58 protein-coding genes, 1 tRNA gene and 2 other annotated features (2 of these 61 running past the window's edge) are annotated in these 57,671 nt (G+C 34.0%); of the genes, 6 read left to right on the plus strand and 53 right to left on the minus strand.

All coding sequences use genetic code 11. From position 1 onward, the window contains the following. The 4 genes from I0Q91_RS10940 to I0Q91_RS10955 all read right to left on the minus strand — a co-directional run. Window positions 1–213: the 5' end (the start) of a GspE/PulE family protein gene (locus I0Q91_RS10940; protein WP_270454580.1), read on the minus strand. Its footprint begins 873 nt before the window's first position; 213 of the gene's 1,086 nt are visible here — the first part of the coding sequence; the start codon lies at window positions 211–213; the stop codon falls past the left edge of the window. A 588-nt stretch (window positions 214–801) separates the two neighbouring features. After that, window positions 802–1,647, minus strand: a complete 846-nt coding sequence (locus I0Q91_RS10945; protein WP_270454581.1) for a shikimate dehydrogenase family protein — start codon at window positions 1,645–1,647, stop codon at window positions 802–804. Window positions 1,648–1,649: 2 nt separating this feature from the next. Beyond that, entirely contained in the window at window positions 1,650–2,339 is a 690-nt protein-coding gene (locus I0Q91_RS10950) for a Crp/Fnr family transcriptional regulator (protein ID WP_270454582.1), read from the minus strand. Then, window positions 2,339–2,791: a Fur family transcriptional regulator gene (locus I0Q91_RS10955; protein ID WP_270454583.1), complete on the minus strand. Its 453-nt coding sequence runs from the start codon at window positions 2,789–2,791 to the stop codon at window positions 2,339–2,341. Before I0Q91_RS10955 ends, I0Q91_RS10950 begins: the two co-directional genes overlap by 1 nt. A 163-nt stretch (window positions 2,792–2,954) precedes the next feature. Here I0Q91_RS10955 and I0Q91_RS10960 point away from each other — a divergent pair, with 163 nt between their 5' ends. Next, on the plus strand, window positions 2,955–3,206 hold the full coding sequence (locus I0Q91_RS10960) for an AbrB/MazE/SpoVT family DNA-binding domain-containing protein (RefSeq protein WP_270454584.1): 252 nt from the start codon (window positions 2,955–2,957) through the stop codon (window positions 3,204–3,206). Window positions 3,207–3,246: 40 nt separating this feature from the next. On the opposite strand, the gene I0Q91_RS10965 is transcribed toward I0Q91_RS10960, so the two are convergent. The 10 genes from I0Q91_RS10965 to tyrS form a co-directional block, all read right to left on the minus strand. Further along, entirely contained in the window at window positions 3,247–3,936 is a 690-nt protein-coding gene (locus tag I0Q91_RS10965; RefSeq protein WP_270454585.1) for a cell wall hydrolase, read from the minus strand. Window positions 3,937–3,941: 5 nt separating this feature from the next. Next, on the minus strand, window positions 3,942–4,460 hold the full coding sequence (locus tag I0Q91_RS10970) for a YqeG family HAD IIIA-type phosphatase (protein ID WP_270454586.1): 519 nt from the start codon (window positions 4,458–4,460) through the stop codon (window positions 3,942–3,944). A gap of 19 nt (window positions 4,461–4,479) precedes the next feature. After that, a complete protein-coding gene (locus I0Q91_RS10975) occupies window positions 4,480–4,725 on the minus strand; it encodes a DUF4911 domain-containing protein (protein ID WP_270454587.1) in 246 nt (81 codons plus the stop codon). Then, window positions 4,712–5,944 carry a peptidase U32 family protein gene (locus tag I0Q91_RS10980; protein WP_270454588.1) on the minus strand — a complete coding sequence of 411 codons (1,233 nt, stop codon included), beginning with the start codon at window positions 5,942–5,944 and terminating at the stop codon, window positions 4,712–4,714. The genes I0Q91_RS10975 and I0Q91_RS10980 overlap by 14 nt, the downstream gene beginning before the upstream one ends. Window positions 5,945–5,960: 16 nt before the next feature. Next, the gene (mltG, locus tag I0Q91_RS10985; RefSeq protein ID WP_270454589.1) at window positions 5,961–6,941 is read right to left on the minus strand and encodes an endolytic transglycosylase MltG; all 981 of its coding nucleotides are present in this window, start codon (window positions 6,939–6,941) and stop codon (window positions 5,961–5,963) included. A gap of 22 nt (window positions 6,942–6,963) precedes the next feature. Next, window positions 6,964–7,254 carry a DUF1292 domain-containing protein gene (locus I0Q91_RS10990; protein ID WP_270454590.1) on the minus strand — a complete coding sequence of 97 codons (291 nt, stop codon included), beginning with the start codon at window positions 7,252–7,254 and terminating at the stop codon, window positions 6,964–6,966. A 1-nt stretch (window position 7,255) separates the two neighbouring features. After that, window positions 7,256–7,675 carry a Holliday junction resolvase RuvX gene (gene ruvX, locus I0Q91_RS10995; RefSeq protein ID WP_270454591.1) on the minus strand — a complete coding sequence of 140 codons (420 nt, stop codon included), beginning with the start codon at window positions 7,673–7,675 and terminating at the stop codon, window positions 7,256–7,258. A gap of 165 nt (window positions 7,676–7,840) precedes the next feature. Then, the gene (locus I0Q91_RS11000; RefSeq protein ID WP_270454592.1) at window positions 7,841–8,107 is read right to left on the minus strand and encodes an IreB family regulatory phosphoprotein; all 267 of its coding nucleotides are present in this window, start codon (window positions 8,105–8,107) and stop codon (window positions 7,841–7,843) included. Window positions 8,108–8,138: 31 nt separating this feature from the next. Beyond that, the gene (gene alaS, locus I0Q91_RS11005) at window positions 8,139–10,763 is read right to left on the minus strand and encodes an alanine--tRNA ligase (RefSeq protein ID WP_270454593.1); all 2,625 of its coding nucleotides are present in this window, start codon (window positions 10,761–10,763) and stop codon (window positions 8,139–8,141) included. Between the two features lies 1 nt (window position 10,764). Continuing rightward, window positions 10,765–11,988 carry a tyrosine--tRNA ligase gene (gene tyrS, locus I0Q91_RS11010; RefSeq protein WP_270454595.1) on the minus strand — a complete coding sequence of 408 codons (1,224 nt, stop codon included), beginning with the start codon at window positions 11,986–11,988 and terminating at the stop codon, window positions 10,765–10,767. 176 nt (window positions 11,989–12,164) lie between these two features. Between tyrS and I0Q91_RS11015 the strand changes: the two genes are divergently transcribed. Next, window positions 12,165–14,735, plus strand: a complete 2,571-nt coding sequence (locus I0Q91_RS11015; protein WP_270454596.1) for a transglycosylase domain-containing protein — start codon at window positions 12,165–12,167, stop codon at window positions 14,733–14,735. A gap of 83 nt (window positions 14,736–14,818) precedes the next feature. On the opposite strand, the gene I0Q91_RS11020 is transcribed toward I0Q91_RS11015, so the two are convergent. The 13 genes from I0Q91_RS11020 to I0Q91_RS11080 form a co-directional block, all read right to left on the minus strand. Further along, window positions 14,819–17,209 (minus strand): endonuclease MutS2, encoded by a 2,391-nt coding sequence (locus I0Q91_RS11020; RefSeq protein WP_270454597.1) that lies wholly within the window; start codon window positions 17,207–17,209, stop codon window positions 14,819–14,821. A 30-nt stretch (window positions 17,210–17,239) separates the two neighbouring features. Further along, a complete protein-coding gene (gene polX / locus I0Q91_RS11025; RefSeq protein ID WP_270454598.1) occupies window positions 17,240–18,976 on the minus strand; it encodes a DNA polymerase/3'-5' exonuclease PolX in 1,737 nt (578 codons plus the stop codon). Window positions 18,977–19,041: 65 nt separating this feature from the next. Next, window positions 19,042–19,530 carry a CvpA family protein gene (locus I0Q91_RS11030; RefSeq protein WP_270454599.1) on the minus strand — a complete coding sequence of 163 codons (489 nt, stop codon included), beginning with the start codon at window positions 19,528–19,530 and terminating at the stop codon, window positions 19,042–19,044. Window positions 19,531–19,533: 3 nt separating this feature from the next. Then, on the minus strand, window positions 19,534–19,875 hold the full coding sequence (locus I0Q91_RS11035; RefSeq protein ID WP_270454600.1) for a cell division protein ZapA: 342 nt from the start codon (window positions 19,873–19,875) through the stop codon (window positions 19,534–19,536). Between the two features lie 74 nt (window positions 19,876–19,949). Beyond that, on the minus strand, window positions 19,950–22,340 hold the full coding sequence (gene pheT / locus I0Q91_RS11040) for a phenylalanine--tRNA ligase subunit beta (RefSeq protein WP_270454601.1): 2,391 nt from the start codon (window positions 22,338–22,340) through the stop codon (window positions 19,950–19,952). Window positions 22,341–22,363: 23 nt separating this feature from the next. Further along, window positions 22,364–23,389: a phenylalanine--tRNA ligase subunit alpha gene (pheS, locus tag I0Q91_RS11045; RefSeq protein WP_270454602.1), complete on the minus strand. Its 1,026-nt coding sequence runs from the start codon at window positions 23,387–23,389 to the stop codon at window positions 22,364–22,366. 54 nt (window positions 23,390–23,443) lie between these two features. Continuing rightward, window positions 23,444–23,662: a binding site (T-box leader), on the minus strand. 82 nt (window positions 23,663–23,744) lie between these two features. Beyond that, window positions 23,745–24,548 (minus strand): TrmH family RNA methyltransferase, encoded by an 804-nt coding sequence (locus I0Q91_RS11050; RefSeq protein WP_270454603.1) that lies wholly within the window; start codon window positions 24,546–24,548, stop codon window positions 23,745–23,747. A gap of 76 nt (window positions 24,549–24,624) precedes the next feature. Continuing rightward, on the minus strand, window positions 24,625–24,984 hold the full coding sequence (rplT, locus tag I0Q91_RS11055) for a 50S ribosomal protein L20 (RefSeq protein WP_270454604.1): 360 nt from the start codon (window positions 24,982–24,984) through the stop codon (window positions 24,625–24,627). Between the two features lie 51 nt (window positions 24,985–25,035). Next, window positions 25,036–25,233 (minus strand): 50S ribosomal protein L35, encoded by a 198-nt coding sequence (rpmI, locus tag I0Q91_RS11060; protein ID WP_270454605.1) that lies wholly within the window; start codon window positions 25,231–25,233, stop codon window positions 25,036–25,038. A gap of 28 nt (window positions 25,234–25,261) precedes the next feature. Further along, window positions 25,262–25,726: a translation initiation factor IF-3 gene (gene infC / locus I0Q91_RS11065; protein WP_427854502.1), complete on the minus strand. Its 465-nt coding sequence runs from the start codon at window positions 25,724–25,726 to the stop codon at window positions 25,262–25,264. 306 nt (window positions 25,727–26,032) lie between these two features. After that, entirely contained in the window at window positions 26,033–27,964 is a 1,932-nt protein-coding gene (thrS, locus tag I0Q91_RS11070; RefSeq protein ID WP_282550604.1) for a threonine--tRNA ligase, read from the minus strand. Window positions 27,965–28,020: 56 nt separating this feature from the next. Then, window positions 28,021–28,257 (minus strand) — a binding site (T-box leader). Window positions 28,258–28,306: 49 nt separating this feature from the next. Further along, window positions 28,307–29,890 (minus strand): bifunctional phosphoribosylaminoimidazolecarboxamide formyltransferase/IMP cyclohydrolase, encoded by a 1,584-nt coding sequence (gene purH / locus I0Q91_RS11075; RefSeq protein WP_270454606.1) that lies wholly within the window; start codon window positions 29,888–29,890, stop codon window positions 28,307–28,309. Between the two features lies 1 nt (window position 29,891). Next, window positions 29,892–31,295: a lyase family protein gene (locus I0Q91_RS11080; protein ID WP_270454607.1), complete on the minus strand. Its 1,404-nt coding sequence runs from the start codon at window positions 31,293–31,295 to the stop codon at window positions 29,892–29,894. An 88-nt stretch (window positions 31,296–31,383) separates the two neighbouring features. Here I0Q91_RS11080 and I0Q91_RS11085 point away from each other — a divergent pair. From I0Q91_RS11085 to I0Q91_RS11095, 3 genes are all read left to right on the plus strand, one after another. Beyond that, a tRNA-Leu gene (locus tag I0Q91_RS11085) sits at window positions 31,384–31,471 on the plus strand. Between the two features lie 214 nt (window positions 31,472–31,685). Beyond that, the gene (locus tag I0Q91_RS11090; protein WP_270454608.1) at window positions 31,686–33,002 is read left to right on the plus strand and encodes a DUF1576 domain-containing protein; all 1,317 of its coding nucleotides are present in this window, start codon (window positions 31,686–31,688) and stop codon (window positions 33,000–33,002) included. Between the two features lie 2 nt (window positions 33,003–33,004). Further along, window positions 33,005–33,355, plus strand: a complete 351-nt coding sequence (locus I0Q91_RS11095; protein WP_270454609.1) for a hypothetical protein — start codon at window positions 33,005–33,007, stop codon at window positions 33,353–33,355. 287 nt (window positions 33,356–33,642) lie between these two features. Here I0Q91_RS11095 and I0Q91_RS11100 read toward each other — a convergent pair whose 3' ends face one another. Further along, window positions 33,643–34,524: an acetamidase/formamidase family protein gene (locus tag I0Q91_RS11100; protein ID WP_270454610.1), complete on the minus strand. Its 882-nt coding sequence runs from the start codon at window positions 34,522–34,524 to the stop codon at window positions 33,643–33,645. A 99-nt stretch (window positions 34,525–34,623) separates the two neighbouring features. On the opposite strand from I0Q91_RS11100, the gene I0Q91_RS11105 reads away from it, so the two are divergent. Beyond that, window positions 34,624–35,490: a DegV family protein gene (locus I0Q91_RS11105; protein WP_270454611.1), complete on the plus strand. Its 867-nt coding sequence runs from the start codon at window positions 34,624–34,626 to the stop codon at window positions 35,488–35,490. On the opposite strand, the gene coaW is transcribed toward I0Q91_RS11105, so the two are convergent. From coaW to I0Q91_RS11230, 25 genes are all read right to left on the minus strand, one after another. Beyond that, complete coding sequence (gene coaW / locus I0Q91_RS11110) at window positions 35,477–36,295, minus strand: type II pantothenate kinase (protein WP_270454613.1); 819 nt, start codon at window positions 36,293–36,295, stop codon at window positions 35,477–35,479. The two genes, I0Q91_RS11105 and coaW, sit on opposite strands and share 14 nt — an antisense overlap. Window positions 36,296–36,312: 17 nt before the next feature. Continuing rightward, window positions 36,313–37,236 (minus strand): RluA family pseudouridine synthase, encoded by a 924-nt coding sequence (locus tag I0Q91_RS11115; protein ID WP_270454615.1) that lies wholly within the window; start codon window positions 37,234–37,236, stop codon window positions 36,313–36,315. A gap of 7 nt (window positions 37,237–37,243) precedes the next feature. Further along, window positions 37,244–37,684: a signal peptidase II gene (lspA, locus tag I0Q91_RS11120; protein ID WP_270454616.1), complete on the minus strand. Its 441-nt coding sequence runs from the start codon at window positions 37,682–37,684 to the stop codon at window positions 37,244–37,246. Next, entirely contained in the window at window positions 37,677–37,913 is a 237-nt protein-coding gene (locus tag I0Q91_RS11125) for a hypothetical protein (RefSeq protein WP_270454618.1), read from the minus strand. The genes lspA and I0Q91_RS11125 overlap by 8 nt, the downstream gene beginning before the upstream one ends. Window positions 37,914–37,936: 23 nt before the next feature. Continuing rightward, window positions 37,937–39,100, minus strand: coding sequence for a hypothetical protein (locus tag I0Q91_RS11130; RefSeq protein ID WP_270454620.1), 1,164 nt, complete (start codon window positions 39,098–39,100; stop codon window positions 37,937–37,939). A gap of 17 nt (window positions 39,101–39,117) precedes the next feature. Continuing rightward, window positions 39,118–40,044, minus strand: coding sequence for a glutaminase A (gene glsA / locus I0Q91_RS11135; protein WP_270454621.1), 927 nt, complete (start codon window positions 40,042–40,044; stop codon window positions 39,118–39,120). Window positions 40,045–40,046: 2 nt separating this feature from the next. Further along, entirely contained in the window at window positions 40,047–40,706 is a 660-nt protein-coding gene (locus I0Q91_RS11140; protein WP_270454622.1) for a DivIVA domain-containing protein, read from the minus strand. A gap of 17 nt (window positions 40,707–40,723) precedes the next feature. After that, on the minus strand, window positions 40,724–41,512 hold the full coding sequence (locus I0Q91_RS11145; protein WP_270454623.1) for a photosystem II electron transport protein, Sll1252 family: 789 nt from the start codon (window positions 41,510–41,512) through the stop codon (window positions 40,724–40,726). Window positions 41,513–41,530: 18 nt separating this feature from the next. Next, on the minus strand, window positions 41,531–41,809 hold the full coding sequence (locus I0Q91_RS11150; protein ID WP_270454624.1) for a YggT family protein: 279 nt from the start codon (window positions 41,807–41,809) through the stop codon (window positions 41,531–41,533). A gap of 20 nt (window positions 41,810–41,829) precedes the next feature. Next, window positions 41,830–42,273 carry a cell division protein SepF gene (locus tag I0Q91_RS11155; RefSeq protein ID WP_270454625.1) on the minus strand — a complete coding sequence of 148 codons (444 nt, stop codon included), beginning with the start codon at window positions 42,271–42,273 and terminating at the stop codon, window positions 41,830–41,832. 25 nt (window positions 42,274–42,298) lie between these two features. Next, complete coding sequence (locus I0Q91_RS11160) at window positions 42,299–43,021, minus strand: YggS family pyridoxal phosphate-dependent enzyme (RefSeq protein WP_270454626.1); 723 nt, start codon at window positions 43,019–43,021, stop codon at window positions 42,299–42,301. Between the two features lies 1 nt (window position 43,022). Beyond that, complete coding sequence (locus I0Q91_RS11165; RefSeq protein WP_270454627.1) at window positions 43,023–43,913, minus strand: biotin/lipoyl attachment domain-containing protein; 891 nt, start codon at window positions 43,911–43,913, stop codon at window positions 43,023–43,025. Beyond that, a complete protein-coding gene (pgeF, locus tag I0Q91_RS11170) occupies window positions 43,913–44,590 on the minus strand; it encodes a peptidoglycan editing factor PgeF (RefSeq protein WP_270454628.1) in 678 nt (225 codons plus the stop codon). The genes I0Q91_RS11165 and pgeF overlap by 1 nt, the downstream gene beginning before the upstream one ends. Window positions 44,591–44,655: 65 nt before the next feature. Continuing rightward, complete coding sequence (nrdR, locus tag I0Q91_RS11175; protein WP_270454629.1) at window positions 44,656–45,111, minus strand: transcriptional regulator NrdR; 456 nt, start codon at window positions 45,109–45,111, stop codon at window positions 44,656–44,658. A gap of 21 nt (window positions 45,112–45,132) precedes the next feature. Continuing rightward, the gene (ftsZ, locus tag I0Q91_RS11180) at window positions 45,133–46,212 is read right to left on the minus strand and encodes a cell division protein FtsZ (protein WP_270454630.1); all 1,080 of its coding nucleotides are present in this window, start codon (window positions 46,210–46,212) and stop codon (window positions 45,133–45,135) included. Window positions 46,213–46,242: 30 nt separating this feature from the next. After that, on the minus strand, window positions 46,243–47,529 hold the full coding sequence (ftsA, locus tag I0Q91_RS11185; protein ID WP_270454632.1) for a cell division protein FtsA: 1,287 nt from the start codon (window positions 47,527–47,529) through the stop codon (window positions 46,243–46,245). Between the two features lie 81 nt (window positions 47,530–47,610). Further along, window positions 47,611–48,282, minus strand: coding sequence for a cell division protein FtsQ/DivIB (locus I0Q91_RS11190; protein ID WP_270454633.1), 672 nt, complete (start codon window positions 48,280–48,282; stop codon window positions 47,611–47,613). Next, window positions 48,275–49,687 (minus strand): UDP-N-acetylmuramate--L-alanine ligase, encoded by a 1,413-nt coding sequence (gene murC, locus I0Q91_RS11195; protein WP_270454634.1) that lies wholly within the window; start codon window positions 49,685–49,687, stop codon window positions 48,275–48,277. The genes I0Q91_RS11190 and murC overlap by 8 nt, the downstream gene beginning before the upstream one ends. Before the next feature lie 6 nt (window positions 49,688–49,693). Further along, a complete protein-coding gene (gene murG, locus I0Q91_RS11200; RefSeq protein ID WP_270454635.1) occupies window positions 49,694–50,815 on the minus strand; it encodes an undecaprenyldiphospho-muramoylpentapeptide beta-N-acetylglucosaminyltransferase in 1,122 nt (373 codons plus the stop codon). Window positions 50,816–50,835: 20 nt separating this feature from the next. Further along, a complete protein-coding gene (ftsW, locus tag I0Q91_RS11205; protein WP_270454636.1) occupies window positions 50,836–51,933 on the minus strand; it encodes a putative lipid II flippase FtsW in 1,098 nt (365 codons plus the stop codon). A gap of 12 nt (window positions 51,934–51,945) precedes the next feature. Then, window positions 51,946–53,331, minus strand: a complete 1,386-nt coding sequence (gene murD, locus I0Q91_RS11210) for a UDP-N-acetylmuramoyl-L-alanine--D-glutamate ligase (RefSeq protein ID WP_270454637.1) — start codon at window positions 53,329–53,331, stop codon at window positions 51,946–51,948. A 24-nt stretch (window positions 53,332–53,355) separates the two neighbouring features. After that, window positions 53,356–54,312 (minus strand): phospho-N-acetylmuramoyl-pentapeptide-transferase, encoded by a 957-nt coding sequence (gene mraY / locus I0Q91_RS11215; RefSeq protein WP_270454638.1) that lies wholly within the window; start codon window positions 54,310–54,312, stop codon window positions 53,356–53,358. Continuing rightward, window positions 54,313–55,704 carry a UDP-N-acetylmuramoyl-tripeptide--D-alanyl-D-alanine ligase gene (locus I0Q91_RS11220; RefSeq protein WP_270454639.1) on the minus strand — a complete coding sequence of 464 codons (1,392 nt, stop codon included), beginning with the start codon at window positions 55,702–55,704 and terminating at the stop codon, window positions 54,313–54,315. It lies immediately after the preceding gene. Beyond that, window positions 55,704–57,173 carry a UDP-N-acetylmuramoyl-L-alanyl-D-glutamate--2,6-diaminopimelate ligase gene (locus I0Q91_RS11225; protein WP_270454640.1) on the minus strand — a complete coding sequence of 490 codons (1,470 nt, stop codon included), beginning with the start codon at window positions 57,171–57,173 and terminating at the stop codon, window positions 55,704–55,706. Before I0Q91_RS11225 ends, I0Q91_RS11220 begins: the two co-directional genes overlap by 1 nt. A 26-nt stretch (window positions 57,174–57,199) precedes the next feature. Next, a protein-coding gene (locus I0Q91_RS11230; RefSeq protein WP_270454641.1) for a penicillin-binding transpeptidase domain-containing protein crosses the window boundary here: on the minus strand, window positions 57,200–57,671 show its end. Its footprint extends 1,595 nt past the window's final position; the window shows 472 of its 2,067 coding nt (coding positions 1,596–2,067); the start codon falls outside the window, past its right edge; its stop codon occupies window positions 57,200–57,202.

Below are 57,671 nucleotides of genomic sequence, written 5' to 3' on the forward strand. Positions count from 1 at the left end.
ATTGGCCAGATATTTTATTCTGGAAATAATAGATTCCAGCATCTCCTTTTTATATTCTAGTTTTGTCTGTAATATCCCATCAATCCTGTATCTGACCCTTCCTGTTAAGCCAATTATTTCTAGATGAATATCACTAACATCATTTTTTTTAGCTTCATCTATCATATTTTTTAGTTGATTTATAACCTGGCTCCCCCCAAAAATACCGATCAACCCCTCTCAAGTAAATTTTATTTTTATTGGAATAGTTTTCTATTTCGCCGCCCAATGTAAAACTCCTGCATGATTTCCAAAATTTTTACTTATTTTCAATAAAAAAATCTCGACCAGTATATATTACCAGTCGAGACAACTTATTTAAGTAAGTTCTATTCAATTTTAGTTTTAGCCAGATTCGGTATAAATAGGGCCATTCTTCGGTCTAGCTTCGGTCTAGATTCGGTTTAGATTCGGTATAATTTCGGTATATTTTCGGTTTCGCTTCGCAATAAATACCATTTAACAGCAAAATCTGAATCTTATCCAGATAGTTTTATAGATATTTAAATTCAATTCAAATCCAGTAATGCTCCAGGTCTTCTCCGGGATTGCTCCGGGTCTGCTCCATCCTATTATAATTTTCCCGTCAACTGTTTCAAATCAATTTTTATTTATACTTAATAAAGAAATCCACTCATGCTAAAACAATAATAATTAATAATATTATACCAACAAAATACTAAAAAGTATATAGCCAGATAGTGCAAATAACAAACAATCTTATAATTTATTTTTCTATAAACAAAACAGGAATTTTATAAGTTAAAATTGTATATCGAACATTTTTCCTCTCTCTTTATCATTAAAATCAGGAAACCAGATTTTATCAGCCTCTCTCGCCTGATATAATAACATTTTCTTACCGTCAATATATTCGGCATTAACCTGATCAGCCTTGATTTTGAGTTTAGCATTAAAGTCTGGATAACTCAGATCAAAAATAAAATTATCCGATGCGATACTATTATATCCTGGGAATGATTTATTATCCCAGCTTAATCCAGTTGTATCTATAACAATTTCTGAACCTATAACTGCTTTACTGATATTATTTACATCCCAATCAATAACTTCAATTCTGGAGCCAGTCTCTTTTTTATAATTAAATTCAGAAATCAGCTTTAAAGCCTTTGGTTTAGTTCTATTTGCAATAATAAGCTTTTCAAACTCCAAATCCAGTAATGCATATAAGACTGCTCTAGCTGCACCACCAGCACCTAATAATAAAGTGGATGGCAGTTTTTGATTATTATATCTTCCCCTCAATATCTCCTTTACAGCTAAAAAATCAGTATTATAGCCCTTTAATTTACCGCCTTCCATAACTTTGATAGTATTAATTGCCCCGATCTCTCTGGCCGATTTAGACAGTAAATCAACATTATCAAAGGCTAACTGCTTATATGGATTAGTAATATTAATTCCTCTAAAAGAAAAAATCGATAAAGCCTCAATAGTCTTTAAAGCTTCTTCTTCATTTAAAGAATAGGCTTTATAAAATGCATTCTGCTCCCTTTTACTATAAACTGTATTATGAATATATGGAGATAAACTCTTATTAACATCACTACCAATTAAACCGAGAAAATCATCTATTTTATAAGCCATTACTAAATATCCTTAACAAGTTCATTTAATTTCTCATCATCTAGAATATAAATTTTTCTTTCTTTTATCTTAATAATTTCTTCATCAATCAATTTATTTAAAGTCTTAGTCACAGTAACCCTGGAAACCCCTAACAAATTGGCGATCTCCTGGTGAGTTAAAATTATTTCTATCATTGTACCCTCTTCAACTTTCTGGCCAAAATCATTGGCAAACCTTATTAATAGGTTAGCAAGACGACCTTTGGCGTCATGAAAAACTAAATCTCTAACCTGACTTGTTAATAATCTGGTTTTTTTAGATAAAGCTTCAATAATTTTAAGGGCAAGCCTGGGCTGTTTCATGATGATTTCTTCTAGATCATTCCAGTCTAAAATCATAAGTCTTGCTTTTTCAAGAACCTCAGCAGTAAGAGGATGGGGGTCATGGTCAAATAATGAGATTTCACCAAATATATCGCCGCCCTGTAAAATAGTCATTACCTTCTCCCGGCCTTCACTTGATAACATAGATAGTTTAACCTGACCATCTACAAGCAAGTAAAGCTTTTTTTCACTATCATTCTCAAAAAATATAATTTCTCCTCTTCGATATTCTTTAAGATATCCATTCTTACAGATTGATTGAATCTCATCTCCATTTAATAAAGAAAATACAGATAAATCTTTCAGACAATTTTTTGTAGGCTCCATTATTCCATCTCCCCTTCATTACTATTTTGACAGGAATTGCAATAGCCATAAAACTTAATATAATGTTTAACCATATCAAAATCATATTCTTCTGCCAATCTCTCTTCAAATTTAACTAAATCTTCATCATTAAACTCAATAATTTTATCGCAATTCATACAAATCAAATGATGATGGTGGTCATCTTCAGAAACAAGTTCATAATGCTTATAATCACTTTCAAATTCAAGCATATGGGTAATATTTAAGCTGCAAAATAATTCTAAATTACGATATATCGTTGCAAGTCCAACATCAGGATTAACCTTTTTTACCTCATTATATAAATCTTCTACAGAAAAATGTCTATCTTTATTATTAATTAAGACAGTTAAGATATCCTTCCGCTGTGAAGTAAGCTTATAATTGTTACTTGAAAGCTTATCATGATACTCCGCTAAAAGATTCTGCAAAATTATCAGCTCCTTGAAATAAAAGTAAGAAAGTAATAAATAATAAGAATGTAAAAATTTTTAAAAAATAATGTTGACTAATGACGAAAAAAGTATTATAATATCAATTAAGATATTTTTGTCGAATTATGTTCTAAATAATTTATACAGGAGGAATCTTTCAATGAAATCAACTGGAATTGTCAGAAAAGTAGATGATTTAGGCCGGATGGTTATCCCCATCGAACTTAGAAAAACTATGAATATCGACAAAAAAGACCCTATGGAAATTTTTGTCGAAGAAGATAGGATCATACTTAAAAAATATGAACCGGCCTGTATCTTCTGTGGTAGTGCAAAGCAGACATCAGATTTCCAAGGTAAAATCATCTGTCAGAGTTGTATTGACAAGATGGAAACAGAATTAATTAAATAATAATTAAGTTGAAGCAGCACCGTCAGGTGCTGCTTAATCTTTACCTTGCAAAAACATGTCCGCCGATATGCTTAACAACAGGCCTATTAGAAATCCAGGCTAAATTAGTAGCCACAGCTGGATTATAAAAGAATATCGATTGATAAGTAGGATCATACCCTAATAATGCAGCTTTAGCAGCATCAATAGCATCCTGATCCGGATATAAATTAGCCTGTCCATCAAGTAATGAACTAAACTGTCCCTGTTCTAAAATCACATCTCTAACACTATCAGGAAACCTTCCATCTTCAACCCTGTTAACAATGACTGAACCAACAGCAACCTTTCCTTTTGGTGCCTCACCTCTAGCTTCAGCATATATAATTCTTGCCAGTAACATAATATCATCTCTAGAAACATCTATAATACTTGAAATACTATCTGATTCAGGCAAATGACTGAATGTCTCCTCGCCAACCTCTCCAGTAACAGCTAAACCATTATTTTCCTGGAAACTCCTAACTGCATTTTCAGTATTAGGTCCATATAATCCATCTGTTCTTCCACTATAAAAACCAAGATCCTGTAATATCCTCTGTAAGACAGCAACATCACCGCCCTGGTCTCCATTTCTTAATACTCTTTCGCCTAAATGTAAATTCTGTTCAGCCTGAATCTCTTCAGCCGCTACAGCCAGAAAGACTAAAAGCATTAATCCAAGACCAATTAACATTTTAAACTTCTTCAAATTTATCACTCCTTTTGCATTAACCTCTTATTCCTATCATAAAACAAACCTTCAAACCAGCGGAATATTCTGGTTAGAAAAAAATCCTTACTCTCAATTGGTTCTACAAGTATAGTCAAAAAACCTGCCAGATTACCTCCTAAAATGTCAGTAAAAATCTGATCTCCAATAATCGCAATTCTATCATTTGATAAATCCATTTTCTTTATCGCCTTTTTAAATGCAAACTTAAAGGGTTTAGCAGCATAACCATAGGCAGGCTTATCAAAATAATCACTTACAAATTCTGCCCGCTCAGGAACAGTATTAGAAACAAAAATAATTTTAAAATTTTCATCAGACATTTTATTTATCCAATCACTAACAATAACCTTCATTTCCTTTGAAGAATAGGGCATTGTTGTATTATCAATATCTATAATTAATCCCTCAATCTTTGATTCCTTCAGTATTTTCGAGTCTATTTTATTTATAGATTCAAAGTGATGGTCTGGCTGAAAGTACTTTTTTATAAAAGCAAACATAAAATCACCACAATCAGAACTATTTTATATTATTATACTCATCTTCAATAATCTCAACTTCAAATTTTTCACCTAGATCAGCAAGTACTTCTTTGACAATCCTTCTAGTACCAGGCGTATAATCAAGAACTACCAGCCCATCTCTCTTATTATCTAAATTTAACATAGCAATTCCTTCATAAGATTTAAATACCATATCAACAAATACAATCTCTTCTGGAGGAATTAATACCTTCACCTTTAGTGTATCATTAATTTTCTTCATTTTCATGCCGCCTTATAATATAATTCTCACTAATCTCTTTAGAGACCGGAATTTTCACAATGCTTTCTGGATGATTGGCAACATCTAACTCTTCACCATCATTAGAATAAATATTAGTAACTTTCTGCTCAAAGCAGTCTGCACCAGGCCCAAAAAACTCAATATTATCTCCAATATTTATCTTGTTTTTAACCTGGACAATAGCCTGACCTAATTCAGGTAGGTAACCTTTAACAATTCCTAAATACCTATATTTTCTGATATATGATGAAGATGAATAATTTTGCCCATCCTTACCTGGTTGGCCATCATAAAAGCCTGTAGTATAAGGCCTGTGACTTATTTTATTTAAATGATTGGCAAGCTCCGGATCAGCCTGATATTTTTCACCTTCAACTAAAATATTATCTAAAGCCTTTCTATAAACAGATGTAACTGTAGCAACATAATTTAAACTCTTCATTCTTCCCTCAATCTTTAATGAATCTACCCCGGCATTTATAATTGCAGGCAGATAATTAAATAAATTAAGATCTTTAGAATTCATTATATAACTGCCTCGATCACCATCATCATCTATTTCCCAGAACTGTCCAGGCCTATTATTTTCCACTAAATTATACTCCCAGCGACAGGGCTGGGCACAATTACCCCGGTTAGCATCTCGTCCAGTCATATAATTGCTTAATAAACAACGTCCTGAATATGAAATACACATCGCTCCATGAACAAAAGTCTCAAGTTCTATATCAGTCTTCTCATTTATTTCATTAATCTCAGCAATAGAAAGTTCTCTGGCCAGGATTAATCTTTCTAAACCATAATCCTCCCAGAATTTAGCTGAAGCCCAGTTAACTGTATTGGCCTGAGTACTTAGATGAATATCAATATCAAGGCCTGCTTCCCTGATCAGATAGAGCACCCCGGGGTCTGAAACAATTAACGCATCTATATCAATACTATCTATATAATCTAGATAATCTCTTAGTTTATCTAAGTCACTATTATGGGCAATAATATTTAATGTTAGATATACCTTTTTGCCTCTCTGGTGTGCATAATCAATGGCCAGTTCCAGCTCTTCCTTTGTAAAGTTATCAGCCTTGGCTCTAAGTCCAAAGCTTTTACCTGCACAATAAACTGCATCTGCACCATAATCAATAGCTATCTTTAACTTTTCTAAATTACCTGCTGGTGCAAGTAATTCTGGAATTTTCATCTTATTAACCTCCATATTAACGAAACTCTCTTAATCTTTCCAGATGTTCTTCATAAGATTTAGTAAAGATATGGCTACCATCTGGTCGCGCAAAGTAAAATAAATAGTCTGAGTCCTCAGGTTCTAAAACAGCAGCTAAAGCATTATCACCTGGACTTGCAATTGGACCAGGCGGTAACCCTGAGCTTAAATAAGTATTGTAAGGAGATTCAATCTCTAAATGGCCATAAAGAACCCTGGATACCCTTTCCTCTAAAGCATACTGAACTGTAGCATCTAACTGTAATCTCATATTTTGAGCCAATCTATTATAAATGACACCTGCAATAAGAGGCTTCTCCTCATTTAATTGGGCCTCTTTTTCTATAAGAGATGCCATTGTCACATACTCATTTATAGTATAAGAATTTTTATTGTTTTCAAGCTCTTCCAGCCAGTGACTTTCAAATCTATTTATCATAGTATTAAAAATATCAACTGGTTCCATTTCATATGATAGATTGTAAGTATCAGGAAATAAAAAGCCTTCCTGGGGCCAGACTACCTCTGAATCATCTGGGAAATAATCTCGTATCAAAACCTGATCATCTAAAGCATTTAATAAGTCCTCCTCTTCAAGATGATCAAAATCAGAAAGTCTAGAAACTATTTCATTTACAGTAAAACCTTCAGGTATAGTTACCCTAAAATTAGCAGCCCGACCTGACACAATCTGATTTGCAATCTGGAAAATATTATCTCCAGTTTCAAATTGATAGGTTCCAGCCTGCAATCTACCCTGATAATCATTTATTAAAACATATATTTCAAATAATCTTGCCGATCTAATCCAGCCTTCCTGCTCTAACTGGCTGGCAATAGCTCTGACAGAACTTCCTGATTCTATAACAAATAATTCAGGCTCTTCAGGATAAGCCGGCTCGGCAAGATAATCAAATTTAAAATAAGCTCCGGCAATTAAAACTGCAATCAATAATAAAATCCCGGCTTTCTTCAAAATTTATGCCTCCACTTCTTAATTAATCATTGTTATCTAATTGACTGGAATGATAATGTCTGGAAACAGCTTCAAATTCACCATCATCTTCGATAACAACAAGAATATCTTTATCATCTTCTTTTTCAACCCTCATTAATAAAGATTCTTCCTCATCCTTTGATTCAGATGATGTTAAAATACAATATTCATTTCCCTCAAATTCAAATTTATCCTGTAAATAAAACCTGTACTCCCTATCATCCTCTTCTAAAACTAATTCTTTATTATCAGTGTCATACCAATATGTTGGCTCTTTCTTTTGTTCAGACATTTTAATTTCCTCCCTTTCTGTTGGCAAGATAAGTTCTTAAAATAATAGAAGCTGCTAATTTATCCCGTTTAGCTCTCCGCTTTGCCCGGCTTAAATCTCCGGCCAGCATAACTTTTTCAACTTCAGCACTACTTAATCTCTCATCCTGCAAAAATACTGATATATTCAATGCATCCTCTAATTCAGTTGCTAAAATTCTACTTTTTTCAGCTCTTTCTCCTTCAGTACCATTCATATGAAGAGGCAGACCAATTACAACTTCTGTAATATCATTTTTCTTAATAATTTCAGCTAATTCTTCAATTAATTCTTCCCTGGATTCATTAATAATAGTTTTATATGGTTGAGCAGTTATTCCAAGTCTATCACTTATAGCCAGTCCAACTCTTTTCTGGCCATAATCTATAGCTAATACCCGCAATGGTCTCCTCCTTTTTACTTAACTTATAATTTTTTATAAAGTATAACATCCTAATAATACATTATATATCGTACTTAAATATAATGCAAGTATATCAATTTCATCAAAATTATAAAGAAAAGGCCTGCCCAGATTTCATTAAATCTGGATCAGGCCAGTAATCATTTATTTTTGATTAATATAACTGGAGATCAGCTCCTCAAGAATATCATCTCTATCAACAGTTCTGATCATTGTCCTGGCATCCTTATAACTTGTAATATATGCGGGATCACCAGATATTAAATAACCAACAATCTGATTGACAGGATTATATCCCCTCTCTTCAAGGGCATGATATACCCTTTTTAAGATATATCCTGCTTCGCTAACCTCTTCACTGAGATCAAAATCAAACTTTACCGTCTGGTCATGATTATTATCTTTACTCATTTAATCACTTCCCTGAAAAATATTTTTAAAATTATTGAGAAGCTACTAATTCTCTGGCTCTTTTTAAAGCTTCCTCTAATTTATCTGGCTGGCTTCCACCGGCCTGAGCCATATCTGGACGGCCTCCGCCGCCTCCTCCAGTAATCTTTGCAATATCTCCAACAATATTACCGGCATGATAACCATCCTTAACTAAATCTTTGCTGATTTTAGCTACAAAAAATACTTTATTATCATTTTTATTAGCTAAAATAACAATTCCTGAGCCTAAGTCATTCACAAGCTCATCTGCTAGATTTCTAATACCATCCTGGTCAAGCTCAACCTCTTTAATAATTGCTTTAATTCCATTAATATCTTCAACTTCCTCTGATAAATCTCCAGCCTTTGAATCAGCCAGCTGATCCTGCAATGATTTTATCTCTTTTTCCAATTCCTTCTTAGAGCTTCTTAATTGTTCTATTTTATCAACTATCTCAACAGGCCGGCCCTTTAGTAGATCGGCTGCCTGATTAATTATATCTTCCTGTCTTTCAATATAATCAAGTGCCGCCAGGCCAGTAACTGCCTCAATTCTCCTTACACCAGCAGCAATACTGCTTTCCTGGCTAATCTTAAAGAGGCCGATTTCACCGGTTGCATTAACATGGGTTCCACCACATAACTCTAAGCTATAATCTCCAGTCTTAACAACTCGAACACTATCACCATATTTTTCACCGAATAATGCCTGGGCTCCCATCTCTTTTGCTTTCTCGACTGAAGTTTCAAATGTCTCAACCTTTAAATTATCAACTATCTTGCGATTAACCTCTCTCTCAATCCTTCTTAAGTCCTGATCCTTTAATCCCTGAAAATGGGTAAAGTCGAATCTCAATCTTTCAGGCGAGACCAGCGAACCAGACTGACTGACATGATCACCAAGTTGATTCATCAGAGCCTGATGGAGCAAGTGAGTGGCAGTATGATTTCGGGCAGTTGAACTCCTGAGATCCCTATCTACAATAGACTCGACCTTGTCGCCAACAGATAAGCCGCCTGTTTTTTGATTGATTATATGAATAATTAATCCAGATCTCTCCTTAACATCTTTCACTTCAGCAATAGCCTCATCATCAATTAAACTAATAATTCCTTTATCACCTATCTGGCCACCACTTTCTGCATAAAAAGGTGTCTTATCTAAAATTATTTCCCCTTTTTGGTCTGGACTAATACTTTCAACTTTTTCACCATCAACTATAATAGCTTTAATTTCAGCCTCAGTCTTAAGATTATGATACCCGATAAAATCAGTTGAGATATCCAGTTCAGAGGCCAGCTCTTCATATAAGTCGTGTGAAGAAGCAAAACCACCTTCATCACGGGCATTCCTGGCCCTTTCTCTCTGTTTAGCCATCTCATCTTTAAAGCCCTCTGTATCAACTTCCAGTCCTGCCTCAGCCATTATATCCTCAGTTAAATCAAGAGGGAATCCATAAGTATCATATAATTTAAAAGCTTCTTTCCCGGCCAGGACTTTTTCTCCTTTAGCCTTTAATTCACTCTTAATATCTTCAACAATCTTCATCCCCTGATCTAAAGTCTTTAAAAAGCTCTCTTCCTCAGATTTAATCACATGCTTAACATGATCAGATCTCTGACTTAATTCTGGATAACCACCGGCCATTAATTGATTGACTTTATCTACAAAGTCATACAAAAAGGGACCTTCCAGGCCAATTTTCTGGCCATAACGGACAGCCCGTCTGACCAGTCTCCGTAAAACATAACCCCGTCCCTCATTAGACGGAAGAGCTCCATCGAAGATTGCAATTGAAACACCTCTAACATGATCAGCAATAACTCTGTGTGGCATCTTATCTTTCCAGTCGCCTTTATATTCAAAACCAGATTTATTTTCTACCTCTTTAATTAATGGATAAATCGTATCTATCTCATAATTAGATCTGGTATTCTGTAATACAGATGCCGTTCTTTCTAAACCCATACCGGTATCAATATTTTTCTGGGGCAGCTCAATATACTCCCCTGCCTCAGTATAATCATACTGGGTAAAGACTAAGTTCCAGAGTTCCAAATACCGATCTCCTTCACCGCCTAATACATCTTCAGGACCTGTTCCAAAGTCAGGCCCCCGATCAATATGGATCTCAGAACAGGGTCCACAGGGACCTGTGCCAATCTGCCAGAAATTATCTTTTTTACCCATCCTGACAATCCTACTCTCTGGCAGACCGATCTGATCATGCCAGATATCAAAGGCCTCATCATCATCCTTATAAATTGTTATAATCAATCTATCTTCTGGGAGATCTAAAATATCAGTAACATACTCCCAGCTCCAGGCAATAGCCTCTTCTTTAAAGTAATCACCAAAGGAAAAATTACCTAGCATTTCAAAAAAGGTATGATGTCTTGCTGTTCGGCCAACATTCTCTATATCATTAGTTCTAATACATTTCTGACTGGATACCATTCTTTTAGAAGGAGGTTCCTTACTACCACTAAAATATGGCTTAAATGGAGCCATACCTGCATTTATCCAGAGCAGAGTTGGATCATTTTTTGGAACCAGAGGTGCACTATCTGCAATCTTATGACCTTTTTTTGCAAAAAAATCAAGATAAGACTGTCTAATTTCATCAGTTAACATCTTACTTCCCCCTTCTAATTCGAGCATATCTTCTCTTACCTATCTGAATAACCATGCCATCTTCAACTGGAACATCTATATTAATTTTTTCTATTTTTTCATCCTCAATAGTCACAGCACCCTGTTTAATCATTCTTCTTGCCTGACTATTGCTATCCAGTAAATCAGTTGCAGCTATTAATTTTACAATCCAGAGTTTGCCATCCTCTAAATCTTCCTCAGGTATAGTAACCTCTGGCATATCTTCAGGCTGTTCTCCCTGGGAAAATACCCTGGTAAACTCTTTAGCAGCTCTCTCAGCTTCAGATTTATCATGAAATCTTTCAACGACCCAGGCTGCCAGCTCCTTTTTTAACCCCATAGGATTAACTGTTTCATCAGCTAACTCCTCTTTTATCTCTTCTAATCTATCCGGGTCAACATCAGTTACTAATTCAAAGTATCTCCCTATTAAATCATCAGGTAAGGACATAACCTTGCCATACATAGTAACTGGATCTTCCTCAACTCCAATATAATTGCCTAAACTTTTACTCATCTTCCGTTCACCATCAAGGCCCTCTAAAAGCGGTAGCATCATAATCAATTGAGGCTCCTGGCCATATTCTTTCTGTAAACGGCGCCCAACTAATAGATTAAACCTCTGATCTGTTCCACCTAATTCGATGTCAGCCTCTAAAGCAACAGAATCAAAGCCCTGCATCAATGGATAAAAGAATTCATGAATTGAAATTGGTTTATTGGACTCCATTCTAGATGCAAAATCCTCCCGCTCCAGCATTCTTGCCACCGTATATTTTGAAGCCAGATTAATAATATCTTCTAAATCCAATTCGCCAAGCCAGCTACTATTAAAATGTAATTTAGTCTTTTTCTTATCAAGAACTTTAGAAAACTGTTCCTGATATGATTTTGCATTCTCTTCTACTTCCTGTCTGGTTAATTGATTTCTGGTCTCAGACTTCCCACTTGGATCTCCAATCATTCCAGTAAAATCTCCAATGATTAAGTGGACCTCATGGCCAAAATCCTGAAATTGTTTTAATTTATTCAAAACTACAGTATGACCTAAATGGATATCTGGTGCTGAAGGATCAAGGCCTAACTTAACCTTTAAAGGCCTATCTTCTTTTTCAGCCTCTTTCAACCTCTCCTCTAATTCTTCTTTGGTTATTAAATCTTCTACTCCCTGAGTCAATACTTCTAATTGCTTTTTAATATTCATTATTATGTATCTGACTTTTAAGTCAGATAGCCACCTCCTTTATAATCAAAAATGCTTCTTAATATTTAAAGATTTATGATACATGATATAATTATAACAGAATGGTTTTTCACTAACAAGGGGTGTCAGATGAACATATTTATGTTATAATAGATTTGATACAGGAGGTGAGCAGTTTGTCTGCAAAGAAAAATGAGCAGAAAAGCTCTAAAAAGAAAACAAACAAAAAATATATTTTCGCATTTATTTTAATATTATTCTTCTTTATAACAGGTCTATTTTTAGGGGGCTTAACCTGGATAATTCAGGACACCCCGGATATTTCTGATTATCGTGGAGGAAGCCTTTCAACAATGATTTATAGTAATGATGGAGATTTAATTAATAGTCTCTATCAGGAAAACCGAGTATATGTAACACTTGATGAAATTCCTGAAAATTTACAAAATGCATTTATTGCTATTGAAGATCATAATTTTTATGATCACCATGGAATTGATTTAGTAGGTATCGGCAGGGCTCTAGTTACAAATATTATTGAAGGTCGGAGGGCTCAGGGTGGAAGTACAATTACCCAGCAGCTAGCAAGGAGTGCTTTATTAAGCCAGGAAAAAACATATTATAGAAAACTTCAGGAAGCCTATCTGGCATTACAATTTGAAAGATTATATACAAAAGATGAAATCCTGGAAATGTATCTAAATGAGATATTCTTAGGACATAGTGCTTATGGTGTTGAGGCAGCCTCACAGCAATATTTTGGCAAATCTGTTTCAGAATTAAATTTAAGCGAATCTGCCCTGGTGGCCGGTTTAACCAGAGCTCCAAACTATTATTCGCCTTATAATAACATGGATGAAGCAGTTAGACGAAGAGGCATTGTCTTAAATAGAATGTATCAATTAGATTACCTGGATGAAGACCAACGTAATACAGCCCATCAAGAGGAAGTTGAATTAAGTGCAGATGGAAGAACTATCGATGAAAGTGCTCCATATTTTGTCAGGTATGTCAGAGATCAGCTAATAAGAATGTTTGGAGCCCAGACTGTATTTGGCGGTGGTCTCGAGGTTTATACAACTATAGATTTAGATAAACAGCGTAAAGCTGAAGAAAGTATACAGGAAGCCTTAGATGAAGGAATTATACCATCTATAGATCGAGAAACTGAAATAGCCAATATCCAGCCACAATTTTCATCAATATCAATCGAGCCTGAATCCGGTGAAATAAGAGCAATGATTGGTGGCCGTGGAGACGACGAATTTAATCGGGCAACTCAGGCTGCCAGACAGCCTGGTTCAGCATTTAAACCATTTGTCTATGCAGAAGCAATAAGGCAGGGCCAGTTTCCAGCCTCACTGGTTGAAGATATTCCAAGGCCTTCTCCCAGTAATGATACAAATTTTGAAATCTGGCCTGTAAACTTTAATCATCAATATCATGGGCTGGTTTCATTAAGACAGGCATTAGCATCATCATTAAATGTGGCAGCAGTCAATTTAATCGAAGATATCGGAGTTGAAGCAACGACTGATATTGCTGAGGAGATGGGCATATCAACCTTTGCACCATCCGATTATTATGACGATCATCTTTCACTGGCACTTGGAGGTTTAACCAGAGGAGTGACACCCCTGGAACTCACTTCATCATATGGAGTATTTGCTAATAATGGAGTCTGGGTCCAGCCCCATGCCATTAAAGAGGTTAGAGATAGAGATGGTAACGTACTCTATAAAGCAAATCCAGATAAAAGAGTAGTCTTTGATGAAGAGGATAATTATTTAATCCAGAGCATGCTCCAATCTGTTGTTCAGGATGGTACTGGCTGGAGAGCAGATCTAGGCCGTGAAGTTGGCGGTAAAACAGGAACAACAAATAGATATACAGATGCCTGGTTTATCGGTTTTATCCCTGAATTAGTAACAGGTGTCTGGATTGGCGAAGATAGTCCAAGACAGATGAACTATTCAGATACTGGAAGAATTGGCAGTGGACAGGCTGTTCAGATCTGGAGAAAGTTTATGGATAAAGCAATTGAAGATATCCCGGCAACTGCTTTTGATAGACCAGAAAATATTGTCTCCCTGGAAATAGATCCAATCACTGCTAAATTACCAGATGGTAATAATCCGAGAGCGATAAATGAGATTTTTAGAGAGGATAATACACCATCTGATACAAGTGATTTTTCAGGAGAAATATCAACTGTAAGAATTGATCGGGAAACCGGTAAATTGGCAACTGATAACTGTCCAGAAGATAATATTGTTTCTAGAGAATATTTAGTCGATAGTGGAATAATGTTAGGTCCTGATGATATAGGATTTCAACAATCTAGCTCGCCTGGTGGCGGCAGAAGCTCTATTTCAGGTAGATATCAGGCCCGGGAAGGTATGCCACTAATTGAAATAGATTCTGAAACAGGTATTCCAAACAGAGATGATGATGGTAACTTAGTCTTTAAAACTGTACCTGATGAATATTGTGGTGAACATGGAGGTACTCCTCTTGACCAGCCTGATGAAACACCAGATGAAGATCGAGATCAACTATTCCCTATCGGTGAACAGGATGATGAAACTGACGATGATGATATTGATCTTGACCTGGATGAAATAGAAGATGAAGAACCAGAAGATGATGTCGAAGAAGATGAAGAACCTGAAGAAGATTCATCAAGAGAAGACCGAAGAAGCACAATAGACAGTCTGCTGGATCGATTATCTCCATCAGACGATTAAATCAAAAAACCAAAAGAAAAGAGATACCTGCTGGTTACCTGACGGTTACCTGCCGGTATCTCTTTTAATATTTCACAAACTATTTACTTACCAATTTTAGCAATTGTTACTCCTAAGCCACCTTCTCCCTCTCCACCGGTCCTATAACTTTTAACATGGGGAGATTCCTCCAGTAATTCAGCAACAGCTTCCCTTAAAGCGCCACTGCCTTTACCATGAATTATTTCAACCTCAGTTAAACCGGCAAGAAATGCATCATCAAGATATTTATCAACTATCTGCTGGGCTTCCTCATATCTCTTGCCTCTTATATCCAGACTATTTGAAACTGATTTATTCTTCTTAACCTGATATTTCTTAAAGGTTTTTTTATCTTCCTTTTCCTCATCTGGAGTTGGAGAGAGATCTGATTGATCTACAGTTACCTGCATAATACCAGCCTGAACAGTTGCCTCTTTTTTAGAATCATCAAGCTCAATAATCTCTCCAGTCTGTGATAGGCTATTAATTCTAACCTCTTCACCAGGCTGGAAATCATGACTGATTTCTTTATCTTTATCACTTTCTTTACTTTCAGTCTTAAGCTTTTTCTCCATATCCTTCATTTCCTGGTTAATCTCAGTTTCAAGCCTGTCAACATCTGGCCGGTTGGCAAAATCTTTATTCTTTAATTCAGATAAGATTCTTTTTGCTTTAGCCTGAGCCTGTCGCAATTCTCTCCTGGCCTGCTCTCTTGTCTCTTCAAGAATCTTTTTCTTATCCTTGTCTAATTTTTCTTTTTCTTTTTCTAATTCTTCTTTCTCTTTTTCTAATCTGGCTTCTAATTTTTCAAGCTCCAGATTCTTTTCTTCATAATAACGCCTTTTATCATTTAAGTCAGCAATGATCTCTTCAACAACCAGCTCATCCTCATCTAAAAGGCTTCTTGCATCCTCAATAATCTTATCAGGTAAGCCAAGTCTTAAAGCTATTTCAAAAGCATTACTACCTCCAGGAACTCCCATTATCAATCTATAAGTCGGGCTTAAACTTTCCAGATCAAACTCAACTGAGGCATTTTCTACCCCATCATTACTATAGGCATAACTTTTTAGCTGACTGTAATGGGTTGTAGCAACAGTAACAGCATTCTTCTCTTTAAATTCATCTAATAGAGCAATTCCTAGAGCTGCTCCCTCCCTGGGATCTGTTCCAGCACCAATCTCATCCAGTAAAACAAGTGAATTAGCATCTGCTTTAGATAAAAACATATTAATTTTATTCATATGAGATGAAAAAGTACTTAAATTCTGTTCAATACTCTGTTCATCACCAATATCAGCAAATACCGAATTAAAGATAGAAATTCTAGTGCCATCATCCGCAGGCACTGGAATCCCACTTCCTGCAAGTGATACAAACAATCCTAATGTTTTTAAAGCTACTGTTTTACCACCAGTATTTGGACCAGTAATTAACAATGTTCTAAATTTACCGCCTACATGTACATCAATAGGTACAGCCTGATCGCCTAATAAAGGATGCCTTCCCTGAACTATCTTAATATATCCAGATTTATTGACTGCAGGTACAGTTCCATCATATTGATTTAAAAATCCACCTCTAGCAAATATTTCATCAATTTTAACTAAAATATTAAAATTTCTCTTTAAAGGCCGATACCTGTCTGCAATTTTTAATGTTAATTTCCTTAATATTCTCTGGATCTCAGCCTTCTCGTCCTGCTGAAGTTCCCGCAGATTATTATTTAACTTCACCACTTCCACAGGCTCCATAAAGACTGTAACTCCACTGGAAGATTGATCATGGATAATACCTGAAAAAGTATTTTTATATTCCTGTTTTACTGGAACGACAAATCTGTTTTCTCTTCTGGTAACAATAGTATCCTGTAACATTTTCTGCCTGCCAGAATCTCTGATAATACTATCTAATTTATTTCTAATCTGATTTTCAGTACTATCTATATTATTTCTAATATTTTTTAGTTTATTACTGGCAGTATCCTTTATTTCATTATTCTCATCAATAATCTTATTAATTTCATTTAATAATTCCCCCTGGTTTTCCAGGTTTTCAGCATATTTTAGTAAAGGGCCATCAATAATTAGATTATCTCCAGATTTAAATTTTTCCTCTAAATCCTTTAAATCTTTAAAATAAGCAAGGCTATTACCTGTTGATCTTATCAACCTTTCAACTTTACTTATCTCACTTATTTGCAGCACAATCTCTTTACTTGCCCGCTCTAAAATAGCTGGAATATCCTCTGGACATAATAAAGGAGGGCGACCTAACTCTTCTATTAAAGCAGCCGCCTGACCTGCTTCTTTAAGCTTATACTGGACCTGATCTTTATATTTAAAGGGTACCAGCGATCTAACCTTATTCTTTCCAGGATAAGTTCGGGCCTGTTCTGCCACCATCTCTTTTATCTTATTAAACTCCAAAACCTCTAAACTTGGACGATGCATTTATAAAGTCACCTCAGTAAATTCTTGCTTCTATTTATTTAAATAATCAATCAATTGATCAGAGTTCATTGTATTTATTATATCATCTTTTTCTAGCCAGCCTCTTCTGGCTACAGATACGCCTAATTCCATATCCTTTAATTCTCTGGTATGATGGGCGTCAGTATTAATAGAAATCTTTACATCAGCCTCTTTTGCCTTTTTCGCATAATGATCATCAAGATCCAATCTCGATGGTGAGGCATTTATCTCTAAAGCAGTTCCAGTTCTGGCAGCTTCTTTAATAATCTTATCCATATCTACAGGGTAAGCCTCTCTTTTACCTAATAATCTGCCCCTGGGATGGGCAATAATATCAACATTAGGGTTCTCCATTGCAGTTATAATTCTCTCATTAATTTCAGCCTCTGACTGGGTAAATCCACTATGAATTGAACCTATAACTAAATCCAGTTTTTCAAGGACTTCATCAGAAAAATCAAGATTGTTATCACTTAATATATCTACCTCAATACCTGAGAGTATTTTAAAATCAGGATATTTCTTCTGTACCTCAGCTATCTCTTTAGCCTGTTCTTCTAAATCTTCAACAGTTAAACCACTTGCAATCCTTAAAGATTCAGAGTGATCAGTAACTGCTATATACTCGTAACCCTGAGCAATTGCAGCTTCAACCATCTCCTCAATTGTGCAGGCACCATCACTATATCTGGTATGAAGATGAAGTTCGCCTTTAATATCTGCTAGTTCAACAGATTCAGGTAGTTTATTTTCACTGGCTGCTTCAATCTCGCCTTTATCCTCCCTTAGCTCAGGAATAATATAAGATAGACCTAAAAACTCATATAAATCAGCCTCTGTATTTATCCTGGTAACTTTCTCATCAGTTTCTCTATCAAAAAGACCATATTCATTGGAAATATAACCTGCTTCTTTGGCAATTCTCCTGATTACCACATTATGCTCCTTAGAACCAGTAAAATGCTGTTGAGCAAATGGATAGCTTTCTTCTTCAAGCAATCTAAAATCAACTTTAATACCATTTTCTAATTGCAAAGTTATTTTAGTATCACCAGCCAGTTCAATCTTTTCAGACTCAGGATAATTTTTAATAGTATCTTTTAATTCCTCTAACTTATCCTCTGCTGGAACAAAAATCATATCTATATCTTTAACAAGTTCTTTTCTCCTTCTTAAACTCCCGGCAAAACTCATCTGTTTCCATAACCCATCTGACTCTTTAAAGTATTCTTCCAGTCTCTTAGCCAGTTTATCAGCTCGACCGATAGTCATTAAGCCCTGATAATTCTCATATTCCAGTAAAGCCTCTAATAAATTATTTTCTGTTTTAGGGCCAAATCCCTTTAAAGTCTGAACCTGATTTTCCTTTAATGCTAGCTTCAAATCGTCTATATTATTAATTTCCAGCTCATAATATAACTGATGAGCCCTTTTAGGGCCTAGTCCAGGAATATTTAATAATTCAGAAATTCCTGCTGGCAACTCCCTTTTTAATTCTTCTAACTGGCTGGAAGTTCCTGTCTCAAAGATTTCAGTTATAATACCGGCAAGACCTTCGCCAACCCCTTTTATATCCTGTAATCTTCCATCTTTAACTATATCAATTAATTTCTCCGATTGTCCGGTAATAGCTCTGGCAGCATTCTGATAAGCCCTTATTCTAAATGGATTATCACCTTTTATTTCCATTAAATCAGCAAGTTCATTCAACATTGCGGCAACTTCTTTTGCTGTTAAGTCTTCCATATCTAGCCTCCTAAGATTTAAGTAAATATATTATCACTGCATAAGACGGCCAGTAACTGGCCGTCTTAATTTAAAATATCATTGATTGCCTCTTGAAATATCGGGGTAAGATCAAGCAACCAGAGAGCTAAATATGAATTGTTAACCATTGATTCGACTTCAGGGATAGGTATCTGATTTAAAATAACAACAAGAAAATAAACTAAAGCAATCCCTTTAAGCCCGCCAAATAAAATTCCACCTGCTCGATCGGCTGCTTCTAAATATAATTTATCTAACAATGCTTTAAATGATTCCCCTAATAAATGAATTACAACATTTAAAACAATAAAAATAATAGCAAAACTGATAAATTGCAAAACTGTCGGTGATAAATCTAAAAATCGCTCAAGAAAAATAACAAAATCTAAATAAAAATAGACAGAGACATATACAGAGATCAGAAGCCCTAAAATAGTGGCAGTCTGCCTTACAAACCCTTTTTTATAACCGGTAATTAGAAAGAATAATAATACTATGCCGATAATTATATCAAGCAGAGATAAAGCAGGCAATTATCATTCAACCTCCTGTAATAGTTCCATTAATTCATCGTTATCCTGTCTCAATCTGTTAAGTTCATCTTCCAACTCTTCTTTTTCTTGAGCCAGTCTATCCCGTTCCCTGATAACCTTATCCTTTTCCTGCTCAGCTTTATGCTTTAAATCTGCAAGATTAATTAAGGTTAAGGCATTCAACCTTCTTTTAGGAATATACGGATAGGCATTTTTAATGTCAGAGCCTATCCGATTTATTGTATCACTTAATTCATGAATATATCCCTGGGGTTGATCAGTAGTAACAGTATGAGACTCACCTAAAATATTAATTCTAAATTTATTTTTCTTATCTTGAGTCATCTTTTTAATCCCCCAATTAACTATTAGTTAGATATAATATTCATTATAAATCTATAAATTCCTGCAAAAAAGGTTTAATTACCTCTAATTTCTACATTAAATCTGGATTTTAACTCTTTAATAACTTTTTCAATCTCTTCAGTTACTTCCTCTTCTTTAATTGTTTTATCCTTATCCAGATAAGTCAGCTTTAATGCCAGCGACTTTTTACCTTCAGGTATCTGACTGCCTTTATAATAATCAAATAACTCAACCTTTTCCAGAATCCTGCCAGAAATATCTTTAATAGATTCAATAATAGCTCCGGCAGTAACTTCTTCTGAAACTATTAAAGCCAGATCCCTCTCAGTTGATGGATATCTGGAGATCTCTCCATGCCGTATTGAATCTCTGCCAGTCAGAGCAAATAAATTATCTAGATTTATTTCAACAATTGCAGTTCTTTCTGGTAAATCTTCATCTTCCTGTATATCTGGATGAATTTCCCCGATCATACCACAATCTTTTCCATTTATTAGAATGTTTGCTGCTCTACCTGGATGAAATATTTCATAGGCTGCTTTCTCAAATTTATAATTATCTATTTTATAATAATCAAATAGATTTTCAAGTATTCCCTTCAGATAAAAGAAATCCGGGGCGTCTAAATCCCAGCTATCAACACTGGCGCCCATACTGGCCATCGCCAGCATATTTTTCTCACCAGGTTTCTGATTGCCTCTATCAAAAAACACCCGACCAATTTCATATACAGCCATATTTTTTATCTGTTTTCTTGAATTATTTGCTAAAACATTAATTAAACCTGGTAATAGAGTTGTTCTTAAATCAGCAAAAGCTTCACTGAGAGGATTTTTTAGCCTCAGTTCTATTGCTTTATCTTCAGGAAGTAATTTTAAATATTTACTCTTACTCTCCCATAGACTGAAAGTCTTTGCTTCATCAAGTCCCTGACCCTGAAGCAGTTTCATTAAAGTAAGCTCTTTCTTCTGATTTTCATTTCTGCCTCCAGACCCTTTACTGGCCGGTCTTGTATATGGGATATTATTATACCCATAAACCCTGGCAACTTCTTCAATTAAATCTGCCTGATATTCAACATCAGTTCTAAAGGATGGCACATCTACTTTTAATTTATCAGTTTCTATCTCAACAGAAAAGCCCAGAGCTTCAAGCATATCTCTGATCTCTTCTTTTTCAATATCAATACCTAAATGATTATTAACTTTATCAGGTCTTAAAGATAAAATTAATTCAGCTTCTGGAGACGGATATTCATCATTAAGATTGCCAACCACTTCAGCACCTGCATATTTAACAAAAAGATTTGCAGCCCGTCTGGAGACCTCAGCGATAGCCTTAATATCAATCTTTCTTTCAAATCTATGAGAGGATTCACTGGGCAGGGCAAATTTCCGAGCTGTTGTCCTGATATTAACAGGATCAAAGCAAGCCGCCTCAAGCAAAATATTTTCTGTCTCACTGGAAACCTCTGTCTCTTCTCCTCCCATTACACCAGCAAGGCCTATAGCCTTATTTTCATCTGCTATCACCAGAACATCTTCATCTAATTCACGTCTCTGCCCATCAAGAGTTACTAAATCTTCACCTTGTCTGGCTCTCCGAATAATAATCTTATCTCCAGAAACCTTATCATAATCAAAAGCATGAAGAGGTTGATTATATTCAAGCATTACAAAATTAGTTATATCAACCACATTATTAATCGGCCTGATTCCAGAAGCTTTTAAATATCTTTGCATCCAGATTGGAGAGGGACCTATTTCAATTCCTTTTATAAGTCTTGCTGTATATCTGCTGCAGAGATTTTCATCTTCTATATCTATTTTAACAGGTAAGTCTTCTTCCGATTCAAGATTAGTATCTGGATAATTAATTTCTAAATTTTCATCTGCCAGAGCAGAAAGTTCTCTAGCTACACCTAGCATTCCAAGACATCTAGAATAATTAGGTGTTAAATCTAATTTATAAACAAAATCATTTAACATATACTCATCGATAAACTTTGCACCAACACTAAAGTCATCAGGCAGCTCCATAATTCCTGGCTGTCTCTCTTCTGCAAGTTTAAGCTCATCTGCCGAACAGATCATCCCATTGGATTGAACCCCTCTTAATTTAGCTTCACCAATTTTCATTCCATCTGGTAAGATAGTACCAGGTAACGCAACTGGAACCTTTAGATCTTTCCTGACATTATCTGCCCCGCAAACAATCTGATAAACCTCATCTTCTCCACAATCAACCTGACAGACATGTAATTTATCTGCATTTTCATGCTCCTTTACATCAAGAACCTTACCAACAATTATATCTTCAAGGCCTGAACCTAAAAATTCCAATTTCTCAACTTCCAGTCCAGCCATAGTTAATTTTTTCTCCAGCTCATATGGTGTATAAGGTAGATCTATATATGAATTTAACCAGTTATGTGATATCTGCATAATTTATGCTCCTCTCTGCCAGTTTAAAATTGTTTTAAGAAACGACGATCATTTTCAAATAATAATCTAATATCATTAATCCCATATTTTAATAAAGTAATTCGATCAATTCCCATTCCAAAAGCAAAACCACTATATTTTTCAGGATCGATACCTGACATTCTTAAGACATTTGGATGGACCATTCCAGAACCCATGATTTCAAGCCAGCCAGTCCTTGAACAGAGACTGCATCCATCTCCCTGACAGACTATACAGGAAACATCAACCTCTGCACTGGGTTCAGTAAATGGGAAATAACTGGGGCGAAACCTAACTTCCTGGTCCTTGCCATAAATCTCCTCAACCATTGCCCTTATCGTACCCTTTAAATCACCAAAGGTTATGTTCTCATCAATCACTAAACCCTCCAATTGATGAAACACAGGGGAATGCGAGGCATCTAATTCATCAGCTCGATAGACCCTGCCTGGTGCAATAATTCTAATAGGCGGTTCTGTATTTTCCATCGTTCTTACCTGGACCGGAGATGTATGGGTCCTTAATAAAAAGCTATCATTGAAATATAGAGTATCCTGTAAATCTCGTGCTGGATGATTTTCAGGAATATTTAAAGCTTCAAAATTATGATATTCATCTTCTAGTTCAGGTCCTTCTGCAATTTCAAAGCCTAATCCAATAAAAATATCTTCTAACTCTTCAGTTACAACAGAAAGAGGATGTCTGGCTCCCTGGTTGATAGTTTTTCCAGGTAGAGTTACATCAATAGTCTCTTCTGCTAATTTTTTAGCTTTAGCTTCAGCCTCGAATTTTTCTTTCTTTTCATTCAATTCTGCTTCAATTTTTTGTTTTAAAATATTAGCTTCTTTCCCTAAAACTGGACGTTTTTCCGCAGGGATACTCCCCATCTTATTAAATAATTTTTGAACTTCTCCCTTTTTCCCCAGATATTTAATTCTTAAATCTTCTAATGCATCTAAATCATTAGCCTGGGAATATTCTTTCTTAAATTCATCTAAAATTTCACTTACAGTTTCTTTTACATCCATTTATCTCCACCTCCGATTATATTTAAAGCCTATTCCATAAAAAAAAGCCCCTGATAAAGGGACGAAGGTTCGCGGTACCACCCTAATTATCTGTTAAATTATAACAGACCTCTCAGTTGATTTCTAACAGGTTTACTCCTGAGAAAACCTACTTAACATTCAGCCTCCAGCTCCAGAGTGAATTTAGACGAATATTTTTAAACTGCTCCCAGTCTAAGACAGTTATTCCCTATAAAAAATATTTTCGCCTACTTTCTCCTTCTCTGCTTTTAAATATTTATTTTTAAATTAACTCATTTATTAAATTATATCATAAGAAATTTTGATTGACAACAAAGACCTATTAGTTAGCAGATTAAAAGCTTCTAACCATTTCAAAAATCAATATAGTTCCTGCCATTGCAGCATTTAATGACTCAATATTTCCTTTTATAGGAATAGAAATACTCTCATGCTCCAATTCATAAATTTCATTAGAAAGACCTCTGGCTTCGTTGCCGATTGTTAAAATATCATTCTCCTTAAAAACAAAATCATAATATGGTTTGGCTGCACCTGGCTCAGCAAAGATCATTCTTCTTTTAGAATTAATAAATTTCTTGTTTAAATCTTTTATATCAACATTTTTGATTAATTCTAAATCAAATATCCCCCCCATTGAAGCCCTGATAACTTTAGGATTATAAATATCAACAGTACCTTTTAAAGCAATAATACCGGCAAAACCAGCTGCTGAAGCCGACCTGATTAAAGTTCCAGCATTCCCGGGGTCCTGTAGACCAGCCAGTAATAATATTGGCCCCTCTAAATCTATTAAATTATCTAAACTACAGGTTTTCATCTCAGCAACTGCCAGAATACCCTGGCTATTTACAGTCTCTGAAATCTCAGCAAAAAGTTCTGCTTCTAGTAGATATTTATCTGCCCTTTCATCAAATAAATCAATAATTCTTTCAATATTCTCCTGTTTATGTACTTCTTCTGAAATATAAACTTCTTTTATATTTCCAGACATATTTATTGCTGCTTCAATAATCTGAATTCCTTCTAAAATAAACTCCTGAAACTCATCCCTATATTTTTTCCTCTTCAACTTTCTAACCCTTTTGATATTCTGATTTTGATTACTGCTTAGCTCTATAAAAGAATTATCAATCATTTTTATACACCTCTATTCTAATCAAAAGATAAATAAAGGCCTGGAGAAAGCCCCCAGACCTTAAATATAATATAATTTATCCTGCTAGTTGTTCCTGAGCCAGTTCAACTAACTCAGCAAAACCATCCTTATCATTAACTGCCATATCAGCAAGGATCTTACGATCAATCTCTACATTGGCCTGCTTAAGACCATTTATGAAACGACTATATGAGAGACCATTCTGTCTTGCTGCTGCATTAATTCTAGTAATCCAGAGACGGCGAAACTCTCTTTTCTTTCTTCTTCTATCTCTATATGCATAATCAAGAGATTTCATTACAGCTTCATTTGCAGGACGGAAAAGTCTGCTCCTTGAGCCAAAGAATCCCTTGGCATTTTTTAAGACTTTCTTTCTTCTTTTTCTAGCTTTATTTCCTCTTTTTACTCGTGGCATCTATCATTCACTCCTTTCCATCTGAACAGTTGTTATTATATGCTATAAAATTTATTCATAGGGTAATAAATGCTTATACTTTTTTGCATGTGTATCGTTAACAAGAGTATCTTTACTTAAATTTCTTTTTCTTTTAGCCTTCTTTTTTGTCTGCAAATGACTATTAAAGGCTTTCTTTCTCTTTAATTTACCTTTACCAGTCTTCTTAACTCTTTTTTTGATTCCTTTATGAGTTTTCATTTTAGGCATAATTAAGACCTCCTAATCTATATAATAATTACTTATCACTATCTGGTGTTATAAACATCATCATATTGCGGCCTTCCATATTAGGGCCACTTTCAACAGAACCTAAATCTTCGGTTCCTTCTATTAGTCTCTCCATTAATTCATGACCGATTTCTTGATGCATCATTTCCCGGCCTCTAAATTTAAGTCTAACTTTAACTTTATCTTTATTCTTTAAAAATCTTCTGGCCTGCTTTAACTTAACATCAAAATCATGGTCATCAATTTTAACACCCATCTGAACCTCTTTTACGTTCATTACATTTTGATTCTTCTTAGCTTCCTTTTCCTTTTTAGCCTGTTCATACTTATATTTTCCATAATCCATAATACGACAGACTGGAGGATTAGCCTGAGGTGCAACCTCAACTAAATCCATACCTTTTTCTTCTGCTGCTCTCATAGCCTCATCAATGGATTTAATTCCTATCTGCTCACCCTCTTGATCAATCAACCTAACCTCTCGGGCTCTAATCTGCTGGTTAACCCGTAAATCTTCTACGATTTTATCCACCTCCTAATATATTTGAAAACAAAAAGCGGGGATCCATTCCTGGACCGCCCGCAAATAAACAAAATTAAGACTACATAATTATCCCTGAGAGAATAGTCTAATCCCAGAGCAGAACCGATTAATTGGTTCTGAATCAGTAGTTATTAACCAGTAATCCTATTACTGGTGAGAAGCAGGCGCTCCTACTTTATTGTCACTAAAATATAGTATACCAGAGAAAATAACCTAAGTCAACAAAAAATCTGATTAATTCTTCTCAGCAATCTCTTTATTTATATTATTAATAAACTCCTGAAGATCAACCTGGCCCTGATCTCCTTCACGCCGGTCTCTTACAGAAACAGAACCACTTTCTTCTTCTCTTGAACCAACAATTAACATATAAGGAACCTGTTCAACCTGGGCTTCTCGAATTTTATAGCCTACCTGTTCATCTCTTTTATCTATTTCAACTCTGATATCATATTTCTGAAGTTCTTCCTGAACCTTATCAGCATAACTGTTCTGGTCATCAGATACCGGAATAATCTTAGCCTGTACAGGGGCCAGCCAGGTCGGGAAAGCTCCAGCATATTTTTCAATTAACATAGCAAGAGTTCTCTCATAACAACCAATAGACGTTCTATGAATAATATATGGTCTCTGTTTTTCATTATCGCTATCTACATAGGTCATATCAAATCTTTCAGGGAGACTGAAATCTATCTGAATAGTAATTATTGTATCCTCTTTACCATGAACATTCTTAAACTGAATATCCAGTTTCGGTCCATAAAAGGCAGCTTCTCCATCTGCAACTTCATATTCAAGATCCATTTTTTCTAAGATATTTTCCATCTTCTCCTGGGTATCATGCCAGGCCTCAGGATTATCAATATATTTACCTTTATTATCTGGATCCCATCTGGAGAAACGATACCAGATATCATCTTCTATCCCGATTGTTTCCATAACATAATTTACCAGATCAATAACACCTAAAAATTCTTCTTCGAGCTGTTCCGGGGTACAGATCAAATGGCCTTCAGAGATAGTAAACTGTCTAACCCTGATCAAACCATGCATCTCACCAGAAGCTTCATTTCTAAAGAGTGTTGATGTTTCAGCATATCTAATTGGAAGATCTCGATAACTTCTCAATTTAGAATTATAGATCATAAACTGAAAAGGACAGGTCATTGGCCTCATACCCAGGACCTCTTCATCTTTGTCTTCATCACCAATCACAAACATATCATCTTTATAATGTTCCCAGTGTCCTGAAGTTTCATATAAATCCTTTTTTGCCATATAAGGGGTCATGGTTCTTTTATAGCCCCGTTTCTCCTCTTCGTCTTCAATAAACCTCTGCAAAATTTGAATAACTTTAGCTCCTTTTGGTTTTAATAAAGGTAAACCCTGGCCAACTATATCAGAGGTCATAAATAAATCTAATTTTCGCCCGAGCCTATTATGATCACGCTTTTTAGCCTCTTCTCTCTGTTTTAAATATTCTTCTAACTCCTTTTCATCAGCAAAAGCTGTAGCATAGACCCTCTGCAGCATCTCATTATTTTCATCTCCACGCCAGTAGGCGCCGGCAACGTTTAATAATTCAAAAGCTTCAACCATCCCAGTTCTAGGAAGATGTGGCCCCCGGCAGAGATCAACAAAGTCTCCCTGACGATAAAGGCTGATCATATCATCCTCTAATTCTTCAATCAACTCAACTTTATACGGTTCGTTTCTATCTTCCATTAATTGAACTGCTTCATCTTTAGGTAAAACAAACTTTCTCACCGGCAAATCCTCATCTATAATCTCCTGCATCTTCTCTTTAATATCATCAAGGTCCTCTTTGGAAATAGATTCTTCTAAATCAAAATCATAATAAAAGCCCTCATCAATTGTCGGTCCAATTGCAATACTAACATCATCATATAAATCCTTTACAGCCTGGGCCAGAATATGAGAAGCGGTATGTCTTAAAATATCAAGCCCTTCCTCTGAATCAATAGTAATTATAGCAAGCTCTACGTCCTCATCAATTTCATAATAGGTGTCTACTTTTTTACCATCAACAATACCTGCAACTGCATCCTTGCCCAATCTTCTACCAATATCATAGGCAACGTCTTCAACTGTAACCTTCTTTTCATATTCCTTTGTTGAACCATCAGGTAATGTAATTTGAACCATTAATATCAACCTCCTAATAAATTTATCTAAAATTAAAAAGCCCACCTCCAGTAAAAACTAGAGGCGGGCGATATATTCGCACACGGTTCCACTCTATTTAAGAGAACAAAAACATTCTCCACTCAAACCAGTCTAACGGCTGGAACCCGGATTCTGATAATCACAATCATCGCTTTCCCAGAATCAGCTCAAGGGTGGTCTTCAATTGATTTTAAACTAAGTGCTTTCAGCCTGAGGCACTATATCTCTTTTGAGTTTTACAATCAATCTACTCTCCCAATCATAGCTTTATCATTATATTTGAAATTATTATATTAAATCTTAAAATTAAAGTCAAGTATTTTAATGTTTAAAATGTCTGTATCCAGTAAAATACATCTTAATACCATGTTCATCACAGGCTTTTATTACATCTTCATCCCGGATTGAGCCACCTGGCTGAATAATTGATTTAATATTATTTTCAGCAGCTATTTCAATTGCATCTGGATAAGGGAAAAAGGCATCAGAAGCCAGGACTCCACCGAACTGCCTTCCAGCAGCCTTTTTGCTCGCCAATCTAACAGCATCAACACGACTCATCTGTCCGGCACCAATCCCAACAATGGCCTCACCTCTTGCCAGGGCAATAGCATTTGACTTTACATGCTTGGCTGCCATAGTAGCAAGATATAATTCCTTTAATTCTTTCTCTTTAATCTCTTTATCTTTGTATGGTCCTGCAACCTGCTTTAAATCGGCAAGATCATCAACTCCTATATCTTTTTCCTGTAATAGGAATCCACCAGATATAGATTTGATTTCATAATCATTTTTTTCAGCAATCTTCATATCAGCTAACTCTAATAATTTAATATCAGACCAGCGATCAACTAAGGCCTCAACAGCTTCCTCAGTATATGAAGGAGCAAGGACTATCTCAATATATTTTCTGCCACCGATCATTTCTCTGGCAACACTTCCGCCAACTTCTCTATTAAATGCAACTATACTTCCATAAGCTGATTGTGGGTCACCAGCATAAGCTTTTCTAAAGGCAACAACAGGGGAGTGAGCTATAGCCAGCCCACAGGGGTTTGTATGTTTAATAATTGCCGTTGCAGCATGTTCATCAAATTCAAGAATTAAATCCAGAGCCGCCTGACTATCATTTATATTATTATATGATAAATCATCACCATTTAATTGCCTGGCAGATAATAATGATGTCCCGGATAATAAATCCTTACTTCTGTAAACTGCAGCTTTCTGATGAGGGTTTTCACCGTATTTAAGTTCTCTATCCAGTTCAGCTTTAATATTAAAACTCACCTGGAAATTATCTTTCTGATCTGATTCAACATCCAGGCTACCAAAATAATCAGAAATTGCCCCATCATAATTAGCAATATAGCTAAATGCAGCCCTGGCCAGCTTTGATCTATATTTTTTATCTATATTTCCCTCTGTATATGTATCTAAAAATCCAGCATACTGCTCAGGATCTGTTAGAACTAAAACATCCTGATAATTTTTAGCAGCTGATCTAATTAAAGTCTGGCCACCTATATCAATCTCCTCTAAAATCCCAGAATGATCATCTGGATTATTTTCCACTTTATTCTCAAAGGGATAGAGATTACACACAATTAGATCGATTGGCTCAATCTCATTATCATTAAGATCTTCTATATCCTTTTCATTACTCCTTCTGGCCAGTATGCCCGCCATAACTGCCGGATGCAAAGTTTTAACCCGACCGGCAAGTAATTCAGGATAACCAGTAAGTTCAGATATCTCCATTACATCAATATCATTGCTCTTTAGCTTCTCAGCTGTTCCCCCTGTTGCAATAATTTCTACTCCATTCTCTGATAATTTCTCAGCTAATTCTACAATTCCCTTTTTTTCTGCGACACTAATTAAAGCTCTTTTAATATTTGACACCTTACCACGTCCTTTCTATATTCAATCTATCTGACCAATTATTTACTATTTCAACAGTCTCATTAATTGCTGCTCCAGTATAATTAGCCGGATTATTTAGTATATCTTTTTCAGCAGTTGTTAATTTGTCAAAATACTTGTTTAAACCCTCATCTTCCTGAGCCAACTCTAAAACCTTTTTGCCTGTTTCCTCAGATTTTAAAGTCAATTTCCTGACAGCTTCATGGGCATCAGGATGACCTTCCCTGGCGAGCATAATATATAATGGCTCAGCAAGAATCATATCTTTATGATTATCAAGGTTTCTCTTTAGATTTTCATGATCAAGGACGAGCCTTGCCATCACTTTATTAAGTCTTTTAATAGCCAGAAATAAATGACTGATAATTTCAGGATAATACCTGGCTGAAGATGAATTAGTTAGATCTCTTTGATGCTCACAGAGCTGGTCCATGTAAACAGTAATAATCTTAGGAACTGTTACTTTCCAGGAACTTTTGATATTTTCAAAGTTGATTGGATTTCTCTTCTGGGGCATAGTCGAAGAGCCAACCTGATCTTCAGAGAATGCCTCGCCGGTCTCACTTATCTCCGATCTCTGTAAATGCCTGAAATCATCACTTAAATCAGCAATTACCCCAAAAGTCGAAACTATACCATGAATATAATCAGTAATTTTTTCAGGTGGAATTATCTGAGTTGAATGTTCAGACCTATTAAGATCCAGTTTATTAAGTAAGACAGTTTCAAACTCTACTGGATTATCAACCAGTAAAGAAAGTGAATTATAGGCTCCAACTGCACCAGAGAATTGACCGGTAAGCTCACTGCTATAATTTTCAAGACTTTCTAACCTATTGCCCAGTCGACTAACAAACCCGGCCATATAATAGCCAAAGGTTACCGGCACAGCTGCCTGGCCATGGGTCCTGCCAAGTTGGACAGTCGACCTTTCTCGATAAGCAACTTCAGAGATTTTTTCAATCAATTCCTTTAAAGCAGGTATTAAAACTTCATCATTAAAAGCCTTATATCTTAAAATTGCAGCAGTATCTACAATATCAAAAGATGTAGCCCCTAAATGAATGTATTGCCTGAACTCAGAATCAACATTTTCCCTGAGACAATTGACTAAGGCCCTTGTATTATGTTTTGTCTTCTCCTCTTCCTTATAAACTTCATCAGCATTGATAGATTCAACTGCTTTTTTCATCTGATCAATAGCTTTTTTAGGTGCAATCCCGAAATCCACTAGTGTTTCAATTAGGGCCAATTCCACCCTGGCTTCCCATTTAAACCTTGCTTCTTCAGAAAAGTACTGACTTAATAACCGAAAATTCTCCCCACGACTATATCTGTGGTCAAGGGGACTTAAATTATTGAAAATATTTCTTTCTGACGACAAATTATTTCCTCCTCAGTCTTATATTTATAAAAAAATTTATAATTAGAGTTGACAGATAACAAAATTATGATATAATATTTATTGTATTGCCGAGGTGGCGGAATTGGCAGACGCGCAGCGTTGAGGGCGCTGTGGGCCTTAGGCCTGTGTGGGTTCGAATCCCACCCTCGGCACCATTTTAATATTATTAGTAATAGATAAAACCTGCCACTGGCAGGCTTTTTTTATTTTAAATAAACTTAATAATCTCTACAGGATAAAAAACTCTACAATCAAATTATACTCCTGTCCAGGTTTAATGTCAATTTTATATTGTAATTTTTATAAAAATAATATATAATTAATATTGTTGATTAATTCACTAAAATATTCAGGAGGTACCATTTAATAATGCCTAACAACAAAACTAGCTCATATGCATCAGGTTCATCTAAATCACTTAGACATTCATTAGCATTAACAGCAACAGAAAATGCTAAATTTATAATCTTATTTTTATATGGAGTCATCCTTATTGGTACAGCTTTTTATTTTAATAGTCCAGCTGAACTCTTTAACGGCATGATGTCTATCTCTTTATCAGAAAGCACATTAATCTCAGATTATATGGTCTTAGGTAATATTGGTTCTGCTTTTCTAAATGCCGGATTTTTAATGCTAATCTCACTGGCCATTGTAAAAAAAGCTAAAGTTAATATAAATGGCTCAATAATTGCAGCAGTTTTTACAGTTGCCGGTTTTGCTTTTTTTGGAAAAAATATTTTTAATGTCTGGCCAATTTTTGGCGGAGTTTACTTATATGCACTTTATAAAGAAGAACCTTTTAGCCGCTTTATATTAGTAGCCCTGTTTGGAACAGCTTTAGCCCCATTAGTAAGCCTTGTAAGTTTTGGTTTAGGCTTCAGTACCATTAATGGTTTGGCTTTAGGCGCAATATTTGGTACCTTAGCCGGTTTTATTCTGCCACCACTGGCGAATCATATGGTTAAATTTCATCAGGGTTATAATATCTATAATATTGGTTTTACAGCTGGTATGACTGGATCACTTTTTATGGCTGTATTTAGAGCATTTGATCTTGAAGCTGCAAGCCAGTTTCATTTTGCAGAAGGTTTAAATGATCAGCTTGGAATGTATCTGCTAGTTCTATTCATATCAATGGTTGTAGTTGGCCTTTTATATAATAACCTATCCTTTAAAGGTTTCACAAAGGTTACCAGACATAGCGGTCGATTAGTTTCTGATTTTATTAATACCGATGGTATGGGAGTAACGTTTCTCAATATGGGAATTATGGGAATAATCTCTCTAGGATACATTGTTCTTGTCGGTGGAGAAATAAACGGACCAATTATCGGGGGGATTTTTACAATCGTAGGTTTTGCAGCTTTTGGTAAACACCCTCGAAATGTAATACCTATTCTAATTGGCATTTTTCTTTCAACTCAGGTTCAGGCAATTGAAGCTGCTTCAGCTGGAGCTCTATTGGCCGCCCTATTTGGAACAACTCTAGCTCCAATTGCAGGCCAATATGGAATAAAAGCTGGACTTCTTGCAGGCTTTTTACATCTAGCTGTGGTTATGAATGTTGGTTACCTTCACGGCGGTATCAACCTTTATAACAATGGTTTTGCTGGTGGACTTGTTGCAGCAATGTTAATACCTATACTAAGTAGCCTCGGGCAAACAAACCCTGAAAGGAGTTAATAATGCGCGAAACTAAAAAGGCAGTCAAAATTATCAGTGAACTAATGACTTATTTCTTCGATCAAGGGGCAAAAAATGTTGAGGTCAAGTTCAATTCAGATGATGTTGGCCAGGAAAAAGAATATGAAATCATCATTGAAGGCTTAATAGAATATATTTCAGGTGAAGAATTAACAAAACTTAGAGAAGAATTGAATACTAGCAGAGAGGCCCAGGTTGAAGAATATTACTGGGAACTTGCAGGAGAAGGTAATAACTCTAGAGAAATGAGCCTGGTTGGCATGCTAGTAGATAACTCTGTTGTAGAATATAAAGATAATTACTTAAAAATAACTCTCTGGCGCCAGGATTAAATAAAAATATAATCAATTTAATCAGGCCTGAGCATTAGCTCAGGCCTGAAGTTTTATTTGAAATTAAGTTTTTTTCTCTTATTAAGTTCCAGTCAAATTTCGGTATTTATTCGCTTTAGCTTCGGTCTTTCTTCGGTTTAGCTTCGGTTTAGTTTCGGTATAAATACGGTATAGATTCGATAAAAATAATAACATGGACTCTTTTTTAAAATAACTGATTTTATGAACTTAATTTATTATATCATAAATTTAAATATAATCAATAAATAGGTGGTGCATTTAACTAATTATAATTTACTTTTATCTATTGTAAATCTTGCCGTCTTTAAAGGGTCAACAACCTGACAGATTTCAGCATCTCCAATCAAACTCATAATTAAGCCAGCTTCAGTCAGATCAAACTCATAATTTTCAACAAGATAATTAGCCATTTTCTCTGTAGCCATATCTACAGCCTCATCTAAAGTCTCTGCAGAAGCTACAGTTGAGATTAACTCTCCTTTTTCAATAAAAGGCACAGGTAAATCTTTATCTCTGATAATTTCTGTCTTTAATTTTATCTTGCCTCCAGCTTCAGCAGCACAGACAACAATTTCACCATCTCCCATTAATGCATGCATATCACCTGCAGCTAAAAGAGCCCCATCAGTTTGAACTTTAAAATAAACAGAAGCTCCTGGCCCCAGCAGTTTGCAATCCATATTACCTCCATGTTCACCTGGTGTCCCGGTAGAAATATCATAACCATCTTCCGGGGCAATTCCAATCACACCTACCATAGGTTCCAGATCAAATTTATATTTATCAGAAAATATAAGTTTGTTATTCTTAATTGGCAAAATCTTAGCAATAGATTCTTCAATCAGATGACCTAAAACGCCATCTTTGGGAGCTGCAATCATAACTGCCGGACTTTCAAGTTCTATAGATAAAATCTCAACTTTTAATATATCTCCTTTTTTAGCCCCTTCAATAAATACCGGCCCAGTAGCAGGATTTATATGATCCCAGTTCATCTCAGAAATAACATCATCTTCTGATTTTAATTGACCAGAAAAGCAGTCATATGTGCTAATTGTGAATTCTTCACCAGGTTTAACTTCTGCTATTGCTTTATTTTTTTGATTAAAAGAATATATTACTTTGTTTCTATCAATTAATTTTGACATTTAAAATCACCCTCTAAAATTATTTTATTAAATTTGAAAAAAATAAGCCAGTAGTATATAATTTGTAACAGAATTATCAATATATTTAGGAGGACTGAAATGAATACTGAAATAGTAATAGATAGCGCCTGTGATCTACCTGCAGAAATGAAAGAAAAATATAAAGTCTTACCCTTTAGAATAATTATCAATGAAAAAGAATATAGAGCTGGCAAAGATATCGATATTCAGCAAGTATATGAACATATAAAAAAGAAAAATTACCCAAAAACAGCTCAGGTCAGCCCTAACGATTATAAAGAAACCTTTACTGAACTGGCCAAAAACAAAAAAAATTGTATCTATATAGCATTTTCAGCAGCAATGTCAGGAAGTTTTCAAACTGCTAAATTAATGGCTAGTGAAGTGAAGAATGAATACCCTGACTTTAATATAGAAATTATTGATTCAAAAGCAGGTTCTACTGCTCTAGGACTTCTTGTCAATCACACTAAAAAATTACTGGATAATGGTCTCCCACTAAAAAAAGTTGCACAAATAATCAGGACCGAACGGGAAAACCTGATTCATCTATTCTCTCTGGATAACCTAACAACTTTGCAAAGAGGTGGAAGATTAAGCAAAGGCAAAGCCTTCATCGGTAATATATTAAATATTAAACCTATCCTTGAAGTTGTTGATGGAGAAATAGTTCTTTCAAAAAAAGTAAGAGGTCAACAAAGAATGCTTAAAACACTTATCACTGAAATGGAAAATAAGGGTCAGGATTTAAGTAATCAAATCATTGGTATTAGTCATGCTGATGATGAAGAATTGGCCCTAAAACTAAAAGATAAAATAAAAGACAAATATAATCCTGATGGTTTTTTAATAAATATGATCAGCCCTGTTTTAGGAGCTCATCTCGGAATTGGTGGGATTGGCATCTTCTTTTTCTGCAAGCCCCCTGAAATTAATCCAGGCTAGAAATTGCAGCTCCAATAGCTGTTGAATATTCTGCTTTGTCAGGGAAATAAAAATCAACTGAAAATAACTTTGTTTTTTTCAGCTTCTTTAAAACTTCCTGGCCAATAGTCATACTTGATAATTTGCCGGTAATTACTATCTCCTGACAATCTCTAATCTGGGCAGCAAAAACTGAAAGCATACCAACTGTTTGAAATACAAGATTTATAATACCTAAAGAATAATCTGATCTGGATGGCTTATTATTTAATTTACCAAAATTAGAAGCTGTAATATCAGGTTTTAAATCACCTATTTGATCAAGAGAGATATCTTTAACTCTTAAATCAACATTTTGTAAACTACCAGCGTCTGCCATGTCTACAATATCCTGATAATCAGAGCTATTTAATATTGCATTACCCAGGCCAACAATTGTACCGCCACCAACACCTGTTCCACCTAAATGAGTAATAGAGCCGTTATCATTAAAAACTATAGCAGTGCCTGTTCCCATACTTACAATAACTGCCCTTTTTAAACCTGTTAAATAAGCTCCACCTGCTCCAATAGCCTGAAACTCAGGCACTTTAATAGTTTTTATTCCAAATAGATCTCTTTTAACAAAGGAAGAACCTACACCGGTTACAGCAATCTGGTGAATATCATTCAAGTTAAGATCTTCTTTTTCTAAAAAACTGCCTAAAGCTCCAGTAGCAGATGTTAATGGGTCACTTGCTTCAACAGTTAAATTACCAGTCATTTTTTCATCTTGAAATCCAACAATATCTGTTGTACTACCACCAATATCAATACCTAAAATCATTAAAACTGCCTCCTAACTTACTGCCTATTAAGATAGTCTATTACTTTCTTATAATCATCAAATAATGGCGCTATTATTTTAATAATTTCATCTTTTAACGGGTGTTTAAACTCTAATTTATATGCATGGAGCATCTGTCTTGGTATATCAACAGATAGATTGGTTTTACCCCCGTATTTACTATCACCAATTACAGGATGACCTAAAAACTCTAAATGAGCCCTTATCTGATGGGTTCTACCAGTTAATATTTCAATTTCCAGCTCTGAAAAGCCTTTATATTCAGAAATGATTTCATAAATTGAAACAGCTTTCTTACTATTGTGCCTGACAACAGCCATTTTCTTTCTATCATTTGGGTCTCTGCCAATAGGCGCCTCTATTTTAGCTTTTTGATGCTCAGGCATACCTTTAACTATGGCTCTATAGATCTTCTTTATATCCCTATTTTTAAACTGGCTCGATAATTTCTGATGGGACTGATCAGTCTTAGCTATTACAATTGCTCCTGAAGTATCTTTATCCAGCCTGTGGACGATTCCTGGTCTTTTTTTACCTCCAATTCCTGACAGGTTATTTAGTTGAAATAATAAGCCTTCAACTAAGGTTACACCATCATATGTTGGAGCAGGATGAACTGGAATGCCAGCAGGCTTATTAATTACAGCCAGATATTCATCCTCATACAATATTTCTAAATCAAGATTGACAGGTTTAAGACTTAAGCTCTCTGCCTCTGGAACCTTAACAATTATCCTATCATTAAAATTAATTAGATAGGAATCTTTTTCAACAATGCTTTTATTAACTATAACTAAATTTTTACCGATTAATTTCTGGATGTAAGAACGAGAAAAATCTAATTTATCTGCTAAAAATTTATCTATTCTTATATCGCTTTCATCAGCAATTAATTTTAACTCTTCTTTCAATCTTTCCACTCCTAAATCATAATTCTTCAAATTTAAAAATAAATAATATTAACCCCAGTACTCCTAAAACTATATAAATATCTGCAAAATTAAAAACTGGCCAGATCTGAAAATCAAAAAAGTCAATAACATAACCATATATTAATCTATCTAAAATATTACCAGTTGCACCGGCAAAAACAAAAACAAAAAACAGATTAATATAAAAATTATTAGAAAAAACCTGGGATTTCAAATAAAATAATAATATAATAATAAAAAGCTGTATAATTAATATAATTCCAGTCCGGTCAGCTAATAAGCCAAATGATATTCCGGTATTTCTAACATAGGTAATATGAAAGATCCCCTCTATTAAGGGGCGACTTTCCCCGATAAACATTGTATTTTCAATATAAAATTTACTTAATTGATCAATACCAATCAATAAAAGAAAAATAACTCCAAATTTAATCATCTGCTTTTAAATCCTTATAAATTTCCCTTATTCTATCAGCATATTTCTCAGGAGCTTTTAACGACCCCCAGCCATGTTGAAATTGATAGATCCCATCAAAACCATAATCATAATTACTAATAATTTCATAGGGGATTTCTTCCTTATCAAGTTCAGATTTAATTAATCCAGCCTCAAATTCATTATCAAACTCTAATACTTTTACATATCTTTCGTCTTTAGAAGCCATATTTATAACCCCTTTTATAATATTTAATATCCAATTAAAGTTGCTTCTGGCAATAATATAACCCCATCGAAGATATCATATGGATTTGCCTCAATTTTTTGATAGTATAAATTTAAATCCATCTTTTTATTTCTAAATATTCCCCTATCAAAATCCATATAAATATTATCATCAAGGCCTATAAGATTAGCCGCACTCTTAAATAAATCATCATCTTCATTTTCTTTAATATTAATATCTTTTATACCATTATTGCCATCTGTTATATTTCCAGTCATCGGTAATGTTAAAAGACTATAACTTGATTCTACAGGTGATTCATCACTATTTAAATATTCAGCCAGCCATTGTTTCCTGGATCCTAAATAATGCTCTTTCTGTGCCTGATAAAAGCTATAATTAAAAATGGCATTACCATTATTATTTAAACGTTCATTTGCCAACTCTTTAATTAATTCTTCTCTTAAAGTATGAGCCTCTCTATAATCAATATCCCACATCTCACGAATCTCAATACTAGTTAATTCAACATCAATCATCTCAACTAAAAGCCTATTCCAGTCAGAACCCCAGCTTTGATTAAAATTAGAACTATTATTTGATAATATATCCTTAAATTCTAATAAAATATCTCTTCTATCAGCTGCAGATATTGTTCTATTTAATAATCTATTAACTGTATCCCTTTCAGGCAGTTTCTGCCTCATATATTGCAATGAACTAATAAATTGATCTTCTTGAGAATTCATGTCGCCTGTTTTAACTGAAATCCCGGGACTATTTGAATTATTATTATATTCTCTAATTCTATTTAAAAATATTGCCCAGTTAGAAATGACTTCCTCTACAAATAGATCAGGACTTAAATCACCTTTAACATAAGAATCAAATATCCAGCTATAGGCATGTCTATCCCCCAGGACAACTAAAGAAATATCATTATTTTCAAATTGATGGATAACAAAATCTACCAGTAAATCCTGATGTTCTTGAATCCCTCTAAACTGGCCAATAACAATAGCTTCTTTACCAGATACTGTTTCTAATAAATTTATAGGTAAATCCCCTTTAGAAAAAGTTTCTGAAGCATCAATTATATCATCTTCACTTATTCTAGAACAGCCTGTTAAATTTAAAATTATTAATGTCAGGACTAGAAATAAAAAGAGTCCTTTAAATTTCCTCATTATCATCACCTAAAATTCTATAACATATGTAAATTTAATTCTTCTGAAAGACTTTTTAAAACATTCATGCCAACCACACTATTACCTGAATTATCAAGTGATGGCCCAAAAACACCAATTCCAAATCTATTCTTTACTGGCGCTAAAATACCACCAGATACTCCACTTTTAGCAGGAATACCTACATCAATTGCAAAACTGCCTGAGCGATCATACATTCCACATGTTAACATTATTGACCTAACAATTGAAGCAACCTTTTTTGAAATAATTCTATCTCCAGTAATTGGATCAATACCCCTATTTGCAAAAACCGAAGAAGCCCTGGCAATATCCACAGTATCAACCTTTATAGAGCATTGTTTGAAATATAAATCAAGAGATTTTTCAACATCTCCCTTTATTATCCTGTGATCTTTTAAGAAATAAGCTAGAGAACGATTCCTGTCTGCTGTCATCTTTTCAGATTTATAAACTTCCTCATCAACTTTTAAATCTTTATTCCCAAATAAATTTTTAAAAAATTTCAGTAAAATATTAAAACTATTTTCTGATTTGTTTTCTCTTATTAGAGAAGTTACTGCAATAGCACCGGCATTTATCATAGGATTAAAAGGCTTAGGATGACCAACTAATTTATTAATAGAATTAAACTCTTCTCCTGTTGGCTCTACCCCAACTCTCTTAAAGACAGCCTCTTCTCCTAATTCTAATATTGCTAAAGCCAGAACAATTGGTTTTGATATACTCTGAATCGTAAACTTATAATTCCAATCTCCAGCTTTATAAACTTCTCCAGTCATATCAACCATTACTACGGCCGCTAAGTTAGGTTCAACCTTATTTAAAGCAGGTATATAACTTGCAACTTTTCCTTTTTGATAGTTTTTTAAATTACTCTCTAATATATTTTTTAATAAAATATTGCAATTATTTTTATCCATACTTAGTTATTCAGCCTTGTTTTATCCAGTTCTTCATTACGATACTCTTCTTTGGATTCACTTTCTTCAAATTCTTTAGTATCCTCTAGATCAGATAATTCTTCATCTTCATTTTCTGAATTATTCTGAACTAAATCATCACCTTCAAGATTTTCATCATCATGGCTGGCTTCCTTTTTATCATTAAAAATTTCTTCTTCAAGCTCAATTTCTTGATCAAACTTACCCTCTTCAATAATTTCCATATAATTTTCTAATAAGGATTTAAATCTAATCCTGAATAACTCTCTTTTTTCCTTTAAATTTTCTAGTTTGCTTTTTTCAGACTGAACCTCGTCTCTGGCTCTCTGTTTAATCTTTTCAGCCTCTAATTCAGCTTCTTTAATTATATTTTGGGCTTCTTTCTGGGCATGCCTTGTCTGATCCCTTACAGTTTCTTGAACACTCTCTAAAGTGCCTTCTAGTTTATCCTGAATACTTTTATAACTTTCTAATTTTTCCTGCAGGCGCTCTTTCTCATCTTCAAGTGAACTATAATCTTTTAGTAATCTTTCATAAGCCAGTCCTACCTCATCTAAAAATTCATCAACTTCATTTGAATTATAACCAAAAGCCGATTTTTTAAATTCCTTATTATAGATATCTAAAGGAGAAAATTTCATATATTTAACCTCCTATTTTATGTTATTCTTTCTAATTTCAATTTAATTCTACCTCGATTAGACTTCCCTCTTTTTTCAGCTACATGTAATCTTCCTCTACCCTTAAATGATATCATGTCTCCAACTTCCACATCAGCTGAAACATCATCAACTTCTTTCCAATTTAATTTTATTTTCCCAGAAGTAATATATTGAGAGCTCCTGCTTCTTGATTCACCAAAACCAGCACTGATTATAGCATCAAGTCTCATAGAAGCTACAGTTGCTAAAATTTCCTTATGATTTTCTGGTTTAAATTTAATGTCATCACGTTCAATTTTACTTGTCTTAATAGGGACTTCATTAACACTGGTTAAGTTAAGCTCAATTTCATCTGTTATCTCTGAACCAACTATAACCTGTGCAAAATCATCAAAGATTATTATATCACCTACATAATCTCTTTGAACACCTAAACCCATTATTGCCCCTAAAAAATCTCTATGTGAAAGATTTACAAAATCAAAATTACCTTCAATTTGATAAAAAGCTAAGGGTACTGTCTGATGATCTGGAAACAAATAATCTGGAAAGATCAAAATCCTTTTTCTTTCTGCTTTAGAATATCCACCATCAATCTTAAAATTTATTTCAGATATCTGTTCCAGTATTTTTTTAGCTATTTTTTGCTGATGCGGATTTAAAAACTTTGTAGCTATCTGTTGATTTCTCTCTTTAACTAAATCAATTTTATCTAGAATTCTTTCTCCTAAATCTCTATCCTCCTGATCACTTAGGAAAGATAATATATCATCGCTATACGCCATTTTTACATACTCCTTTAATTAAATTAAGCCATAAAATAAACTAACAATAATACTTCTTGCTATTCTTAATAAAAAGAAAGCTACAATTGGAGAAAAATCAATCCCCATATTACTGGTAGGCAAAACCTGCCTTATTGGCCTTAATATAGGTTCAGTAACCCCATAAATGAAGTTGATTGCTCCTCTAAAACTGGAGTTATACTGAATACCTCTCCCAAACCAGGATAATAATACCCTGATCAATATCAAAAAATATAAAATATTAAAAAATGCATCAACTGTCCTTATTAATAACAAAATCTAATACCTCCATTCATTTAATCAGTTACAAATTCATTTTTTATTGCATTTTCAATCGCTCTGGCATCTACATCAATTCCAGGTGGTGTAAAGATAAATACACCGGTACCTATTTTTTGAGTATTACCATTAATAGCATAAACAGAGCCACTTAAAAAATCAATAAACCGTCTGGCTAAAACTCTATCCCTCTCTTCTAAATTTAAAATGACTGCCTTTGATTCTTTTAAATCATCAACAATCTCCCTGACATCATCAAAAGATTCTGGACTATGAACTACCATCTGAATATCTTTGGTTCGGCTTAACTTAATGACCTTATTATCTTTAGCCTTTTTCTTTTTTATTTTCTTATTTTCATTATTATCAAGCTCATTATAGTCATCTTCAAACTCATCAATATTCTCTTCAGTAAAACCGAAAAATCCTATTAATTTTTTCCAGATACTTTCTTCTGTCATTTAAATCACCTGCTTTTTTAGTTTATTATTCATACTCTCTTTCTCCAAAAATTTCTCTTCCAATTCTAACATAAGTGGCTCCCTCTTCTACAGCAACTTCATAATCATTTGTCATACCCATTGAAAGCTCAGATATTTCGTAGCCATTAGAATTTAGGTCCTCCTTTAAATTTCTTAACTCTTTAAAATAAGGTCTTGTTTTTTCTGGATTATCAAAATGGGGCAAAATAGTCATCAAGCCTCTTATATCCAGGTTTTCTAATTTCCATAACTCAGGAAAGACATCCAGAAAATCAACCTTTGAAAAACCATACTTATTGTCATCACCAGCTATATTAATCTGAACTAAAACTGGAATAACTCTACCATTCTTTCGAGCCCGTTTATTTATCTCTCTTGCCAGCCTGGGACTATCAAGAGAATGGATCAATCGACAATTATCAAGCCTGGCCAGATACTTAACTTTATTTCTCTGTAAATGTCCAATGAAATGCCAGTTAACAAAACCTGGCTTCTCTTCTTCCTTATCCAGAAGTTCCTGAACTCTACTTTCTCCAAAGCTGTCAATACCCACTTCTTTTAATTTACTAATTTTGTTAAAATCCTGATTCTTGCTTACTGGTAAGATATTGATCTCATTAAAATCTCTTCCAGCTCTTTTTGCTGCTGCTTTTATTTTATTTTCAACTTTTTTATAATTAGTTATAACTTCATCTTCTAAAGCTTCATTTTCTGTATTTCCTATCATTTTAACCACCTCTACCATAATTCAAAACCTCAGGATTAATAATTATTCTATCTCCAAGGTTTAAGCCTTCTACAACTAATTCTTTTGAATTACCACCTATAATTTTTAAATTTCTAAATTCGATAATTCCTCGATTATTTTCTACTAAAACTCCACGGCCCTGTACTGTACTAAAAATAGCACTTCTTGGTATAACCAGACCCCGGTAAATATTGCTAATCAACTCAAAATTGATATGCCTTCTATTAAGCCAGTCATCTTTAAATTTATCAACCTCAATTAACAGAGCTGTCATTTCTGAATTACTTATTTTATTATATACTCTACCCTTTGTTAAATTTCTCTCTGTATTAGATTCATTTAAAAAGACCTGTTCTCTAATCTTATAATTATCTGCTTTAGAGTTCTCTAAAATAAATACAAAAAATACTCTATTGTTATTAACTATTCTATAGATTGGGTCTCCTGAGTTTATTTCTCTGCCACTGGTTAAATGCCTGAAATCTGGTTCCAAATCTCTGAATTTATCAACAGAATATTGATTTAAATTATCAATTTCAAATTCTTCTTCTAAACCATCAAAACCATAACTAATTAAGCCAGACTTTTTAGAATAAAAGGTTTTATTAAAGTTATCATTATTAACTTCAATAACCTCCTGACCATAAGAGGCTCTTTCACCTTCTTTAAATAAAAGAGATATAGTCCCATTACTATTACTATAAATTACTTCCTCATCTCTAATAACCAGTGCTCTAGATTCTACACTATCAATAACCTCACCATATAATGCAGATTCAAAATTCGGTTTCTGATTATAATAGCCTAAAATAACACCAATTATCATCATAATTAATATCAAGAGTAACCATTTTTTTTTGCCTAATTTCATCAGGGATTACTCCTTACTTTATAAATAAATGCAGCCATTCTTCCAGCAGAATTTCCATCACGACGGTATGAATGAAATAAATCTGGAGAATCATATGTCGATAAATTACTAATAAAAATATTTTTAGATGGAATGCCTGATTGGACCAGGAGCTCTTTATTAGCCTGTTTTAAATCTAGCTTATATTTATCTTTTTCCTGATCAGCTTTAAAGAATTTTAAATCTAAATTCCATTTACTCCTGAATTTTTGATATATTTCACTGCCAACCTGATAATTATCAAAATCAATTCCAGGACCAATAACAACCTGAATATCCTCTAAATTAAGTTTATAATATCTTACCATATCATTTAAAGTATGTCTGGCAATTTGGTTTAAAGTTCCCTGCCAGCCAGAATGAATAAGAGCAAAAACATCATTTTGTATGTCCAGGAAATATATAGGCAGACAATCAGCATGAATTGTCCTTATGATTGAATTACAATCTTTGCTGATAATTCCATCTGCTTTTATAGTAAAATCTTTTGATTTATGCCTGTTACTCTGACAATGAAAAACTATACTGCTATGAATCTGTTCTGTTTTTATAACTCTTTTTTCTGACTTATTTAGTAACTCCAATAAAACAGGATAATCATAGCCTTTGAGAGTAAATAAAAGTCGATAATTTTTCAACCTTTTTTCTAGATATTTAAAACCATTAATCCTTTTAAACTTAAATATTGTAATTCGACCTCCATTTACTCATCTTTTAATAGTCTATCTAATTCCTTTTTAAAAGTTTCAACATCTTTAAATTGCCTGTAAACAGAAGCAAAACGAACATAAGCAACCTGATCCAGGTCCTTTAACTTTTTCATTACTAACTTACCAATTTCATCGCTGGTAACTTCTTCGTCCATCCTGTTTTGCAATTCTTGCTTAACCTCTATTACAAGCTGATTAAGCTTTTCTGGGGAAATTGATCTTTTCTCACAGGCTTTATAAAGCCCGGCAAGGATCTTATCCTCTGAAAACATCTCTCTAGTACCATCTTTTTTCCTGACCATCAATGGTACTTTCTCATATCTTTCATAGGTAGTAAATCTTTCCTGACAATCAAGGCATTCTCTTCGGCGTCTGATTGTGGTATTATTTTCAGTAGTTCTTGAATCAATGACTTTACTATTTAAATTTGAACAGAATGGGCATTTCATCTAACCACCTCAGTTAATAGATTAACTATTCTTTCTTAGAAATGCCGGAATATCAAGTTCATCTTCTCCACCGACTGGCTCTAAATCTATTTCACTACTATTAAAATCTGTTCTTTGCTTGCTACCAGATTCTTTTTCAATAGATTTTGAGCGATTAAAACCTGTTGCAATAACTGTTACCATAACATCTTCTTCTAAATCCTGATCAATCACAGCACCTAGAATAATATTAGCATCTGGATCAGATACCTCTTTTACAATTTTAGCAGCTTCATATGCTTCATGAATCCCGAGATTATTGCCACCTGTAATATTAATTAAAACACCCTGAGCTCCATCAACAGAAGCTTCTAATAATGGCGAATCAATAGCATTACGGGCTGCTTCTTCAGCTCTATTTTCTCCTCTGGCAGTACCTATTCCCATCAGAGCAGAGCCGGCATCAGTCATAATAGTCTTAACATCACCAAAGTCAAGGTTTATTATACCTGTAATTGTAATCAGGTCAGAAATACCCTGGACACCCTGACGTAAAACATCATCAGCAATTTTAAAGGCATCAACAAGGCTGGTCTTTTTCTCTGCAACCTCTAATAATCTATCATTGGGTATAATTATTAATGTATCTACATTATCTTCTAATTCTTTAATACCATCTTCAGCATTATCCATCCTTTTAGTACCTTCAACTGTAAATGGCTTGGTGACAACACCAACAGTCAATGCTCCCTGATCCTTTGCTGCCTGAGCAACAACAGGGGCAGCACCAGTTCCTGTTCCTCCGCCCATGCCTGCAGTTATGAAGACCATATCAGCTCCAGAGACGGCATCTTCTATTTCCTCTTTGCTTTCTTCTGCTGCCTCTCTCCCGACTTCCGGATTAGCTCCTGCTCCTAGACCACGGGTTAATTTTTCACCTATCCTGATTGTAACTCCTGCACTGGATGACATTAAAACCTGGGCATCAGTATTAATAGCAATGAATTCAACACCTTCTAGACCATCTTCAATCATCCTATTAACAGCATTATTTCCTCCACCACCAACACCGACAACTTTTATATTTGCAAATTTCTCCATTTCTGTTCCTATATCAAACACAAAACATACCTCCTTTCAATTTTTAAAGCTTTAAAAGAAATCATCAAAGAATGTCTTCAGTTTATTAAAAAATGAATTCACTATTTCTTTATTATTTCGCTTGTTCCTTTTTTTAGTATGAGTACTAACTGATTTACTATTATTTATTGCATAGATTATTAGACCGACCCCTGTAGAAAATACAGGTGTAGGAATTCTTCCATCTTTTTTTACATAAACAGGATTATCAATAACATCAGAAAATCCACTTATGTAATCAGGTTCACCTAACCTTACTGGTAAACCGGTAATCTGAGAAGCCAGGCTACAACTCCCATCTAATAAAGAGGCTCCACCTGTAATAACCAGTCCTGCAGGTGTCATATCTTTAGTCCCGGTCTTTTTAATCTCTCTTTCTACCATTGAAAACATCTCTTCCATTCTCGGTTCAATAACCTGACAGAGATAATTTTTTGAAATCTTTTGTTTTTCATTTCCACTTGCCTTTAAAACATCAATTTTTTGATCCTCATCAATTTCATCGCAACTTGCTATACCATGTAAAATCTTAATCTTTTCAGCTTCAGAAATAGGCGTTCTTAAACCAACGGCAATATCATTACTTACATGATTTCCGCCAACTGGAAGAACAGAAGTATACTTGATATTTCCTTCATGGAATACTATAAAATCAGTTGTTCCACCTCCAATATCTACAAGGGCAACACCTAACTCCTTTTCATCATTAGAGAGCACTGAATAGCTTGAAGCTAATTGATCTAAAACTAATTCATTAACTTCTAATCCAGCTTTCTCAACACTTTTAACAAGATTATTAATTGATGTTGTAGAACCTTTGACAATATGAGTTTCAACTTCAAGTCTAACACCAGACATACCCTGAGGTTGCTTAATCCCCTTGGTCCCATCAATTATAAATTCTCTTGGGATAACATGGATTATTTTTTCTTCCTGGGACAAAGGAATTACTCTAGCAGCCTCCATAACCCTCTCAATATCAGATTCTTTAACTTCCTTATTACTCCCTGTTACTGCAACAACTCCGTGACTATTAACAGAATTAATATGAGAACCAGCTATACCAACATATACTGAGCCAACTTCAATACCAGCCATTCTCTCTGCTTTTTTGACAGCTTCAGAAATAGAATTGGAAGCTTTGTCAATGTCAACAACTATTCCTTTTCTTAAACCATCTGAAGGTGCAATTCCTAACCCTACAATTTCAATTTTATCATCCTGATTTACTTCAGCAATTAAAGCACATATTTTTTTTGTTCCAACATCTAAACCGGCAATTACTTTAGTTTGTGACAAATCATCAACCTCCTTCCTCCTACGTGTTACAATTCAACACAGGTAAGGTAAAATCCTTTTTTATATTTCAATCTTTAAGTGCTATTTTTTTATGACAGGTCTTTCTGGAGCAGTTATATCAACATATTCTATTTCTTCATCATCTAGAATCCCTTCATACCATGCAGATATAAGTATGATAAACTTTTCTTCTAAATTTTCTGATGTCCCAACTCTTATATCATATCCCTGCTTTGTAACCATAGAGATTCCCACTGGATCAAAATGAACCTCCTTAATATCCTCCCTTAATTCAAGGGGTAGTAATTCAAGTTTATTTAACAGGTTGTCCTGAACTGCAGGAATAACTATATTGTTGCCTGAAAAATAATAGGGTGTATCTTTTAATACAGGAAGGTCATACCTATTATTCTCAATATTTTCAGCAATAATTCTATTATATTTATTATAAACAATGTAATTTCCATCATTTATAATCGCTGCAATAGGTCTATTATAATTCACCTGGAATATCAAGCGATTTGGAAAACTCCTGGAAACATCTACAGACTCAATATAGGGATCTTCCTTTAGTTCATCTTTAATTAACTCTAAATCAGCTATAAAAATATTTTCGCCCCTTATATCTGCTATTTCAACATCCTCTTCATCATATCCTCTAATTATTACTTCATTTATCTCAAAAAAGGATGAGCCGAAAATAATTCCAATCCCAAGTGCTAAAACAACTACAATAACCAGATACTTAAGCATTCTGCTCACTTCTTAAAGACTTTAATATCCTATCTCCAATTTTATAAACATCTCCTGCCCCGACTGTTAAAAATAAATTATCCTCTTCTATAATCTTTTTCAATTTATTAGTTGCTTCATCTATAGAACCAATATATTCTATTTTAACATCAGGCTCGTTTGATTTAATCTCAGCTACTAATTTTTTTGAACTTATATTATCAATTTTAGGCTGATTGGCACTATAAATATCAACAATATAATAAAATACATCTCTATCACTCAAAACTTCTTTGAAATCATTCCATAAATCTCTCGTCCTTGTATATCTATGAGGCTGAAAAACAAAGCGTATCTTATTTGATTTTAGATTTTTAGCTGATTTTATTACTGTTTCTAATTCACTTGGGTGATGAGCATAATCATCAATAAATTTTATACTATTGACTTCTCCTTTAAACTCAAACCTCCTTTTAACCCCTTTAAAATTAAATAAACCATCTATAATATCGTTCCAGTCTAAGCCGGCCTTTCTTGCTGCCGCAATGGCAGCAAGAGAATTTAGTACATTATGTTCTCCAGTCAACTGCATCTCAATTTTATCAATAAATTCTCCCTGATAAAAAAGATTATAAGATGTAAAAAAATTGTTGTTTTTTATTATGTCAGCCCTATAATCACCATTTGTTAAACCATAACCAGTAAATTCTAAAGCACCATCCTTATTTAATCTACTTTTTATTAAGTTAGTATTTACTCCTTCATCCTCTAAACAGAGAATTATTCCAGATTCACCTGTCTTTTTGATAAACTCATACATAGTATCATATAAATCTTCTTCGCCACCATAATAGTCTAAATGTTCTGGTTCAATATTTGTTACTATGGATATATCAGGGTCAAAGTAAAGTAAAGAGCCATCACTCTCATCAGCTTCAGTAATAAAGAATTCTCCCTCTCCAGATTTATAATTACCAGCTATTAAATCTATATCTCCGCCAATCATGATAGAAGGATCTCTATCTGACTGCAAAAAGATACTCGTTAACATTCCTGTAGTTGTAGTTTTTCCATGACTACCACTAACTGCAATCAACCTTTTATCTTTAGCAATTTCAGCCAGCATCTCTGCCCTTTTGAAAACTTTAATATTATTATCCCTTGCATATGTTAACTCAGGGTTTTCATCTGGAATCGCACTGCTTATTACAATTATATCTGCAGACTTTACATTTTCTTCATCATGTTCTATATTAATCATAACACCCCTTGATTCCAGTTCCTTAATTTTATTATTGTAAGACAAATCAGAACCAGTTACATTTATATCGTAATCCAGCAAAAAATTAGCAATAGCACTCATAGAGATTCCACCAATGCCAATGAAATGAATTTTTTTATCTTTAAATTTATTCAATCCATCCATAAAAATCTACTCCTTATCATCTAAAGTGCTACCATGATAAACCAAATCACAGGCTAAGCCATAAATATTATCTAAAGCCTCTGGTTTTCCTATCATACTGCTGGCACAGCTCATTTTATCAAGTTTATTTCTGTCACTTAATAATTCTTTAATTTTATTAAATATAAGTTTACTATTAAATTCATCATCTTTATAAATAATGGCAGCTCCTGATTCTTCTAAAACCCTGGCATTCTTTTCCTGGTGATTGTTAGTTGCATAGGGATAAGGAATTAAAATTGATGGCAAACCAAGTGCAGTTATTTCTGCTATACTGACTGCCCCGGCCCTACTTATTACTAGATTGGCCACCGCTAGAGCATTTTCAATATCATCCATAAAAGATGAGATGATTATTTTCCCATCTAAAAGATCATATGTATCAACTTTTCTTTTGATATTTTTATAATCCTTCTCCCCGGTTATATGAATTATATTAAGATTATCTACCTCTATTAAATCATCATAGATTTCCAGCATGAGTTCATTTATACTGGCTGCTCCCTGGCTCCCACCCATGACCAGTAAAACATCGTTATTTTTAGGAAATGAAAACTTTTCCCTGGCATCTTTAGAACAGGTTGTTAAAATCTCTTTTCTGACTGGATTACCGGTCAAAATAACTTTATCTTTTTTATTAAAATATCTTTCTGTCTGTTCATAACTTATAGCAATTTTATCTACAAACTTAGCAGATATCTTATTTGTTAAACCTGGTACTGAATTCTGCTCATGGATAAGAGTTTTGATATTTAATAATCTTGCAGCTAAAATAGTTGCTCCAGATACATAACCACCAGTACCAACAACTATATCCGGTTCTATCTCTTTTAAAATTTTCCTTGCCTTTAAAACTGCTTTAAAGTTTGAAAATCCAGAGCTAAATAACTCAAAATTTATTTTTCTAGGAAGTGGCTTTACAGGTAAACTATAAAAAGAAATACCTTCTTTGCCTGTTATCTTTTCTTCTAAACTCTTTTCGCCACCTAGATAAAAAACTTCGCCATCTTCATCCAGGCATTTATTAGCAAGTGCAATCGCTGGAAATATATGACCTCCAGTGCCTCCACCTGATAAAACTAATCTCATTAAAATCTTCCTTTCAAAGCTTACTGACTATGCCTGGATATATTAAATAAAATACCAACAGCATATAATGATATCAATAGTGAACTCCCTCCATAGCTTATAAATGGTAAAGTAATTCCTGTAACTGGCAATAGAGAAGTTACAGCACCAATATTTATTAAAACCTGAATTATTATCATTGACGTAATACCAGTAGCAAGTAAAGAACCAAAAAGGTCTCTAGCATTTAAAGCTATTAAGACTCCTCTATAAGCAAAAAAACCAAATAATATTATAACAAAAGCTGCACCTATAAATCCAAATTCTTCACCTAGAATAGCAAATATAAAATCAGTCCCTGGTTCTGGCAAATACAAAAACTTTTGCCTGCTATTTCCAGGACCTACCCCTGTTAAGCCTCCAGAACCTAAAGCCAGTAAAGATTGAATTATATGATAACCGCTACCCCGTGGGTCTTCCCAGGGGTTTAGAAAAGTTTGAACCCTATTAAGCCTGTAGGGAGCTGAGCTGATATAATAACCCATTAGTAATACACCTGGTATTGACAGCCCAAAAAGATGTTTAAATCTCATTCCACCAACTAATAATATAATAAATGAAAAACCTATTATATTAACAGCGGTTCCCATATCAGGTTGCTGCATTATTAAAAATGCTGAAAGACCAATTATTATAACTACAGGTAAAATTCCTTTTTTAAAATCTTGAATTTTTGAAGATTTCCTGGTAACAAAACTGGCAATATAAATAATTAATGCCAGTTTAATAGCTTCAGAGGGTTGGAAATCAAAAAAGCCTAAAGAAATCCATCTTGTTGCACCCCCTGCAGTTCTACCTATACCTGGGATTAAAACTAAGGTCAGCAAAATAAAGCCTAAACCTAGAATTATTCTAGAATACTTATAATAAATATTATAATCAAGCCTGGAAGCAATAAGCATTAATATTAACCCTGCTAGAACAAATAAAAGCTGCCTGGAAAAAAAATAGTGAGCATTGCCATAGCGATTATAGGCCCTGACTCCACTTGCACTCATAATCATTATCAGCCCGATTAAAATCAATATTAGAGTAATTATTAAAAGAGGAAAATCAATATTTGAATTCTTTTCCTCCATAATTAACACCGCCTAATCAAACTCTTTTTTTATATAATCAATAAATTCCTGTCCCCTGACTTTATAGCTGGAGAACATATCCCAGCTTGGAGCCCCTGGTGAAAATAAAACTGTCAGCTTCTCTTTAGAACATATTACTGTTACTAATTTTTTTATAATAGCAACTGCTTCTGCAATATTCTCAGCCAGATAGAAATTTTCATACTTTCTATTCTGTAATTTATTTTTAATCTTACCTGAGATTTCACCAATTAAAATTGTATAATTACAGCTTTTTATTATCTGATTGATCAAATTATCATAATTCAGATTTCTATCCTGTCCTCCCATTAACAAAATCATAGGTTTCGAAAAAGAATTAATAGCAGCCTCTGCTGCATGGGGGTTAGTTGCTTTTGAATCATTATATACCTGTAACCTTTCATTTTCTAGAACCAATTCCAGTCTATGGGCTTCCAGTTTATAATTATAAACAACTTCCCCTATTATATCAGAAGAAACCCCTAAAAGATATGATATTAATGATGCAAATGCTATATTTTCTATATTATGAATACCCTTTAAAGAAATTTTATCTATAGATAAGAGTTTTTCTTTCTGATTTTTAATAAAATAAATATAGTTATCATCATAATAAATTCCTTGATCAATTCTAGAGTTTTTATTACTAATAAAAAATAGATTGGAATTAATCGAATCAGCTAAAGAAGATATCTGCTCATTATCGAAATTAATTATTGCAATACCATCTTCTTTCTGGTTTTTAAAGATATTAGCCTTTGATTTAAAATAACTATCTTCAGAAATGTGCCAGTCAAGATGATCCGGAGAATAGTTAATAAATGCAGCAATTTTAGGTCTGAAATTTTCTATGAATCTTAATTGAAAGGAGCTAAGTTCAACAACCACTAAATCATCTTTTTCAAGTTGGTCGACTATACTAATTAAAGGCTTCCCAATATTCCCGGCAACAATTACTTTTTGATCAAGACCCTTTCTTAAAATTTCACCTAAAATTGAAGTTGTAGTTGTCTTCCCATTTGTTCCAGTTATAGCAATTATACCAGATTCTATAAAATTAAAGGCTAATTCAATTTCACTTATTATCTGTATATCTTGCTTGATAGCTTTTTTTATTAATAAGTGATCTTCTGGAACCCCTGGGCTAACTACAACAAAATCAACCTTATCCAGATTAGATTTATCTTCTTCTAAAAAAACTTTCTCTGGATTCTCTGCTTTAATACTCAGGATTTCAGGCAATTGAGACCATTCTTTATCATCAAATAAGCTAATACTATTAACCTTATTTATTAAAAAATTAATTAATGCTTTTCCAGTCAGGCCTCCAGAACCAATAACTGCAACATCTAAATTCTTTAAATTATCTCTATCCACAGAACTACACCTTCTTATAATTTTCTAAATTAATGGTAAAGAAGCTATTATGCCAACTCCAGAAAATAAAATCTGTAAAATAATAAACCTCATTGTCACCTTTACTTCAGGCCATCCTGATAATTCAAAATGATGATGAATTGGAGCCATCTTAAAAATTCTTTTGCCTCCAGATATCTTAAAATAACTAACCTGTAGGATTACAGACAGAGTGACAATAACAAAGATACCTCCCAAAAATAAGAGGTATAGAGATGTCCCTGTCAATAAGGCTATTATTGCCAAAAAACTCCCTAAAAATAGTGAACCTGTATCCCCCATAAAAATTTGAGCAGGATTAGCATTATACCATAAAAACCCAAGACAACTCGATATAGTAATAACTAAAAGTAAAATTATTTGATTAAATCCTAAAATATATAAAATAGGAATAAATGCCAGACAGGATATAGTAAATAAACTACCTGCAAGCCCATCCAGGCCATCGCTTAAATTAACTGCATTACTTGTAGCAGGAATTAATAACAATGAAAATGGTATGACCAGATAACCTAAATTAAGACTATTTGCTGTAAATGGTATATATAAATCTGTAATATTATAATAAAATAGTAATACTCCAATTATTAAACCTATGATTAATTGAATCAAAAATTTAGTTTTAGCAGTTAAACCTAAAGATTCAGCTCCTTTTATATTTAAAATATCATCAATAAAACCTAAAAGTCCACTGGTTATAATTACTAATAATACAAGTACTATCTCTATTGACAGATCCAGAAATATAAATATTGATATTAAAACTATCGCCAGGATTAAAGCCCCACCCATAGTAGGTATTCCTTCTTTTGAATAATGGCTTTCAGGACCTTCCTTTCTTATCTGCTGACCAAAACTAAAGCTTTTAAGCTTATCTATAAAAATCGGCATCAATAAAACTGTGAATAAAAATGGACTAATAAATATAATAATCTGATTCATTTAGCCACCATACTCCAGTAGTAGATCTACAATCTCTTCCATTTCCAGAGCCCTGGAGCCCTTTACAAGAATAGCATCACCAGAACGCATTATCTTATTGATAAAAGAAGCAGCATCTTCATTATTATCATAAACATAAATATTCTGTTCTGCCATTCCAGCCTCAACAGCTCCTTCAGCAATAATTTCTCCCATACTTCCAACGCCAATTAATACATCTATTCCATTTTTATAGAGGTATTTACCAATTTCTTTATGGGCAGCATTCTCAATTCTACCTAGCTCGAGCATAGCGCCTAAAACTGCTATTTTCCTTTTGCCCTCAATATTTAGTAAAGAATCAATCCCGGCTTTCATTGATAAAGGATTAGCATTATAAGAATCATTAATGATTCTTATCCCATCAATCTTTCTGATTTCCTGCCTTAATTCAGTAACTTCAATATCCTTTATACCATTTTTAATAGAATCCCAGCTAATCCCCATAGCCCTTGCCACAGCAATAGCTGCTAAAGCATTATAAATATTATGTTCCCCTGCACGGTCCATTTCAAGTATATAATTATTATCCCCTTCATGAACTCTAAATCTTGATTCCTCACCATTTTTAATATATTCAATCTGATCGGCATAATAATCTACATCTTTATTTTTTAAACTTACAGTTATTTTTTCTAAATCACCATAACTATTTACCATTTCTCTAATATATTCATCATCATAATTCAAGACAGCTATTCCATCTGAATTTAAACCAGCTAATAATTCTGCTTTTGCACTGGCAATATTTTCAATTGTTTTAAGGTTCTCCAGATGAGCAGGACCTATATTTGTAATAACTCCAACATCTGGACTGGCAATTTCTGCTAGTCTGGAAATATCACCTCTATTCCTCATGGCCATTTCCAGAATAGCAATATCTTCATTACCATCCAGTTCAAGTAAGGATAAAGGTAAGCCATATTCATTATTATAATTACCTTTACTTTTTAAAACCCTTTTTTCTTCACCTAGAATACTGGCTATAATATCTTTAGTGGTTGTCTTGCCGGCACTTCCTGTAATACCAATCACTTTCAAATTTTCAATCTTTTTTCTCACAAATGAAGCTAAGTCCTGTAAAGCCTGGGTTGTATCCCTGACTAGAATTATCGCCAATCCTGAATAAGGCTTTATAGATCTGGAAGTTATAACAACCCTGGCACCATTATCAACAGCCTCTGGAATAAAGTTATGGCCATCATTATTTTCTCCAATTATTGCAAAAAATAGATCACCTGGTTTAACCCTTCTGCTATCAATTGTCATATTATTAACTATTTGATCTGGATTGCCCTGAAGAATCTTACCATCAACAGCCTCAACAATCTCTTTTAATTTAAGTGAGAGCATTATTTCCCTTCACCCCTCTGTTTTAATGCCTGAGAAGCAACTTCCCTATCATCAAAATCAATAACTCGATCTGCAAATTCCTGATAGGTTTCATGGCCTTTGCCAAAAATAATGATTATATCATCTGTTTCTGCTTCCAGTATCGCCTTTTTTATAGCTTTCCCTCTATCTATAATCATATCATATTTAGCTTCAGGATACTTATTATTAATCCCTGCCTCGATATCTTTAATTATTTCAGCAGGATCTTCAGATCGAGGATTATCGGAAGTTAAAATTATCTTATCAGCTAATTCATAACCTATTATCCCCATTTCAGGTCTTTTATCCTTATCTCTATCACCGCCACAACCAAAAACTGCGATAACATTTCTCTCTTTAAATTCGTTTATTGAATTCAATACATTTTTAATCCCGGCTGGTGTATGGGCATAATCAACTAAAACAACAATATCTGTTTCATTGCTTACATATTCAAATCTGCCAGGCACGCCCCTGAAATTATTAACAGCTTCAATTATTTTATCAATATCTATTCCAGATTCCAGTAAAATCGCAGAAGCAGCCAGACAGTTATAGACATTAAACTTTCCAGACATTTCAAGATGAAACTCTTTATTATTCAAGATAAAATCAATTTTATCCTGATATAAATTAATTGACTCAGCTTTAAAATCTGAATCATTTTTAATCGAATAAGTAAATATATTATAATCATCTAAATCTTCTAAAGCAGCTTTTAATCTGCTATCATCATTATTATAATATACTTTACCTTCAGGTTTAAGATAATCCAATAATCTCAGCTTGGAATTCAAATAATCATTGAAATCATCATGGAAATCTAAATGATCTCTACTTATATTAGTAAAGGCAACTGCCGAGAAAGAAAGACCTTGAATCCTGCCTAATGATAAAGCATGTGAGGAGACCTCCATTACAACTTTTTCACATCCATTATCATACATCCTGGCCAGGTTCCTGAAAATATCATTAGCCTCAGGAGTTGTTCTTTGAGCATCAACTGTCTTATCTCCATCAAATATTTCAATAGTTCCTAATAATCCTGTCTTAACCCCTAAATGCTCCAGAAATGATTTGATCATATAAGTGGTAGTGGTTTTACCGTTAGTCCCGGTAATCCCAATTAAATCCATTTTTCCATCTGGATGCCCAAATATTTCTGCTGAAACCAGGCCTAAAACATCTGCTGGTTTTTCAGTTTTAAAATATAAAGCATCTTCTCTCATTTCAGCTGGATATTCTTTTAATATAAATACCCGTGAACCATTTTCATAAGCATCATCTATATATTTATGACCATCAGTATTAAAACCTTTTCTGGCTAAAAATATTTTATTCCTGCCAGCTTTTCTGGAGTCATGAACAATATCAGTAACCTGTCGATCTATATTACCATGCTTTTCAATTAAAAAATCAAATTTATTATATAAATCTAGAGCCTGCAATTAAATTCCTCCAATCTTAAACAGATCTATTCGATATTAATCGAAGAAAAAATATCAACTCTATCCCCTGGAGAAGGATCCTGATTATTCACAGAACCTGAAATCATACCATTAGTTTTAAAACCAAACCTCCAGGCCCTCTGTTCAGCCTCAAAGGCTGATAACCCCTCTAGATCAGGAACTACAACCTTTTTAGATTCAAAAGATTCTTCATCTAAATATAATCTAACTGTTGATTTTTCATTAACTGTAGTCCCTGGCAATGGAGTTTGAGCTAGAATTTTTTCTCCTTCTCCTATCAGTTTAACATTTAAGTCTTTATTTCTCAATACTTCTTCAGTATGCCCGGGCTCAGTATTTTTATAATCATCTATATTAATATTATTTTCTGGGATATTTATATCTGGAAAAGGCTGACTGGCTGGTGATATATCCAGATGCCTTACCAGGTTTTCAGCTAAAGAATTAAAAACTGGCACTACATTTTCACTGGCATAA

It is taken from the genome of Halonatronomonas betaini (assembly GCF_015666175.1).
Classification (GTDB): domain Bacteria; phylum Bacillota; class Halanaerobiia; order Halanaerobiales; family Halarsenatibacteraceae; genus Halonatronomonas; species Halonatronomonas betaini.

Bases quoted from the DNA above. Each gene is read 5' to 3' on its own strand.
- murC (WP_270454634.1), bottom strand. From the start codon at position 49,687: ATGGATGGATTGAATAAATTTAAAGATAAAAAAATTCATTTCATTGGC.
- I0Q91_RS11020 (WP_270454597.1), bottom strand. From the start codon at position 17,209: ATGCATCGTCCAAGTTTAGAGGTTTTGGAGTTTAATAAGATAAAAGAG.
- I0Q91_RS10960 (WP_270454584.1), top strand. From the start codon at position 2,955: ATGAAATCAACTGGAATTGTCAGAAAAGTAGATGATTTAGGCCGGATG.
- I0Q91_RS11100 (WP_270454610.1), bottom strand. From the start codon at position 34,524: ATGTCAAAATTAATTGATAGAAACAAAGTAATATATTCTTTTAATCAA.
- I0Q91_RS11165 (WP_270454627.1), bottom strand. From the start codon at position 43,913: ATGAAATTAGGCAAAAAAAAATGGTTACTCTTGATATTAATTATGATG.
- I0Q91_RS10990 (WP_270454590.1), bottom strand. From the start codon at position 7,254: ATGTCTGAACAAAAGAAAGAGCCAACATATTGGTATGACACTGATAAT.
- I0Q91_RS11000 (WP_270454592.1), bottom strand. From the start codon at position 8,107: ATGAGTAAAGATAATAATCATGACCAGACGGTAAAGTTTGATTTTGAT.
- I0Q91_RS11125 (WP_270454618.1), bottom strand. From the start codon at position 37,913: ATGGCTTCTAAAGACGAAAGATATGTAAAAGTATTAGAGTTTGATAAT.
- I0Q91_RS10975 (WP_270454587.1), bottom strand. From the start codon at position 4,725: ATGAAGAAAATTAATGATACACTAAAGGTGAAGGTATTAATTCCTCCA.
- polX (WP_270454598.1), bottom strand. From the start codon at position 18,976: ATGGAAGACTTAACAGCAAAAGAAGTTGCCGCAATGTTGAATGAACTT.
- I0Q91_RS11095 (WP_270454609.1), top strand. From the start codon at position 33,005: ATGCGCGAAACTAAAAAGGCAGTCAAAATTATCAGTGAACTAATGACT.
- glsA (WP_270454621.1), bottom strand. From the start codon at position 40,044: ATGGATAAAAATAATTGCAATATTTTATTAAAAAATATATTAGAGAGT.
- nrdR (WP_270454629.1), bottom strand. From the start codon at position 45,111: ATGAAATGCCCATTCTGTTCAAATTTAAATAGTAAAGTCATTGATTCA.
- I0Q91_RS11155 (WP_270454625.1), bottom strand. From the start codon at position 42,273: ATGACAGAAGAAAGTATCTGGAAAAAATTAATAGGATTTTTCGGTTTT.
- I0Q91_RS11130 (WP_270454620.1), bottom strand. From the start codon at position 39,100: ATGAGGAAATTTAAAGGACTCTTTTTATTTCTAGTCCTGACATTAATA.
- pheS (WP_270454602.1), bottom strand. From the start codon at position 23,389: ATGGATGTAAAAGAAACTGTAAGTGAAATTTTAGATGAATTTAAGAAA.
- tyrS (WP_270454595.1), bottom strand. From the start codon at position 11,988: ATGAATATTAAAAAGCAATTAGAAGTATTGACTCAGGGAGTAGAAGAT.
- murG (WP_270454635.1), bottom strand. From the start codon at position 50,815: ATGAGATTAGTTTTATCAGGTGGAGGCACTGGAGGTCATATATTTCCA.
- lspA (WP_270454616.1), bottom strand. From the start codon at position 37,684: ATGATTAAATTTGGAGTTATTTTTCTTTTATTGATTGGTATTGATCAA.
- I0Q91_RS11105 (WP_270454611.1), top strand. From the start codon at position 34,624: ATGAATACTGAAATAGTAATAGATAGCGCCTGTGATCTACCTGCAGAA.
- I0Q91_RS11220 (WP_270454639.1), bottom strand. From the start codon at position 55,704: ATGCTCTCACTTAAATTAAAAGAGATTGTTGAGGCTGTTGATGGTAAG.
- I0Q91_RS10950 (WP_270454582.1), bottom strand. From the start codon at position 2,339: ATGGAGCCTACAAAAAATTGTCTGAAAGATTTATCTGTATTTTCTTTA.
- I0Q91_RS11145 (WP_270454623.1), bottom strand. From the start codon at position 41,512: ATGGCGTATAGCGATGATATATTATCTTTCCTAAGTGATCAGGAGGAT.
- rplT (WP_270454604.1), bottom strand. From the start codon at position 24,984: ATGCCACGAGTAAAAAGAGGAAATAAAGCTAGAAAAAGAAGAAAGAAA.
- I0Q91_RS10970 (WP_270454586.1), bottom strand. From the start codon at position 4,460: ATGTTTGCTTTTATAAAAAAGTACTTTCAGCCAGACCATCACTTTGAA.
- I0Q91_RS11035 (WP_270454600.1), bottom strand. From the start codon at position 19,875: ATGACTCAAGATAAGAAAAATAAATTTAGAATTAATATTTTAGGTGAG.
- ftsW (WP_270454636.1), bottom strand. From the start codon at position 51,933: ATGGAGGAAAAGAATTCAAATATTGATTTTCCTCTTTTAATAATTACT.
- I0Q91_RS10980 (WP_270454588.1), bottom strand. From the start codon at position 5,944: ATGAAAATTCCAGAATTACTTGCACCAGCAGGTAATTTAGAAAAGTTA.
- I0Q91_RS11090 (WP_270454608.1), top strand. From the start codon at position 31,686: ATGCCTAACAACAAAACTAGCTCATATGCATCAGGTTCATCTAAATCA.
- thrS (WP_282550604.1), bottom strand. From the start codon at position 27,964: ATGGTTCAAATTACATTACCTGATGGTTCAACAAAGGAATATGAAAAG.
- mraY (WP_270454638.1), bottom strand. From the start codon at position 54,312: ATGAATCAGATTATTATATTTATTAGTCCATTTTTATTCACAGTTTTA.
- I0Q91_RS10945 (WP_270454581.1), bottom strand. From the start codon at position 1,647: ATGGCTTATAAAATAGATGATTTTCTCGGTTTAATTGGTAGTGATGTT.
- I0Q91_RS11160 (WP_270454626.1), bottom strand. From the start codon at position 43,021: ATGATAGGAAATACAGAAAATGAAGCTTTAGAAGATGAAGTTATAACT.
- alaS (WP_270454593.1), bottom strand. From the start codon at position 10,763: ATGTTAACTGATGAAATTAGACAGTCTTATCTTGATTTTTTTGCAAAA.
- I0Q91_RS11050 (WP_270454603.1), bottom strand. From the start codon at position 24,548: ATGATTGATAATTCTTTTATAGAGCTAAGCAGTAATCAAAATCAGAAT.
- I0Q91_RS11190 (WP_270454633.1), bottom strand. From the start codon at position 48,282: ATGCTTAAGTATCTGGTTATTGTAGTTGTTTTAGCACTTGGGATTGGA.
- I0Q91_RS11140 (WP_270454622.1), bottom strand. From the start codon at position 40,706: ATGAAATTTTCTCCTTTAGATATCTATAATAAGGAATTTAAAAAATCG.
- pheT (WP_270454601.1), bottom strand. From the start codon at position 22,340: ATGCAGATATCACATAACTGGTTAAATTCATATATAGATCTACCTTAT.
- coaW (WP_270454613.1), bottom strand. From the start codon at position 36,295: ATGATTTTAGGTATTGATATTGGTGGTAGTACAACAGATATTGTTGGA.
- rpmI (WP_270454605.1), bottom strand. From the start codon at position 25,233: ATGCCTAAAATGAAAACTCATAAAGGAATCAAAAAAAGAGTTAAGAAG.